The sequence below is a fragment of the Sphingomonas sp. NPDC092440 genome, from assembly GCF_044754985.1.
GTDB lineage: Bacteria > Pseudomonadota > Alphaproteobacteria > Sphingomonadales > Sphingomonadaceae > Sphingomonas.
Genome location: NZ_JBIVQA010000020.1, coordinates 1 through 55,871, shown reverse-complemented (window position 1 = coordinate 55,871; position 55,871 = coordinate 1). Strand labels below are relative to the sequence as shown.

At 68.7% G+C, this 55,871-nt stretch carries 51 protein-coding genes; 21 read left to right on the top strand and 30 right to left on the bottom strand.

The features are described 5' to 3' along the window. Positions 1-95 precede the first annotated feature (95 nt). Positions 96-1,472, top strand: coding sequence for a serine hydrolase domain-containing protein (locus ACIQCS_RS22525; protein ID WP_345848928.1), 1,377 nt, complete (start codon positions 96-98; stop codon positions 1,470-1,472). 368 nt (positions 1,473-1,840) lie between these two features. Here the strand turns inward: ACIQCS_RS22525 and pal are convergent, their stop codons facing one another. The 9 genes from pal to ACIQCS_RS22480 all read right to left on the bottom strand — a co-directional run bounded on the left by pal (position 1,841) and on the right by ACIQCS_RS22480 (position 8,206). Then, positions 1,841-2,353 (bottom strand): peptidoglycan-associated lipoprotein Pal, encoded by a 513-nt coding sequence (pal, locus tag ACIQCS_RS22520; protein WP_086130485.1) that lies wholly within the window; start codon positions 2,351-2,353, stop codon positions 1,841-1,843. Between the two features lie 68 nt (positions 2,354-2,421). Next, on the bottom strand, positions 2,422-3,798 hold the full coding sequence (tolB, locus tag ACIQCS_RS22515; protein WP_345848931.1) for a Tol-Pal system beta propeller repeat protein TolB: 1,377 nt from the start codon (positions 3,796-3,798) through the stop codon (positions 2,422-2,424). 2 nt (positions 3,799-3,800) lie between these two features. Further along, a complete protein-coding gene (locus ACIQCS_RS22510) occupies positions 3,801-4,595 on the bottom strand; it encodes a TonB C-terminal domain-containing protein (protein ID WP_345848933.1) in 795 nt (264 codons plus the stop codon). After that, complete coding sequence (gene tolR, locus ACIQCS_RS22505; RefSeq protein ID WP_345848934.1) at positions 4,595-5,038, bottom strand: protein TolR; 444 nt, start codon at positions 5,036-5,038, stop codon at positions 4,595-4,597. The genes ACIQCS_RS22510 and tolR overlap by 1 nt, the downstream gene beginning before the upstream one ends. A gap of 4 nt (positions 5,039-5,042) precedes the next feature. Next, positions 5,043-5,732 carry a protein TolQ gene (gene tolQ / locus ACIQCS_RS22500; protein WP_345848935.1) on the bottom strand — a complete coding sequence of 230 codons (690 nt, stop codon included), beginning with the start codon at positions 5,730-5,732 and terminating at the stop codon, positions 5,043-5,045. Between the two features lie 7 nt (positions 5,733-5,739). Continuing rightward, entirely contained in the window at positions 5,740-6,186 is a 447-nt protein-coding gene (locus ACIQCS_RS22495; protein WP_345848936.1) for a YbgC/FadM family acyl-CoA thioesterase, read from the bottom strand. A 45-nt stretch (positions 6,187-6,231) separates the two neighbouring features. Next, positions 6,232-7,254, bottom strand: coding sequence for a Holliday junction branch migration DNA helicase RuvB (gene ruvB, locus ACIQCS_RS22490; RefSeq protein WP_345848937.1), 1,023 nt, complete (start codon positions 7,252-7,254; stop codon positions 6,232-6,234). Beyond that, positions 7,251-7,655: a hypothetical protein gene (locus tag ACIQCS_RS22485; RefSeq protein WP_345848938.1), complete on the bottom strand. Its 405-nt coding sequence runs from the start codon at positions 7,653-7,655 to the stop codon at positions 7,251-7,253. The genes ruvB and ACIQCS_RS22485 overlap by 4 nt, the downstream gene beginning before the upstream one ends. Beyond that, the gene (locus tag ACIQCS_RS22480) at positions 7,652-8,206 is read right to left on the bottom strand and encodes a DUF4337 domain-containing protein (RefSeq protein WP_345848940.1); all 555 of its coding nucleotides are present in this window, start codon (positions 8,204-8,206) and stop codon (positions 7,652-7,654) included. The genes ACIQCS_RS22485 and ACIQCS_RS22480 overlap by 4 nt, the downstream gene beginning before the upstream one ends. 45 nt (positions 8,207-8,251) lie before the next feature. Between ACIQCS_RS22480 and ACIQCS_RS22475 the strand changes: the two genes are divergently transcribed. Further along, entirely contained in the window at positions 8,252-9,190 is a 939-nt protein-coding gene (locus ACIQCS_RS22475) for a 2-hydroxyacid dehydrogenase (RefSeq protein WP_345848942.1), read from the top strand. Here the strand turns inward: ACIQCS_RS22475 and ACIQCS_RS22470 are convergent. Then, positions 9,162-9,560, bottom strand: coding sequence for a GFA family protein (locus tag ACIQCS_RS22470; RefSeq protein ID WP_345848943.1), 399 nt, complete (start codon positions 9,558-9,560; stop codon positions 9,162-9,164). The genes ACIQCS_RS22475 and ACIQCS_RS22470 overlap by 29 nt on opposite strands. After that, the gene (ruvA, locus tag ACIQCS_RS22465) at positions 9,557-10,156 is read right to left on the bottom strand and encodes a Holliday junction branch migration protein RuvA (protein WP_345848944.1); all 600 of its coding nucleotides are present in this window, start codon (positions 10,154-10,156) and stop codon (positions 9,557-9,559) included. Before ruvA ends, ACIQCS_RS22470 begins: the two co-directional genes overlap by 4 nt. Before the next feature lie 240 nt (positions 10,157-10,396). Between ruvA and ACIQCS_RS22460 the strand changes: the two genes are divergently transcribed. Both ACIQCS_RS22460 and ACIQCS_RS22455 read left to right on the top strand, forming a co-directional pair. Then, positions 10,397-10,816, top strand: a complete 420-nt coding sequence (locus ACIQCS_RS22460; protein WP_345848946.1) for a hypothetical protein — start codon at positions 10,397-10,399, stop codon at positions 10,814-10,816. A gap of 60 nt (positions 10,817-10,876) precedes the next feature. Then, complete coding sequence (locus ACIQCS_RS22455) at positions 10,877-11,320, top strand: hypothetical protein (RefSeq protein ID WP_345848948.1); 444 nt, start codon at positions 10,877-10,879, stop codon at positions 11,318-11,320. On the opposite strand, the gene ruvC is transcribed toward ACIQCS_RS22455, so the two are convergent. From ruvC to ACIQCS_RS22440, 3 genes are all read right to left on the bottom strand, one after another. Continuing rightward, positions 11,317-11,805, bottom strand: coding sequence for a crossover junction endodeoxyribonuclease RuvC (gene ruvC, locus ACIQCS_RS22450; RefSeq protein ID WP_345848949.1), 489 nt, complete (start codon positions 11,803-11,805; stop codon positions 11,317-11,319). The two genes, ACIQCS_RS22455 and ruvC, sit on opposite strands and share 4 nt — an antisense overlap. A 199-nt stretch (positions 11,806-12,004) precedes the next feature. After that, complete coding sequence (locus ACIQCS_RS22445; protein WP_280279809.1) at positions 12,005-12,748, bottom strand: YebC/PmpR family DNA-binding transcriptional regulator; 744 nt, start codon at positions 12,746-12,748, stop codon at positions 12,005-12,007. Positions 12,749-12,879: 131 nt separating this feature from the next. Then, positions 12,880-13,116 carry a DUF2312 domain-containing protein gene (locus ACIQCS_RS22440; protein ID WP_280279808.1) on the bottom strand — a complete coding sequence of 79 codons (237 nt, stop codon included), beginning with the start codon at positions 13,114-13,116 and terminating at the stop codon, positions 12,880-12,882. 130 nt (positions 13,117-13,246) lie between these two features. Here ACIQCS_RS22440 and ACIQCS_RS22435 point away from each other — a divergent pair, with 130 nt between their 5' ends. After that, entirely contained in the window at positions 13,247-14,092 is an 846-nt protein-coding gene (locus tag ACIQCS_RS22435) for an SGNH/GDSL hydrolase family protein (RefSeq protein ID WP_345848953.1), read from the top strand. Here ACIQCS_RS22435 and ACIQCS_RS22430 read toward each other — a convergent pair. Further along, entirely contained in the window at positions 14,055-14,417 is a 363-nt protein-coding gene (locus ACIQCS_RS22430) for a DUF1244 domain-containing protein (protein ID WP_345848954.1), read from the bottom strand. The two genes, ACIQCS_RS22435 and ACIQCS_RS22430, sit on opposite strands and share 38 nt — an antisense overlap. 76 nt (positions 14,418-14,493) lie before the next feature. On the opposite strand from ACIQCS_RS22430, the gene pyk reads away from it, so the two are divergent. Next, positions 14,494-15,972: a pyruvate kinase gene (gene pyk, locus ACIQCS_RS22425; RefSeq protein WP_280280554.1), complete on the top strand. Its 1,479-nt coding sequence runs from the start codon at positions 14,494-14,496 to the stop codon at positions 15,970-15,972. Between the two features lie 131 nt (positions 15,973-16,103). Here the strand turns inward: pyk and ACIQCS_RS22420 are convergent, their stop codons facing one another. Beyond that, entirely contained in the window at positions 16,104-16,715 is a 612-nt protein-coding gene (locus ACIQCS_RS22420; RefSeq protein ID WP_345848957.1) for an HAD-IA family hydrolase, read from the bottom strand. A 5-nt stretch (positions 16,716-16,720) separates the two neighbouring features. Beyond that, on the bottom strand, positions 16,721-16,846 hold the full coding sequence (gene ykgO, locus ACIQCS_RS22415) for a type B 50S ribosomal protein L36 (protein WP_086130464.1): 126 nt from the start codon (positions 16,844-16,846) through the stop codon (positions 16,721-16,723). 172 nt (positions 16,847-17,018) lie between these two features. On the opposite strand from ykgO, the gene ACIQCS_RS22410 reads away from it, so the two are divergent. From ACIQCS_RS22410 to ACIQCS_RS22395, 4 genes are read left to right on the top strand one after another with little or no spacing between them, the layout of a single operon-like run. Then, on the top strand, positions 17,019-17,618 hold the full coding sequence (locus ACIQCS_RS22410; RefSeq protein WP_345848959.1) for a DUF4136 domain-containing protein: 600 nt from the start codon (positions 17,019-17,021) through the stop codon (positions 17,616-17,618). Continuing rightward, positions 17,615-18,733 (top strand): M14-type cytosolic carboxypeptidase, encoded by a 1,119-nt coding sequence (locus tag ACIQCS_RS22405; RefSeq protein WP_345848960.1) that lies wholly within the window; start codon positions 17,615-17,617, stop codon positions 18,731-18,733. The genes ACIQCS_RS22410 and ACIQCS_RS22405 overlap by 4 nt, the downstream gene beginning before the upstream one ends. 25 nt (positions 18,734-18,758) lie before the next feature. Further along, positions 18,759-19,817 carry a hypothetical protein gene (locus ACIQCS_RS22400; protein WP_345848962.1) on the top strand — a complete coding sequence of 353 codons (1,059 nt, stop codon included), beginning with the start codon at positions 18,759-18,761 and terminating at the stop codon, positions 19,815-19,817. Continuing rightward, complete coding sequence (locus tag ACIQCS_RS22395) at positions 19,814-20,272, top strand: GNAT family N-acetyltransferase (RefSeq protein WP_345848963.1); 459 nt, start codon at positions 19,814-19,816, stop codon at positions 20,270-20,272. Before ACIQCS_RS22400 ends, ACIQCS_RS22395 begins: the two co-directional genes overlap by 4 nt. Positions 20,273-20,299: 27 nt before the next feature. Here ACIQCS_RS22395 and ACIQCS_RS22390 read toward each other — a convergent pair whose 3' ends face one another. From ACIQCS_RS22390 to ACIQCS_RS22380, 3 genes are all read right to left on the bottom strand, one after another. Beyond that, entirely contained in the window at positions 20,300-21,313 is a 1,014-nt protein-coding gene (locus ACIQCS_RS22390) for a sigma factor-like helix-turn-helix DNA-binding protein (RefSeq protein ID WP_345848965.1), read from the bottom strand. 182 nt (positions 21,314-21,495) lie between these two features. Continuing rightward, positions 21,496-22,587: an FUSC family protein gene (locus tag ACIQCS_RS22385; RefSeq protein ID WP_401531849.1), complete on the bottom strand. Its 1,092-nt coding sequence runs from the start codon at positions 22,585-22,587 to the stop codon at positions 21,496-21,498. 4 nt (positions 22,588-22,591) lie between these two features. Further along, entirely contained in the window at positions 22,592-23,314 is a 723-nt protein-coding gene (locus tag ACIQCS_RS22380) for a dienelactone hydrolase family protein (RefSeq protein WP_345848968.1), read from the bottom strand. Between the two features lie 68 nt (positions 23,315-23,382). On the opposite strand from ACIQCS_RS22380, the gene gpmA reads away from it, so the two are divergent. Continuing rightward, a complete protein-coding gene (gpmA, locus tag ACIQCS_RS22375; protein WP_345848969.1) occupies positions 23,383-24,069 on the top strand; it encodes a 2,3-diphosphoglycerate-dependent phosphoglycerate mutase in 687 nt (228 codons plus the stop codon). A 4-nt stretch (positions 24,070-24,073) separates the two neighbouring features. Here gpmA and ACIQCS_RS22370 read toward each other — a convergent pair whose 3' ends face one another. Further along, on the bottom strand, positions 24,074-24,403 hold the full coding sequence (locus ACIQCS_RS22370) for a hypothetical protein (RefSeq protein ID WP_345848971.1): 330 nt from the start codon (positions 24,401-24,403) through the stop codon (positions 24,074-24,076). A gap of 145 nt (positions 24,404-24,548) precedes the next feature. Between ACIQCS_RS22370 and purE the strand changes: the two genes are divergently transcribed. After that, positions 24,549-25,004 (top strand): 5-(carboxyamino)imidazole ribonucleotide mutase, encoded by a 456-nt coding sequence (purE, locus tag ACIQCS_RS22365; protein ID WP_345852016.1) that lies wholly within the window; start codon positions 24,549-24,551, stop codon positions 25,002-25,004. Beyond that, positions 25,001-26,077, top strand: coding sequence for a 5-(carboxyamino)imidazole ribonucleotide synthase (locus ACIQCS_RS22360; protein WP_345848972.1), 1,077 nt, complete (start codon positions 25,001-25,003; stop codon positions 26,075-26,077). The genes purE and ACIQCS_RS22360 overlap by 4 nt, the downstream gene beginning before the upstream one ends. Positions 26,078-26,161: 84 nt before the next feature. Here the strand turns inward: ACIQCS_RS22360 and ACIQCS_RS22355 are convergent, their stop codons facing one another. The 3 genes from ACIQCS_RS22355 to ACIQCS_RS22345 form a co-directional block, all read right to left on the bottom strand. Next, on the bottom strand, positions 26,162-27,100 hold the full coding sequence (locus tag ACIQCS_RS22355; RefSeq protein WP_345848973.1) for a DUF808 domain-containing protein: 939 nt from the start codon (positions 27,098-27,100) through the stop codon (positions 26,162-26,164). A 327-nt stretch (positions 27,101-27,427) separates the two neighbouring features. Continuing rightward, positions 27,428-27,727 (bottom strand): hypothetical protein, encoded by a 300-nt coding sequence (locus ACIQCS_RS22350; RefSeq protein ID WP_280280541.1) that lies wholly within the window; start codon positions 27,725-27,727, stop codon positions 27,428-27,430. A gap of 14 nt (positions 27,728-27,741) precedes the next feature. Next, complete coding sequence (locus ACIQCS_RS22345; protein ID WP_345848976.1) at positions 27,742-30,615, bottom strand: pitrilysin family protein; 2,874 nt, start codon at positions 30,613-30,615, stop codon at positions 27,742-27,744. Positions 30,616-30,745: 130 nt separating this feature from the next. Between ACIQCS_RS22345 and ACIQCS_RS22340 the strand changes: the two genes are divergently transcribed. Both ACIQCS_RS22340 and ACIQCS_RS22335 read left to right on the top strand, forming a co-directional pair. Further along, positions 30,746-32,416 carry a M20/M25/M40 family metallo-hydrolase gene (locus ACIQCS_RS22340; protein ID WP_345848978.1) on the top strand — a complete coding sequence of 557 codons (1,671 nt, stop codon included), beginning with the start codon at positions 30,746-30,748 and terminating at the stop codon, positions 32,414-32,416. An 88-nt stretch (positions 32,417-32,504) separates the two neighbouring features. Beyond that, the gene (locus ACIQCS_RS22335) at positions 32,505-34,628 is read left to right on the top strand and encodes a DUF4157 domain-containing protein (RefSeq protein ID WP_401531845.1); all 2,124 of its coding nucleotides are present in this window, start codon (positions 32,505-32,507) and stop codon (positions 34,626-34,628) included. Positions 34,629-34,786: 158 nt separating this feature from the next. Here the strand turns inward: ACIQCS_RS22335 and ACIQCS_RS22330 are convergent, their stop codons facing one another. Further along, positions 34,787-37,132 (bottom strand): TonB-dependent receptor domain-containing protein, encoded by a 2,346-nt coding sequence (locus tag ACIQCS_RS22330; protein WP_345848981.1) that lies wholly within the window; start codon positions 37,130-37,132, stop codon positions 34,787-34,789. 238 nt (positions 37,133-37,370) lie between these two features. Here ACIQCS_RS22330 and ACIQCS_RS22325 point away from each other — a divergent pair, with 238 nt between their 5' ends. The 4 genes from ACIQCS_RS22325 to clpB all read left to right on the top strand — a co-directional run bounded on the left by ACIQCS_RS22325 (position 37,371) and on the right by clpB (position 45,336). After that, entirely contained in the window at positions 37,371-39,188 is a 1,818-nt protein-coding gene (locus ACIQCS_RS22325; protein ID WP_345848983.1) for a DUF4157 domain-containing protein, read from the top strand. Positions 39,189-39,241: 53 nt separating this feature from the next. Then, positions 39,242-40,729 (top strand): DUF4157 domain-containing protein, encoded by a 1,488-nt coding sequence (locus ACIQCS_RS22320; RefSeq protein ID WP_401531842.1) that lies wholly within the window; start codon positions 39,242-39,244, stop codon positions 40,727-40,729. 35 nt (positions 40,730-40,764) lie between these two features. Further along, complete coding sequence (locus ACIQCS_RS22315) at positions 40,765-42,678, top strand: DUF4157 domain-containing protein (RefSeq protein WP_345848986.1); 1,914 nt, start codon at positions 40,765-40,767, stop codon at positions 42,676-42,678. A gap of 78 nt (positions 42,679-42,756) precedes the next feature. After that, the gene (clpB, locus tag ACIQCS_RS22310) at positions 42,757-45,336 is read left to right on the top strand and encodes an ATP-dependent chaperone ClpB (RefSeq protein WP_345848988.1); all 2,580 of its coding nucleotides are present in this window, start codon (positions 42,757-42,759) and stop codon (positions 45,334-45,336) included. Positions 45,337-45,442: 106 nt separating this feature from the next. Here clpB and ACIQCS_RS22305 read toward each other — a convergent pair whose 3' ends face one another. The 4 genes from ACIQCS_RS22305 to xseA all read right to left on the bottom strand — a co-directional run bounded on the left by ACIQCS_RS22305 (position 45,443) and on the right by xseA (position 51,391). Beyond that, complete coding sequence (locus ACIQCS_RS22305; protein ID WP_401531840.1) at positions 45,443-48,586, bottom strand: TonB-dependent receptor plug domain-containing protein; 3,144 nt, start codon at positions 48,584-48,586, stop codon at positions 45,443-45,445. A gap of 267 nt (positions 48,587-48,853) precedes the next feature. Then, positions 48,854-49,756 carry a M23 family metallopeptidase gene (locus tag ACIQCS_RS22300; RefSeq protein ID WP_345848991.1) on the bottom strand — a complete coding sequence of 301 codons (903 nt, stop codon included), beginning with the start codon at positions 49,754-49,756 and terminating at the stop codon, positions 48,854-48,856. Then, entirely contained in the window at positions 49,756-49,956 is a 201-nt protein-coding gene (locus ACIQCS_RS22295; RefSeq protein WP_086127404.1) for a DUF2093 domain-containing protein, read from the bottom strand. The genes ACIQCS_RS22300 and ACIQCS_RS22295 overlap by 1 nt, the downstream gene beginning before the upstream one ends. A gap of 58 nt (positions 49,957-50,014) precedes the next feature. Continuing rightward, on the bottom strand, positions 50,015-51,391 hold the full coding sequence (gene xseA / locus ACIQCS_RS22290; protein ID WP_345848995.1) for an exodeoxyribonuclease VII large subunit: 1,377 nt from the start codon (positions 51,389-51,391) through the stop codon (positions 50,015-50,017). Between xseA and purD the strand changes: the two genes are divergently transcribed. Together purD and ACIQCS_RS22280 are read left to right on the top strand one after the other, a co-directional pair. Further along, positions 51,390-52,652: a phosphoribosylamine--glycine ligase gene (gene purD / locus ACIQCS_RS22285; RefSeq protein ID WP_345848996.1), complete on the top strand. Its 1,263-nt coding sequence runs from the start codon at positions 51,390-51,392 to the stop codon at positions 52,650-52,652. The genes xseA and purD overlap by 2 nt on opposite strands. A 252-nt stretch (positions 52,653-52,904) precedes the next feature. After that, complete coding sequence (locus ACIQCS_RS22280) at positions 52,905-53,705, top strand: hypothetical protein (protein WP_345848998.1); 801 nt, start codon at positions 52,905-52,907, stop codon at positions 53,703-53,705. A gap of 369 nt (positions 53,706-54,074) precedes the next feature. On the opposite strand, the gene ACIQCS_RS22275 is transcribed toward ACIQCS_RS22280, so the two are convergent. Beyond that, entirely contained in the window at positions 54,075-55,382 is a 1,308-nt protein-coding gene (locus tag ACIQCS_RS22275) for a hemolysin family protein (protein ID WP_086128374.1), read from the bottom strand. Between the last annotated feature and the right edge of the window lie 489 nt (positions 55,383-55,871).

The following is a 55,871-nucleotide window of genomic DNA, read 5'->3' as shown; positions in this document are numbered from 1 at the left end:
TTCGAAAGGGGCCGCAAGGCGGAATCGCTGGCCGTTCAGCTGGGGCTCATTCGGGCTGGGCGACGATCGGCCGATCTCGATCCGGGGGGAAATCGATGCGACCGCTCCTGCTTGCCCTCTGCCTGGCCCCGCTGCTTCCGGCCGCGCCGGCCTTGGCACGGCCCGTCGCCGCCGCGGCGATCGCGGACGAGGCGGATGCGGCGCTGGCCGCCGCCGTCCCCTCCGGCGGCTCGGGCGCCACCGTCCTGATCGCGCGCGGCGACACGATCCTCTACCGGCGGACGCGGGGCATGGCCGAGGCCGAGCTCGGCGTGCCGATGGCGCCGGACCAGATCTTCCGGATCGCCTCGATCACCAAGAGCTTCACCGCCGCGCTGATCGTGCAGATGGCCGAGCGCGGCGAGGTGGCGCTGGACGCGCCGGCGGCCCGCTACCTGCCCGGGCTGCCGCTCGATCCGCGCATCACGCTGCGCCAGCTGCTGAGCCACACCGCCGGGATCGCGGAGACCGACGCCACGCCGCAGCCGCCCTTCGGCCCGGGCGAGGTCCCGCTGGCGCAGCAGGTCGCGCGGATCGCGGCACGGCCGCTGCGCTTCGCCCCGGGCACCGAGCAGCGCTATTCCAATTCGGGCTATATGCTGCTGGGCGCGGTGATCGAGAAGGTGACCGGCCAATCCTGGGACGAGGCGATGCGCACCCGCCTGTTCGCGCCGCTGGGGCTCACCGACACCGCCTATGACCGCCGGGACGCGATCGTGGCGCGGCGCGTGGCGGGATACACGCTGGCCGATGGGCAGCTCCGCAACGCCGCGGCGTTCAACATGTCGCTTCCCAAGACCGCGGGATCGCTGCGATCGTCGGCGGCGGACCTGATGCGCTGGATGCGGGCGCTGGCGCATGGCCGGGTGGTGAGCGCGGCCGGCTTCGCCCAGATGGCGCAGCCCGCGCTTGCCGGCGTGCCGCTGCAGGAGCGTTACGGGCTGGGCCTCTATGTCTGGCAGGTCCGCGGGCAGACGGCGATCGGGCACACCGGCCAGATCGACGGCTTCGCATCCGCGCTGCTCTATCTCCCGGCGTCGGACACGGTGATCGTCGTGCTCGCCAACAACGACATGTTCGACGCGCAGACGCTGGCGCGGCGTATGGCGGCGATCGCCCTGGGCAAGCCCTATCCGCTGCCGCTTTCCGAACGGGCATTGCCCCCGGAAGCGGCCGCGCTGCCCGGGGTCTATGGCAGCGATCCCGCGACGATGCGCACGCTCGCGATTGCCGGGGGCCGGCTCACCATCGCCCGTGCCGGGCGCGCGGCGATCCCGGTCATGCTCGACGCGCGGGGCGATATCCGCTTCCTGCCCGACGAGATCAGCTATTTCACTCCGGTCCGCGATGCCGCGGGCAAGGTGATCCGGCTCGACTATTTCGCCAAGGGCGAGGGCCCGGCCCTGGCGCTGCCGCGCACGGACCCGCGCTAGGTTGGAGACTCATCTTCTCCAGCGTCACCCCCGCATCCCTTCAACTGTCATCCCCGCGCAGGCGGGGATCCAGGGCCAAGAGCAAGGACGGCGAGGCTAGCTTTGCCGTTTCCGGCCAGCACCCGCGTGATCGCTTCGATCGTCCCCTACTACCCTAGATCCCCGCCTGCGCGGGGATGACGGGCGTAGTTTCAAGGACTTGCTTGGGTTCTCAACCTGGGGCGAGAAGCTGGACAAGCCATTGAACCTGCTTGCGTCATCCCCGCGAAGGCGCGGATGACGGTTGAAGGAATATGCGGCCCCACCCTGGGCACGAAAGGGCCGCCGGAGTTTCCCCCGGCGGCCCGTTTCGCGGCGAACGAAACGCCTTAGCTGATGACGATCGTCACCGCGCGGCGGTTCTGCGCCCAGCTGGCATCGTCCGAGCCCAGCGCGATCGGGCGCTCCTTGCCATAGCTGATCGTGGTGATCCGCGCCGGCGAGATGCCGCGCGAGGCAAGATAGTTCTTGGCGGCATTGGCGCGACGATCGCCCAGCGCGAGATTGTATTCGCGAGTGCCGCGCTCGTCGCAATGCCCCTCGATCGTGATCCGGGTGTTGGGATGGCTCGTCAGCCACTGCGCCTGGCTGTCCAGGATCGCGCGCGCCTCGGGATCGATGTCATACTGGTCGAACGCGAAATGCACGGTGTCGCTCGACACTTCGCGGCGGAACTGCTCGTTGATCGGTGCCGCGACCGTGTCGCTGTCGCCCTCGCCCGGATTGACCGGGCCGGTTTCCGACGGCGCGGGCGGAATCGTGGTCGCGTCGCGCTTCTTGGCGCAGCCCGCAGTGGCGAGCAGCGCGATGCCGAGCACCAGGCCGGTCGTGATCTTGGACATGGTCTTTTCTCCTTTTCTCAGCGCACCCGGTCCGCTTGCCAGGGCCTTAGCACGAATGCCGTTACGTTTCAGGGACGAATCGGTCCCCAACTGGGATCCGACCCGTCGAGCGGCGTGGGAATCCGCCGCGCATTGGTGCCGGTGAGGTCCACCGACCACAGGTCCGGGCGGCCCGAGCCCTGGGCCGAGCGGAAGAACATCAGCACCCGGCCGTTGGGCGACCAGCTCGGCGCCTCGTCACCCCAGCTGTTGGTGAGCAGCTTCTCGCCGCCGCCGCCCGGATTCATCACGCCGATCCGGAACGCGCCGCCACCGGTGCGGGTGAAGGCGATCAGATCGCCGCGCGGGCTCCACACCGGCGTGGCATAGCGCCCGCCGCCAAAGCTGATCCGGTGCTGGTTCGAGCCGTCGGCGTTCATCACATAGAGCTGCTGCGTGCCGCTGCGATCGCTCTCGAACACGATCTTCGAGCCGTCGGGCGAATAGCTGCCGCCGGTGTCGATGCCCGGCGAATTGGTGAGCCGCTGCGGCTCGCCGCCGGCCGATGCGATGCGGTAGATATCGGTATTGCCGGCCTGCGCCATCGAGAACAGCACCTGGCGACCGTCGGGCGAGAAGCGCGGCGCGAAGCTGAGGCTGACATTGGAGACGAGCAGGCGGTTCTCGCGCGTCCCCATGTCGTAGACATAGATGGCCGGCTTGCGCTGCGTGTAGCTCATATAGACGATCGCGTTCTGCTTCGGGCTCATGCGCGGCGTGAGCACGATCGACTGGCCGTTGGTCAGGAAGCGGTGGTTGGCGCCGTCCTGGTCCATGATCGCCAGCTGCTTGCGGCGCCTGTTCTTGGGGCCGGTCTCCGCGACATAGACCACCTGGCTGTCGAAATACGGCCCCTCACCGGTGAGCTTCGAATAGACGGCGTCGGCACATTTGTGCGCGGCGCGGCGCCAGTCGGCCGGCGAGACGACGAAGCCCTGGCGGACCAGCTCGCTCTGCAGCAGCACGTCGTAGAGATAGCAACCCACGGTGAGCGAGCCATTGGCGTTGGCGCGGACATAGCCCTGGATGATCGCCTGGTTGCCGTTCCAGCTGCCGTAATTGGGCGCGGTCACTTCGCTATAGGCGATGCCGCGGCTGGCCGAGGGGCCGCGCGTCTTGAACAGGCCGGTGTTGCGCAGATCGTCTTCCACCACCTGGGCGAGCTTGGCGCCGAGCTGGTCGGTCGGGCCGGCCGGAGTGGAAACGCTCTCCGAGGTGGGCATCGCCGGAATCGCGATGACGAGGTCCTTGGCGGCGGTGTTGGTCACGTCGACGCTGAGCGGCTGGTCCTGGGGCTGCGGCTGCGCCTGTTGCTGCGGCGCGGGCGCCGGCACGTCCTGCGCCTGCGCGACGGTGGCGGCAGTGCTCGCCAGCAGGGCCGCGATCGTCAGATGGGCAAATTTCATCTTCACAGGTCCTCGTACAAAACCGGGGCTATGACTTTCCACGCATCATAGAATTGCGCGGGCAGCTTGAAGGGAGCGGCGAGCTTTACCGCGCGGATCGCGCGATCCTTGGCGAGATCGGCCTGGGCGCGGTTGCTGTCGGTGATGCCGGTCTGCGTCACTTGCGGCTCGCTGGCGAGCGTGCCGTCCTGGTTGAGCCTGACGGTCACCTTGGTGCGCAGCTTGTCCGAATCGGCGCCGCTGGGCGGAGCCCAGTGCGGGCGGATCTGGCGGATGATGGCGGCGCTGAGCGCGGCCCTGACCTCGGGCCCCGCGGTCGCGGCCGGCGGCGCGACCGATGCGCTCTTGCTCGGCTTGTCGTTGATGCCGTTGAGCAGGCCGTCGAGCCGCCCGGTCGGCGCGACCGGGCGCCGGGCGGGAGGACGCGCGGGCGCCTGGGCCGGGGCGGCCTTGGGCGGCGTCTTCGGCGCGGGCTTCACTGCATCGGGCGCGGGCACCGGCTTGGGCGGCGCCGGCTGCGGCTTGGCGATCGGCTGCGGATTGGGCGCCGGCTCGGGCGGCGCGCTGTCCGGCTCGATCGGCGCTTCCACCGGCGCGAGCTTGGGGGCCGGCGCCTCGCTGGTCGGATTGGGCGACGTGCTCTCCAGCGCGACCTGATCGACCAGCGCGACTTCGATCGGCACGGGCTTGAGCTTCAGGGGATTGGGGGTGGCGAGGAAGCCGACCGACAGGATGCCGAAGAGCGCGACATGCCCCAGCACCGCAACCGTCAGCCCTGCTCCCTCGGCCCTGTCCATCACGGCTTCGCGCTCGCGTCGGTGATCAGCGAGACGCGGTTGAGCCCGGCATGGTTGAGCTCGCCCATCACTTTCATGACCTTGCCATAGCCCAGGCCCTGATCGGCGCGCAGGAACACCGCCGCCGGCTTGCCGTCCGGCCCCGGCGCGCGGCCGGCGATCGCCGCGAGCCGGCCGGGCAGGGCGGCATCCGAAGTCAGCTCGTTGTCGACGAAGATCTGGCCCTTGTCGTCGATCGCGATCTGGACCGGCTTCTGATCCTGGTCGAGCGCCTTGGCGCGGCTCTCGGGCAGGTTCACCGGCACGCCGGCGGTGAGCAGCGGCGCCGTGACCATGAAGATGATCAGCAGCACCAGCATCACGTCGACCAGCGGCGTGACGTTGATCTCCGCCATGGGCTGGCGGCGGCCGCGGCCCTTGTTCGAGGGAAGGTGCATCGCCATCGCCTCAGGCCTCCATCTCCAGGCGGCGGCTCAGCGTCGCGTGGAAGCCGTCGGCGAAGCGGTTGAGCCGGGCCTCCACCCGGTTCACGCCGTGCGAATAGCGATTATAGGCGATCACCGCGGGAATGGCGGCGAACAGGCCGATCGCCGTCGCGAAGAGCGCCTCGGCGATGCCCGGCGCCACCACGGCGAGCGACGAGCTCTGCTCCTTGGCGATGCCGGTGAAGCTGCGCATGATGCCCCAGACCGTGCCGAACAGGCCGACGAACGGCGCGACCGAGCCGACCGTGGCGAGGAAGTTGAGGCGATCGGCAAGCTTGTCGACCTCCTGCGCGATCGTGGCGCCCATCGCGGTGGCCAGGCGCTCGCGCGTGCCCTCGCGGTCGATCGCCTTGCCGCTGGTCGAGCGGCGCCATTCGGTGACGCCGGCGGCGAAGACGCGGGAGATCGGCTGGTCGCGGCCGGCGGCGCGGCGATGGAACTCGTCGATGTCGTCGGCTTCGCGATATTCCGCCTCGAACCGGTCGATCGCCTTCTTCACCGCGCCGACCTTGAAGCCGAACGACAGGATGATCGCCCAGGTCCAGAGCGAGGCGAGCAGCAGGCCGAGCATCACGGCGCGCACCACCCAGTCCGCCTGCAGGAACAGGCCGATCGGCGACATGGTGGCGGCGTCGGTGCTGATGAATTCCATGATCGGTTCAGGTCCCCTTGAAGAGCAGCGGTGTGAAACGTTCCATCCACGCCGCCGGCTGGCGGCGCGGACGGCCGGACGGGGCGACGAACACCGCCTCGATCTCCGCTTCGGCCACTATGGTAACGTCGCGCATGACTCGTTGATGAATGTCCACTGCGGCGGGGCGCAACCGGACCAGCCGGCTGACCACCACCAGTTCGTCGCCCAGGCGCGCCGGCGCCCGGTAACGGATGTTCGCCTCGCGCAGCGCATAGGCGCCCTCGCCCGCTTCGTGCGCCGCACGCTGATCGATGCCGGCAAGCGCCAGCATATCCGAGCGGGCCCGCTCCATGAACCTGAGATAGTTGGCGTGATAGACCACCCCGCTCAGATCGGTGTCCTCGAAATAGACACGCAGGACGAAGTGATGCTCGAGACCCGCGAAGCGGCCAGGGGCAAAGCATGCGTCCATGGCCGGCCACCTAACCCAGCGATTCCGCCGGGGGAACCCCTTGCCTCAGTCGAACAGCCCTTCCTGCGCGGTGGACGGAGGCGTGAGCCCCAGATGCTTCCATCCCGCCGCGTTGAGGCAGCGTCCCCGCGCCGTGCGCGCGATCATCCCGATCTGGATCAGATAGGGCTCGATCACTTCCTCGATCGTGTCGCGCGGCTCCGAAAGCCCCGCCGCCAGCGTTTCCACCCCCACCGGGCCGCCCTTGTAGATGTCGGCGATCATGGTGAGGTAGCGCCGGTCCATCGCGTCGAGCCCCAGTGCATCGACCTCGAGCCGGGTGAGCGACTGGTCCGCCACCCGGGCATGAACCGTCTCCTCGCCCAGCACATTGGCGAAGTCGCGCACTCGCCGCAGCAGCCGCCCGGCGATGCGCGGCGTGCCGCGCGCGCGCCGCGCGATCTCGTGCGCGCCATCGGGCGCGACATGCAGGTCGAGCAGGCGGGCGGCGCGGGCGACGACGCGCTCCAGCTCGTCCACCGCATAGAAATTGAGGCGCACCGGAATGCCGAACCGGTCGCGCAGCGGCTGGGTGAGCAGCCCCTGGCGCGTGGTGGCGCCGACCAGGGTGAAGCGCGGCAGATCGATCCGCACGCTGCGCGCCGACGGCCCCTCGCCGATCATGAGATCCAGCGCGCGGTCCTCCATTGCCGGATAGAGTACTTCCTCGACCGCGGGATTCAGCCGGTGGATCTCGTCGATGAACAGCACGTCGCCATCCTCGAGATTGGTGAGCAGCGCGGCGAGATCGCCGGACTTGGCGATCACCGGGCCCGAAGTGGCGCGGAACCCCACGCCCATCTCGCGCGCGATGATCTGGGCGAGCGTGGTCTTGCCCAGCCCCGGCGGGCCGAAGAACAGCACATGATCCAGCGCCTCGCCGCGCGATCGGGCCGCATCGATGAACACGCGCAGATTCTCGCGCGCCGCCCGCTGGCCGACAAACTCGTCCAGGCTCTTGGGGCGCAGCGCGGCGTCGACATCGTCGATGCGGCGGGCGGAGGAGAGGAGGCGATCGGAATCGGTCATGCTGACGCCCAAAGCTCGCAATATCCCTCGCCGGTCAACACCTCGACCGCATTGAAGCGCCGCTGGAGATAGCGCAGGACATCTTCAGGGAAAGCTGCACGCGCCTGCGCCAGGTTCGCATCCTCCGGCAAGCCGGGAAGATAGGCGGCCACGCTGCGCTCGCCCAGGTAATGCCGCGCGCGCACCGGCGCGGCAGGGTCGCCAAAGAAATAATCGAGGAAATTATAGTCCTGCACGAGCTCGCCGTGATCGAACATCATGTCGCGCCCATGCGTGATGCGGAAGGGTGCGCCCAGGTCGCCCGCCTCGAACGACAGGAACGGCGAAGGCGGCTCGCCGGGAGCGGTCCAGCCAGCCATGCCCTGCCAGCCGGGGACGAAGGGATGATCGACCTTGCTCATCCCAGCAACCCGCTCAGCAGCGCCGGGTGGAAGCTCCAGCCCAGGAACCCGCACAGCCCCATGAACAGCCCAAAGGCGCCGAAGCCCCAGGCCACCCAGAGCAGCCAGCCGCTCTCCACCAGCGCGGCGACGGCGGCGACCGAGATGGCGGTGGCGACCGATGCGTCGCTCGCGTCGAACTGGTCGTCATGCACGTTCAGCGCATCGTAGAGATCGCTCCGCGCCTTCGCATCGGCGGCCAGACCCGGCGCCTCCGCCTTGTATTTCGCAATGTCGCGGTCGAGCCCGGCGAGCACCGGCGCCGCGCGCTGCGGATCGGCCAGCAGGGCGATCTGAAGGCGACTCGCCTCGGCGACGTGCAGCTTGGTCTTGGCCGCCTGATACTGGTTCCATTTGTCGACCGAATCGGACTGGGCCTGCTGCATCGCCTGGACGATGTTGCCGTCCTTGATCCCGCACACCCCCATGAACACGGACAGCACCACCACCGTGATCGCCACGTTCCGGTTGAGCGACTTGTCCTTGGCCTCGGCGCTGACTTCGATTTCCATGGCCCCGCCCTATTCCTCTCGCAGCGACGCGGCTAGACCGGGCACATGGCGCGCCCGGACCTGCTGCTCGCAACGCCCATTTCCGCGCCGCTGCGCGCGGCGCTTGCCGAACGCTTCACCCTGCACGAGGGCGATCCGCCGCCGGGCGTCCGCGCGGTGGTGGGCGGCGGCATGGCGAAGATCGATGCCGCGCTGCTCGCCCGCCTCCCCGCGCTGGAGATCGTCGCGATTCACGGCGTCGGCCATGACCGAGTCGATCTCGACGCGCTCGACGCCCGCGGCATCCGCATCACTACCACGGCAGGCGTCCTGACCGAGGATGTCGCCGACCAGGCGATCGCGCTGATGCTGGCGGTGCAGCGGCGCATCGCGGCGAACGACGCGCTGGTGCGGGCAGGCGGCTGGACCGCTCCGCTCGGCCGGCGGGCAAGCGGGTGCCGCATCGGGATCTTCGGGCTCGGCCGGATCGGGCATGCGATCGCGCTGCGGGCCGCGCCCTTTGCCCGGGAGCTGCTCTACGGCGCACGCGCCGAAAAGCCGGTGCCGTGGCGCTTCGTGCCCGATATCGCCGTGCTGGCGGAAGCGAGCGACGTGCTGATCCTCGCCGCGACCGGCGGGCCCGGAACGCAGCGCATCGTCGATGCCGCGGTGCTCGACCGGCTGGGCCCCGGCGGCGTGCTGATCAACATCGCCCGCGGCAGCCTGGTCGACCAGGACGCGCTGGTCGCCGCGCTGGCCGCGGGCCGCATCGCCGGCGCCGGGCTCGACGTCTTCGCCGAGGAGCCATACGTGCCCCAGGCGCTGCGCGCGATGGACCAGGTGGTGCTCGCCCCCCATCAGGGCAGCGCGACCGAGGAAGCCCGTACCGCGATGCGCGACCTGGTGCTCGCCAATCTCGATGCGCATTTCGCCGGCAGGCCGCTGGTAACGCCGCTGCGCCGGGAGCGCCGGGCAGTCAGCCATGACGTTCCACCGCGCCGGTGATCTCTACCCAGGCGCATTGGCGCTCCTCCCACACCGAGACGGTGGGCGCGGGGAAGGCGGGATCGGCAAAGGCGCCCACCGGAATCGCGATCGCGTCGGGGATGCCGCCGCCGCTGTACCAGACATTGCCGCCGCAGATCGGGCAGAAGTGAAAGCTGGCCGGCAGCCCGCCACTCTCCGACGCCGCGATCCATTCGGTCGACCGGCCGGTGATCGTCACCTGCCCCACCGGAAAGCGCGCCTGCACCGCGAAGGCCGATCCGCTGCGCTGCTTGCAGTTGAGACAGTGGCAGACCGAGATACGCACCGGCTCGCCCACACATTCGGCACGGAGCTGGCCGCAGCGGCAGGCGGCGGTGCGCACCGTCACTTCGCCGCCTTGCGCAGCGCCAGCCGCACCAGCGCATCCAGCGTCGCGCCGGCACCCAGCTCGTCCGCAGCGGCATGGACCGCGGCGCTCGCCTCGGCCGGCTTGAAGCCCAGGTTGAGCATCGCCGAGATCGCGTCCTGCGCCGCGCCGCCCGCAGCCGCGGCGCCCGGACCGCCACCGCCGCCGAGCGCCACGCCGCCGGCCTTGTCCTTGAGCTCGTTGACGATGCGCTGGGCGAGCTTGGGCCCCACACCGTTCGCCCGCGCGATCATCGCCGAATCGGCGCGCGCCACCGCGGTCTGCACTTCCTCGGGCGACAGGATCGAAAGAATGGCCAGCGCCACCTTGGCGCCGACGCCCTGCACGCTGGTGAGCAGGCGGAACCAGTCGCGCTCGCTCGCGGTGGCGAAGCCCATCAGCCGGATCGAATCCTCGCTCACCAGCATCTCGGTGTGGAGGGTGACCAGCCCGCCGGTGGCGCCCAGCGCGGTGATCGTCCGGCCCGAGGCACCGGCGAGATAGCCGACGCCGTTCACGTCGATCACGACATGGTCGAGCCCCGTCGCTTCCAGCCGGCCCTTGAGGTGCGCGATCATCGCCGATCCTCCGCGCGGAAGGTTACGAAGCCTAGGCCACGCGGCCCCCGATTTCCCCGCCGCGCGCAGCATCCGGCGAATGGCGGGCAGGCGGAGCAGGGGAGGAGGCGCGCGCGCATGCCCGGTACATAAGCGGAACAAGCGGGGATAGGGAAGCGAAATCACCGCATCCCCGCCCGGCATCGAGGCCTGGCCGCGCCGTGCCACTGTGCCGCCGGGGCAAAAAGGGGGGAAATCGAGATGGCGTTCTGGAAGGTGGACCTGACCACGGAGGACGGCGCGCTGGGCGCCGCGCAGCTGGGCGGCCATGCCGGTTTCGTCGCGGGGGCGCTGAGCGCCTTCGGGCTGCTGGTCGTGGGCTGGTACCTGGGGACGCCCGGCGCGCCGGCGGCGACGATGGTGCTCGGCGTCGCCGCGGCCGAGACGGTGCTCTTCACGGGCGCGGGCTTCCGCCTGCGCGCGGGGCGCGGGCTGGCATGGGGCAGCGTCGCGGCGTTCCTGCTCGTGCTCGAATTCCTCGGCAAGCTCGCCACGCTCAACATCATGGGCCTCGTCATCAACGCGGTGCTGACGATCGGCGTGATCAACGGCCTGCGCGGCGCGCGGGCGCCGAAGCGCAACGCATTCGATGGCGCCGCGGCCGCGGCGATCTTCGGATAGCCCCTGGCGGAACGATCGCCGCCTTCCCACCTGCGGGGCGAGGACATCCGGGGGAACCAAGTGATCGCCGCGCTTCTGGGACTATGGCTCGCGCTGCTGCTCGCCGGCGACACGCCGGCCGGGGGCCTGATGCGCCGCGCCCTCGTCGAATGGCCCGCGGCACGGCTGGCACGGATCCGGCGCGGGGCGGTGATCGCCTGGATGATCCTCGGCGCGATCGGCCTGCTCTGCTTCTGGTTCCTCGAGGAGGAAGGCCTTCGCCTCTTTGCCATGGCGCTGCCTGAGATCGCCGGCTGGATCACGATGTTCGAGGTCGGCACGCTGGTCGACACGATCCTGGTGGCGGCGATGGCGGCATCGACGCTGCGCTTCGGCGCGGTGCGGCACTGGATCGCCGCGCGGCTGCCGACGGGCCGGCGCGCGAAGCGGGCGCGGCGGGCGCGGCCGGTGGCGCGCCCCTCCAATGACGATGAGGACGGACCGGCCCCGGCGCTGGCCGCCTAGCGCAGCCCGAAGCGCGCGCTCGCCAGATGGTGGGCGTGGCAGATGGCGACGGCGAGCGCGTCGGCCGCGTCGGCCCCGGCGATCTTCACCCCGGGCAGCAGCACCTGCACCATCGCATGGACCTGCGCCTTGTCGGCATTGCCGACGCCGACGACCGATTTCTTGACCGTGCTCGGCTTGTATTCGCCGACATCGATGCCGGTGCGCGCGGCGGCGCACAGCACCACCCCGCGCGCCTGCCCGAGCTTGAGCGTCGACTGGGCATTGGAATTGACGAACACCTCTTCCACCGCCGCCGCCTCCGGCCCGTGATCGGCGATCAGCGCGGCGAGCATGGCGTCGAGATGCGCGAGCCGGCGCGGGAGCGGCGCCTGGGTATCCGTCTTCAACCGCCCGTTGGCGAGGTGCGACAGGCGATTGCCCTCGGCGCGGATCAGCCCCCAGCCGGTGGTGCCGAGGCCGGGATCGAGGCCGAGGATGATCATCGGATTCTGCACGCGAAGGCGCGAAGGCGCGAAGAAGCAAGAGAGTGGTTCGCGCGAAGCGGCGGAATAGCCCGGCGCTCCCTCTGCGCGGCACCGCCGCGGACCTCGGGGCCGCGGGCGCGGCAAGTGCGCTCCGCGCCTCCGCGCTTCCGCGCGAACCGATCGTCTTCGCGGCTTCGCGGCTTCGCGTGAATCAATCTCAGCCCAGCTTCTCCATCACTTCGTCCGAGACTTCGTAATTGCCCCACACCGTCTGGACATCGTCGTCGTCGTCGAGCGCGTCGATCAGCTTGAACAGCTTGGCCGCATCCTCCTCGCCGACATCGACCATCGTCTGGGGCCGCCAGGCGAGCTTGGCGCCCTCGGCCTCGCCGAGGACCGGCTCCAGGGCGCGGGCGACTTCGTGGAGCGCGTCCTGCGCGGTCCAGATCTCATGACCTTCCTCGGAGCTGGCCACGTCCTCGGCCCCTGCCTCGAGCGCGGCTTCGAACACCTTCTCGGCGTCGCCGGCCTTGGCGGGATAGTTGATCAGGCCCATCCGGTCGAAACCGTGGCTCACCGAGCCGGCGGTGCCGAGATTGCCGCCATTCTTCGATACCGCGGTGCGCACATTGGTGGCGGTGCGGTTGCGATTGTCGGTCAGCGCCTCGATGATCAGCGAGACGCCGCCCGGGCCGAAGCCCTCGTAGCGGATCTCTTCGTAATTCTCGCCGTCGCCCTTGCTCGCCTTGTCGATCGAGCGCTGGATATTGTCCTTGGGCATCGACTGCGCCTTGGCCGCGGCGATCGCGGCGCGCAGGCGCGGGTTCATGTCGGGATCGGGCAAGCCCATCTTCGCGGCGACGGTGATTTCGCGGCTGAGCTTGGAGAACATGCTCGAGCGCTTCTTATCCTGCGCGCCCTTGCGGTGCATGATGTTCTTGAATTTGGAATGGCCTGCCATTGCGCTCTCGTATGAAACTGGTCGCGCGGCTTTAGGCCAGGCACAGGGCGATGGGCAATGGCCGCCCCGTTTCGTCCCCCATGGCGGCTCCGGATCGGGTCCGGGGCCGCCCCGGGGGACGGCGTAGCGGTTCAGATGCCCAGCGCCTGCTTGTAGGTCTCGAGCAGCATCTCCGCCTCGTCGCGGTGATGCTTCTCCATCTTCCGCAGGCGGACGATCGAGCGCATCGTCTTCACGTCGAAGCCGGTCGACTTGGCTTCGGCGTAGACGTCCTTGATGTCGTCGGCGATGCCCTTCTTCTCTTCCTCGAGCCGCTCGATCCGCTCGATGAGGAGGCGCAGCTGTTCGGCGGAAATCGAATCGGACAAGGTGGAAGCTCCTGGAGAATAGAGTCGGGAAAGCGGCGCGATTATCGGAGCCCGCCGCCCTGCTCAACCCCCAACGCGCCGCCCGTCCCGGTCGATTGCCCCTTGCGGCCGGTCCCGCTATCTGCCGGCCATGCCCTTTCTCCGCCGAATCGCGCTTTCCGCTGCCGTCGCGCTCGCCCTGCTGCCCGCCACCGCCCCGGCCCAGAACCGGCCCGCGGCCGTTGTCCCGGCGCCGGCCAGGCCGGTCGCCCCGGTGCAGCTGCCGCCGACCATGCGCGTGCCGCCCCGCCCCGCGCCGGCCCCGGCCGACAAGCAGCCCTTCGCCGCGGAGATCGCCGCGTTCGAGGCCCGTGATGCCGCGGCCAGGCCGGCAAGGGGCGGGGTGCTGTTCCTCGGCAGCTCGAGCATCCGCATGTGGACCGATCTCGCGCGCGATTTCCCCGGCCACAATGTCGTCAACCGGGGCTTTGGCGGTTCCACCATTCCCGACAGCGTCCGCTATTTCGACCGGATCGTGGTGCCCCATGCGCCGAAGACCATCGTCTTCTATGCCGGCGACAACGACCTGGAGGCCGGGCACACGCCCGAGGAAGTGCTCTCCGATTTCGAGGCGCTGGTGACCAAGGTGCATTTCCGCCTTCCCGGCACCCGCGTCCTGTTCGTCGCGATCAAGCCCAGCCCGTCGCGCTGGCGGCTGATCGACGGGATCCGCGCGGCCAACGCGCTGGTGCACAACTATGTCGCGACCGACCGGCGGCTCGGCTATGTCGACATCTTCTCCGCGATGCTGGGTCCCGACGGCAAGCCCCGCCCCGAGCTTTATCGCGAGGACGGCCTGCACATGACCCGCGCGGGCTATGACATCTGGCGCGCCGCGGTGGCCAAGGCGATGAAGTGGAAGCTCCCGGCGCCGGCCGCCAACCCGGCCCGGCCGGCGATCAGCGCCCCGGCTCGGTCATCGAAGGCGGGTCGCTAGCCGGGAAGCTCTCGTCCAGCGCCTCGTCCAGCGCGGCGTTGCGCTGCAGGCTCGCTTCCATCCGGGCGACCTGCTCGGGCGTGGCTTCGCCCTGGTGGCGCGCCTTCCACTCCGCGAAGGGCATGCCGTAGACGATGCGGCGCGCATCGTCCCGGGCGATCGACGGGTCGGCCTCGACGATCCAGTCGGCCAGGCAGTTGCGGCAGAAGCCCGCCAGGCCCATCAGATCGATGTTCTGCGCATCGGTGCGATGGCGGAGATGGCGGACGACGCTGCGGAACGCCTTGGCCGCCACGGCGTCGTCCAGCTGGTCGAGTTCGTCCATTTATCGCACCTCCACGGTTGATCCTCCGGGATATGAGGCTAGAGGCACCGAGGCACAAGCCGAGGATATGACAACGATGACAAAGGCAATCAGCCCCCGCACGCGCAAGGTTCGCATCCTCGCCACGCTCGGCCCCGCCAGCGCGACGCCCGAGATGATCGCCAAGCTGTTCGAGGCGGGCGCCGATGCGTTCCGGATCAACATGAGCCATGGCGACCAGGCATCGAAGGTGCCGCTGTTCGCGGCGATCCGCGGGCTCGAGCAGAAATATGGCCGCCCGACCACGATCCTGGCGGACCTGCAGGGCCCGAAGCTGCGCGTCGGCAAGTTCGCCGATGGCAAGGTCCAGCTGGTCACCGGCCACGAGTTCATCCTCGACCGCGACAAAACGCCCGGCGACGCCACGCGCGTCGAGCTGCCGCACCGCGAGATCTTCGAGGCGGCGCACGAGAATGCCCGCCTGCTGCTCGACGACGGCAAGCTGGTGCTGCGCGTCGTCTCGGTCGCGCCGGATCGCCTGACCACGATCGTCGAGGTCGGCGGGGCGCTGTCGAACAACAAGGGCCTGAACGTGCCCGACATGGTGCTGCCGCTCGCCGCGCTCACCGAGAAGGACCGCAGCGACCTCGCCTTCGCGGTGGAGCAGGGCGCCGACTGGATCGCGCTCAGCTTCGTCCAGCGCCCCGAGGACCTGATGGAAGCCCGCCGCCTGATCGGCGGCAAGGCGGCCCTGCTCGCCAAGATCGAGAAGCCGAGCGCGATCGCGCGCCTCGACGAGATCGTCGAGCAGTGCGATGGCGTGATGGTCGCGCGCGGCGACCTGGGCGTGGAACTGCCGCCGCAGAGCGTGCCGCCGCTCCAGAAGCGCATCGTCGAGACCGCGCGCCGCATGGGCCGCCCGGTGATCGTCGCCACCCAGATGCTCGAATCGATGATCGAGAGCCCGTCGCCGACGCGCGCCGAAGTCTCCGACGTCGCCACCGCGGTCTATGACGGCGCCGACGCGATCATGCTCTCGGCCGAGAGCGCCGCGGGCAAATGGCCGGTCGAATCGGTGGCGATGATGAACTCGATCGCCGATGCGGTGGAGCGCGATCCCGCGCATGGCGACCGCGTCCACTTCACCGTGACCCGGCCGGACCCCACCACCGCCGACGCGCTGGCCGAAGCCGCGAAGAACATCGCGCGCACCGTCTCCGCCTCGGGCATCACCTGCTTCACCAGCTCCGGCTCGACCGCGCGGCGAATCGCGCGCGAGCGCCCGTCGGTGCCGATCCTGGTGCTCACGCCCAAGATCGATACGGCGCGCCGGCTCGGCCTGCTCTGGGGCACGCATGCGGTCCATACGCGCGACGTCGATTCGTTCGAGGAGATGGTCGCCAAGTCGAAGCGGATGGCGCTGCGCCACCATATCGCCGCAGCGGGCGACCGCGTGGTGCTATGCGCCGGCGTGCCGTTCCGGACGCCCGGCTCGACCAACGTGCTGCACGTGGTCACGCTGGTCGGCGACGAGCTGAAGAACCATCCCGGCCGCGAAGGGCCGGACGCGATCTGATTTCCGCCGATTCCCCTCCCTGGAAGGGAGGGGCCAGGGGTGGGTGGATATACGCGTTACGGCAACGCCAGGCTCGAGGACCCGGTATCGCCAGGAACCGCCCCCTACCCCTCCCTTCCAGGGAGGGGAGTTCAGAACAGCCCGAACGCTTCCAGATCGGCGCGCAGCTTGGCCGCGCCGGTGAAGTGCAGCGCATGGATGCCCGCGTCCGCCGCGGCGGCGACGTTGGGCAGGCTGTCGTCGATGAACACCGCGTCCGGCCCCGCAAGGCCGAATCGGCGCAGCGCGAGCGCGTAGATCGCGGGATCGGGCTTCACCAGCCTCTCGTCGCCCGAGACGACGATGTCGCGGAAGCGATCGAACAGCGCAGCTTCGCGCGCGCGGAACGGCGGCCAGAACTCGCCGGAGAAATTGGTGATCGCGAACAGCGGCACGCCGGCGGCGTCGAGCGCCTCGACGAGCGCGGTCATGCCGGGAATCGCCGGCCCCAGCGTCTCGTTGAAGCGCGGCCCCCAGGCGGCGATCAGCGCCGCATGCTCCGGAAAGCGCGCGCCCAGCTCTGCCGAGGTCTCCGCGAACGGACGCCCCGCATCGTGCTGGAAATGCCACTCCCGGGTGACGACGTTCGCCAGAAACGCTTCGAGCGCCCGATCGTCCTCGATCAGGCGCTCGTAGAGGAACCGAGGTTCCCAGTCGAACAGCACCTTCCCGACATCGAAGATGACGGTGTGGGGCTGGACCACGCGAATCAGCCCTGGCGGGCCTTGAAACGCTTCTGGGTCTTGTTGATGACGTAGATGCGCCCACGACGGCGGATCACGCGGTTGTCGCGATGCCGATCCTTGAGCGACTTCAATGAATTCACGATCTTCATGACCGATTCGCTTCTCAAACTGTAGGAATGCTGGAAAGAGGGGCTCGCCTAGTGGCCGATGCCCACCAAGTCAAGGCAGGAGTCGCCCCGTGGCCCAGCGGAACTGACTCGACCTGATCCGTGTTGGAGGGCAAACGGAGACGTTCCGTTCGCGAAACAGGAGTTCGTCCGCGTGAAGAAGCCGCTCAGCATCGCCCTGCTCGCCGCGCTGGGAGCCTGTGCCCCCAGCTATCGCCCGCAGCCGATCGACGTCACTCGTTATCATCTGGGCGCGCCGATCGAGCGCACCACCGTCGCGGTCGAGCCGATGGCCAACACCGATTCGTTCGGCCCCGAATATCAGACCTATGCCGATGCGGTGCGCGCCGAGCTGGAGCGGCTGGGCTATGTCCAGTCGGTGAGCAGCATGCCGTCGGGCTATATCGCCGCGGTCGGCTTCCGCCGCACCAGCAAGGGCGCGTTCAAGGAACCGCCGCCGGTCAGCATCGGCCTGGGCGCGGGCGGCTTCGGCGGCGGGCGCCGCGGCGGCGTGGGGGTCGGCGGCGATGTCGGCTTCGGCATCGGCGGCAAGACGCGCGAACTCTATCAGACCGAGCTGTGGGTGCAGCTGCGCCGCCGCAGCGACAACACCACCGTGTGGGAAGGCCGCGCGCAGAGCGGCAGCGTGAGCGGCACCGATCCCGACCAGCCCGGCGCGGCGGCCGCGCGCATGGCCAAGGCGCTCTTCAAGGACTTCCCCGGCGAGTCCGGCATCACTATCACGGTGAAATGACCATCCAGATCAATTCCGGCTTCGATTCCGGCAACATCCGCGTCGTGGGGATCGAGGGCGACCGCGTCGACCTCGAGATCGTCACCGATCACCTCTCGGACTTCTACCAGTGGTTCCACTTCCGCGTGGCCGGGGCGAAGGGGCGCACGCTCACCTTCCGTCTGCTGAACGCGGGCGGTGCCGCCTATGCGTTCGGCTGGCCGGACTATCAGGCGCGCTGGTCGACCGATCGCGAGGCGTGGCGCACCGCCGATTCGTCCTATGCCGACGGCGTGCTGCACTTCACCAAGGCAATCGATACCGACCTGGTGTGGTTCGCCTATTTCGCGCCCTATTCGATGGAGCGGCACCACGACCTGGTCAGCCGCATGGCACTGATGCCCGGCGTGTCGCACCGCGAGCTGGGCAAGACGCTCGACGGCCAGCCGATGGACCTGCTGACGCTCGGCACCGGGCCGAAGACGGTGTGGCTCTATGCGCGCCAGCACCCGGGCGAGACCATGGCCGAATGGTGGATGGAAGGGGCGCTCGAGTTCCTGACCGACCCGACCAACCCGATCGCCCTTGCCCTGCGCGAGAAGGCGATGTTCCACATCGTGCCGAACATGAACCCGGACGGCTCGCGCCGCGGGCATCTGCGCACCAACGCCGCGGGCATCAACCTCAACCGCGAATGGCATGCTCCGACGATGGAGAAGAGCCCCGAGGTGTTCCTCGTCCGCGCGGCGATGGACGAGACCGGCGTCGATTTCGCGATCGACGTGCATGGCGACGAGGCAATTCCCGCCAACTTCCTCGCCGGCTTCGAAGGCATCGCGTCCTGGACCGACGCGCATGGCGAGAAATTCTACGAGTATGCCCGCCGCCTCGCCGGGGCGACGCCCGATTTCCAGCTCGACCTGGGCTATGAGAAATCGGCACCCGGCCAGGCGAATCTCTCGATGTCGACCAACCAGCTCGCCGAGCGGTTCGGCGCGGTCTCGATGACGCTGGAAATGCCGTTCAAGGACCATGCCGCGAACGCCGATCCCGAATTCGCCTGGTCCCCCGCGCGCTGCAAGACGCTGGCGCATTCCTGTCTTGAGACTTTGGCAGGATTTATCGACGAGATCTGAGGGAAGCGGAATCGCGGGAGGAAGGATGCTCGAACTGAGAATGGCGGCGGGGGCCGCCGCCATGATCGCGTGGCTCGCGCCGGTGCAGGCACAGGCACAGGCGGGAGCGGTGCCCGAGCCGGCGATCGCCACCTATGTGGCGGAGCACGCCGTCGCGGCCCCCGGTGAGCTGCGCCCGGTGATGGCGGTCGGCGAGCCCCGGAGCTGGATCCTGCCGGCCGACATTCCCGAGCGCTTCCGCGCCGAGGCGCGCGGCGAGAAGCTCCAGCCGCGGTTCCAGCATATATTGGGGCAGATCGGGATCGAACTGTCGGTCGACGACAGGGATGCGATCACCGATTGCCGGGGCACCTATGGCCATGTCGCGCTCGCCCCGCAATTCTGCGAGGTGCTGCGGCACCGGGGCAAGTTCCGCCACGCGCTGACGCTCGACGGCAAGCCCGCGCCCGGCACGGCTTCGCTGACGATCCAGTTCTCGGTGGGAGGCGAGGGAGCGGAGATCGGCCTGCCCCCGGCGCCTCCGGCGCCGATGGGCTGGCCCGTGGTCCATGCGCGCGGCACCGCCACCATGATTCGCCAGCCCGAATGGCGACGCTTCTCCAAGGTCCGCGACGGACGGCAGAGCGCGATCGCGCTGTTGCTGGAGTCGGGCACTGTCCTGTCCTGCAAGCTGCTGCAATCGAGCGGCGATGCCGGGCTGGACGCGGCGAGCTGCGACGCGGCGCGCACCGGCGCCTATGCGATCGAGCCGGCGCAGACCTATGCGCAGCTGCCCATGCTCGTCCGCTGGAACCGGGACGGTGCCCAGGCGATGCTGCCGATACGGGAAAGCTACCAGCGCCCGGCGCCGGCGAGCGCCGCCGAGCTGGTCGTGCGCGGCACGGCCGGATCGCCGGCGGAGGCATGGCTCACCCTGTCGCAGAGCGGAGCGATCACCGATTGCCGGATATCGCTCTCCGCCGGCAGCGACGCGGCGGACGTGGCGCTGTGCGCGGCGATGCGCAGCGCCAGATTCAATCCGGCAAGCGACGTGTTCGGCCTGCCGATGGAGAGCAGGTATCTCGCCAAGGTGCGTTTCGAATGACCGATATCCGCGAAGGCGGGCTGGACGATGCGCGCGTCCGCTCGCTGCTCGAAGTGCATTTTGCCGGCATGCTGGCCAATTCGCCCAAGGACAGCACGCATTTCCTCGACTTCTCCGGTCTCGCCGCGCCCGACGTGACCTTCTGGACCGTGTGGGACGGCGACGACCTGCTGGGCTGCGGCGCGCTGCGCGAGCTCGATCCCGAGCATGGCGAGATCAAGTCGATGCGCACCGCCTCGGAGCATCTGCGCCGCGGCACCGGGGCCAAGCTGGTCGCACATATCCTGGGCACCGCCCGTTCGCGGGGCTATCGGCGCGTGAGCCTGGAGACGGGATCGGGCGAGGCCTTCGATGCCGCCCATGCGCTCTACCGCCAGTTCGGCTTCACCGAATGCGGGCCGTTCGGCGACTATCGCGAGGACCCGTTCAGCCGGTTCCTGTCGCGCGTGGTGTAGGCCGCAGCGCCGGGGTCCGGCGCCGGATCAGTGCAGCACCAGCTGAGCGACCGGCAGGACGGGCGTGGCATAGGCCGCCCGTTCCGCCTCGATCGCCTCGACATGGGCAAGGCGATTGTGGAGCGCGCCGGGATCGGGAAGCAGCGGCACCTTCGCCGCGCCGGCGCGGCGCGGGCGGGCCGGCGGCACCGCGCGGCGGGCATCGTCGGCCATCCCTTCGAAACGCGGCGCCTCGGCGGCGATCCCGGTGAGCAGCCTGGTCGCCTGCCGGGCGATCTGGCGGATGCGTTCCTTGGTGACGCCGGTGTCGAGGGAAACCTCGTCGAGCGTGGCGCCGTCGAAGACGCGGCGCGCGACGATCTCGCGATCGCGGCTCAGCTTGGCCTCGAGCTTCTCCAGCTCGGCGGGATCGACGCCATGGGTGGCGGAGCGCAGGCGCGGCCCCTCGGTGCGGCGCAGCGCGGCCTCGGCGCGCTTCGGGCGCGGCCGGCGGCGAAGGGCCTCGACGCCGACCTTGCGGAGCTGGTCGACATAGGCGTCGATGAGCTGGGAGACGGCGCCCTCGGCGAGATAGTCGGAAGCGGCGGCCTCGGTGCGGGCGACGGCATCCTCGTCCTCGATCATGGCCTCGGGGGCGATCTCGTCGCCATCGGTGGCGGTGAGGGCGCTGAGCGAGACGGTGGTGGCCTCGACCTTCTTGGCGGAGGGGCGCTGGTCGGTCATCAGGCGGAAGCGCAGGCTCTGGAGCTCGCCGCGGATCTGCCAGTTCACGAAGGTGGTGAACTGGGCCTTGGTGGGATCATAGGATTCGATCGCGCGGTGGACGGCGATGGCACAGCACTGCTCGGCATCTTCCCAATGCGCGGTCAGGCCATATTGGCGGACGAAGTGGCGGATGCGCGGGGCGATCAGCTTGAGGATCTGGGCAAAGGCGCGGTCGACATACACACGCTGGCGGTTGGTACGAGCGGCGCCGTCCTTCGGTGTATTCTCGATGACGGTAGCCACCGCTGCTTCCAGCGCGATCGTGATCTTCGACATGTCTGCAATCCCCTGCCGCCGCAGCGCCCGCGCTGCCGCCATCGTGTGTCGTGCGGGGAATATGAACAGGGGCAACGGGCCCGCCAATCTGGCGGGAACCCTTAGGGTAATCGCACCTTACGGACGAATCCGGGTTGCCCATGGGGCATTTGGTTAACCATCGCGGCGACTCGCCCATTCGCTCAGATATCGATCGACTCGCCGGCTCGCGCTGCCCCTGCTCTCGGCCTGCGCGGGGCGAGCCAGTGCCAGGCGAGCAGCACCGGCTCGAGTATCGCGAAACCGATCAGCACGCCGGCGAGCCGCGTCAGCGCCGGCCCGATCTGCGCATCGGCATAGCTGTCCGGCACCAGCGCGATCAGGATGGCGAGGGCGAACTGGGTGCCGACATAGCGGTGCGGATGGTCACCATTCTCCAGGTGGCGGCCGATCACCACGCCGAGCATCGTGCCAAGGATCAGCAGCACCGGCGATCCATGGGCGACGAACAGGATCAGCGCGGCGAGCCCGGCGCCGGCCAGACAGCCGAGGAAGCGCTGGGCCAGCCGCCGGCTGACCGGCAGCAGCCCGCTCGCCCCGATCGAATCGGCAGGGACGATCATCACCGCCATGATCCCGATCGCGGCCTGGGACAGCGCCGGCAGGCGCAGCCATGCCGAGAGCCCGACGAGGAGCGCGAGCGCGGTGGCAGCCTGCAGCGCGTGGCGCGCGGCCTCGGGATGCCAGCCGAGCGCCGCGGGACGCGGGCTCGGCCGGGCCGGCCAGCGGCGGCGCAGGGTGAGCGTGGAGGCGAGGCTGACCGCGACGCAGGCGAGCGTCCCGGCCACCGTCTCCAGCACGCGCGTCTCGACGAAGCGCGCGAGCGCGACATCGGGATGGGCGAGCTTGTCGAGCACCACCATCGCGAAGGTGAGCCCGAAGAACAGCCAGGCATAGGAGCGCTTGCCCGTGATCGCGGCATAAAGGGCCCCACCCCCGACCAAGAACAACGCCGCCGCCGCCGCCGGCCACCAGCCAAGGAACGGCGCGGCGGCGAGCGCGAGCAGTCCGCCCGCGCCGGTGCCGGCGATGCGCAGCAGCCCGCGCACCAGCGTCTCCGCCGCATGGCCGCGCATCACCATATAGCCGGCAAAGGCGGCCCAATAGACGCTCGCCGCGCCGATCCAGTGCGCCGCGGCGATGGCGAGCAGCACCGAGGCGGCAGCTTCCGCCTCGTCGACGGTCCGGGCGGTGACCCGGTCGATCAGGCGCTTGCGGGGAGCCGCCTCCACCATCGGATCAGGCGAAGACTTCCTCGAGGAAATTGGCCATCGCCTGCCAGCTGCGGCGATCGGCCCTGGGCTCGTAGACCACGCCCGGAATGGTGGCCGTCCTGCGGTCCCGGTCGGTGAAGGCGTGGCCGGCATGGCCATAGGCGTGGATCTGCCAATCGGCGCCTGCTTCGGTCAGCTCCCGGGCCAGCGCCACGGCCTTTTCGGGCGGCGCGATCGGGTCCTCCCAGCCATGGCAGACGAGCAGCCGGGCCGCGATCGGCGACACGCTGGCATAATCGGGCGCGTCATAGACGCCGTGGAACGAGACGCCGCCCAGGATCGAAAGGCCCGAACGCGCCATGTCGAGCACGCACTTGCCGCCGAAGCAGAAGCCGATCGCGGCCAGCTTCGCCGGATCGACCCGGTCGAAGCCGGCGAGCGCGGCGAGCGCGGCGGCGAGCCGGTCGCGCAACAAGGCGCGATCGGCGTTGAGCTGGTTCATATAGACACCCGCATCCGGCCCGTGCCGGGTGCGCTTGCCCTGGCCATAGACGTCCGCCGCCAGCGCCACATAGCCAAGCTTGGCGAGGTTCTCGGCATGGACGTTGTCGGCTTCCTTCTGGCCGAGCACATTGGGCAGGACGAGCACGCCCGGACGCAGCGTCGTCACCTCGTCCTCATAGGCGACCACCCCTTCGAAGGGGCCGCCAGGGCCTTGGTACACCAGAGTCTGCCGAACGATCGCCATCGCCTGTCTCCCTTGTCCCCGCCGCTCCTGCCGCTAAGGACGCTCGCAACCGGTTGCAAGGAGTTCGCATGCCCAAGCTCGTCCTGATCCGCCATGGCCAATCGGCCTGGAACCTCGAGAACCGCTTCACCGGCTGGTGGGACGTCGACCTGACGGAGCAGGGCGTGCAGGAGGCGACGGCCGCCGGCACGCTGATGCGCGAAAAGGGGCTCGACTTCGACCTGTGCTTCACCAGCTTCCAGAGCCGCGCGATCAAGACGCTGCACCTGGCGCTGGAGGCGATGGGCCGGCTCTGGCTGCCCGAGGAGAAGAGCTGGAAGCTCAACGAGCGCCACTATGGCGGGCTGACCGGGCTCAACAAGGCCGAGACCGCGGCGCTGCACGGCGACGAGCAGGTGAAGATCTGGCGCCGCAGCTTCGACGTGCCGCCGCCCCTCCCCGAGCAAGGCTCGCCCTGGGACCTGGCCAAGGACGCGCGCTATCACGGCGTGGCGATCCCGCAGACCGAAAGCCTGAAGGACACGATCGCCCGGGTGCTTCCCTATTGGGACGAGCGGATCGCGCCCGAGCTCAAGGCCGGCAAGCGCGTGCTGATCGCCGCGCACGGCAATTCGCTGCGCGCGCTGGTGAAGCATCTCTCGGGCATTCCCGACGACGAGATCGTGAACCTGGAGATCCCGACCGGCCAGCCGATCGTCTATGAGCTGGACGACCAGCTGAACGCGCTGGATCGCTATTATCTCAGCGAGCGGTGAGCGATCAGCCGGTGATCACGGTGCGGCGCGTGCGCAGAATGCGGACGCGCTGCATGTGGCCCGGGAGATAGCGTGCCCGGGCGCAGACGTAGAATTCGCCCCATAGCCGCTGCTCGAACGGGCGACCGTTCCAGAATCGCCGTATCGCCGGCGGCGCGTCTTTCTCGCTGTCGGCGTCGTGCAGGTTCAGCACATGCTTCGTGCCGCGAACCCATAGCCGGTTGATGCCGCTGCCATTGGCGACGTAGAAGCCGCCCCGCACCCATTGGCATTGCCCCGCCCGTGTCGGGAAAGGGGTTTGACCGGCGGCGAGCAGGGCGAGAGCGAGCAGCATGGGCCGATGCTATTGTGGCGCGGCCGGTTTCGCCAGCGGGCCAGTTCTTCCACTGAGGATGGGTTGCCCTCCCCGCCCCTCCCCTCTAGGAACGCGCCTTCCACACGAGACGGGGCAAGACGTGGCACCTCTGGTCGGCATCATCATGGGCAGCACTTCCGATTGGGAGACGATGCACCACGCCGCCAAGGTGCTCGAGAAGCTCGGCGTGCCGCACGAGACCAAGGTCGTCTCGGCGCACCGCACCCCGCAGCGGCTCTACGACTATGCCACCGGCGCGGCCGGGCGCGGCCTCAAGGTGATCATCGCCGGGGCCGGGGGCGCGGCGCACCTGCCCGGCATGGCCGCTGCGATGACGCACCTGCCGGTGCTCGGCGTGCCGGTCGAGTCCAAGGCGCTGAAGGGCATGGACAGCCTGCTCTCGATCGCCCAGATGCCCGGCGGCATCCCTGTCGGCACGCTGGCGATCGGCAAGGCGGGCGCGATCAATGCCGGCCTGCTCGCCGCCGCGATCCTGGCGACTTCGGACGAAGCGCTCGGCCAGCGCCTCCAGGCGTGGCGCGCGGCGCAGACCGAGAGCGTGGCGACCGACCCCGAATGAGCGGCGCGCTGCCCCCCGGCTCGACGATCGGCATCCTGGGCGGGGGCCAGCTCGGCCGCATGCTCGCCGTCGCCGCCGCGCAGCTCGGCTATCGCACCCATTTGCTCGCGCCCGACGAAGAGAGCGTCGCCGCGCAGACCGCCTCCAGCTACACCCGCGCCGATTATCACAGCCGCATCGTGCTCGACGAGCTCGCCGCCCAGTGCGACGTGATCACCTATGAATTCGAGAACATCGCGATCGGGCCGGTGGAGTTCCTCGCCGGCAAGGTGCCGGTACGCCCCGGCGCGCAGAGCCTGTCGATCGCGCAGGACCGGGCGCGGGAAAAGGCGTTCGTCGCCGCGCTGGGCGGGCGGACCGCGCCCTGGGCGCTGGTCGAGACCCGCGCGCAGCTCGACGCCGCGATCGCGGAGATCGGCGCGCCGTCGATCCTGAAGACGCTGCGCCTTGGCTATGACGGCAAGGGCCAGGTGCGCATCCGCGACGCGGCCGAAGCCGCCGCGGCCTGGGAGGAGATCGGCGAGCGGCCGGCGATCCTCGAAGGCTTTGTGACGTTCAGCCACGAATTCTCGATCATCACGGTGCGCGGCGTCGATGGCGCGCTGGCCAGCTATCCGCCGCCCTGGAACGAGCACAAGGACGGCATCCTCGACAAGTCGACCGTGCCCGCCCCCGCCGAGATCGCCCGCCACTGGACCGAGGCGGCCACGCTGGCCGGCCGCGTCGCCGAGGCGCTCGGCCATGTCGGGGTGCTGACGCTGGAGTTCTTCGCGACCGACGATGGCCCGGTGTTCAACGAGATGGCGCCGCGCGTGCACAATTCGGGGCACTGGACGATCGAAGGCGCCGAATGCTCGCAGTTCGAGAACCATGTCCGCGCCATTTGCGGCCTGCCGCTGGGCAGCACCGCGCTCACCGGCGCGGGCGTCGAGATGGAGAACCTGATCGGCGACCAGGCGAACCGCTGGCCCGAGCTGCTCGCCGAGCCGGGCACGCATCTCCACCTCTATGGCAAGGGCGATGCCCGGCCGGGGCGGAAGATGGGGCATGTGACGCGGGTGCGGCGCTCCTGATTCCTCCCCTGCCTGCAAGGGCGGAGATCGAGGGGTAGGTCGCGGCCTGAGGATCCCACCCTTACCGGGAGGGGGGCGTTGGGCTCAGTGCGCGGCCTTCTTCCCCGGCACCAGGTGCAGCACTCCCACGATCGCCGCGCCGACGATCATCCCGCAGATTCCCGCCCCGATCGCGCCGACCAGCCATTGGACGAAACCCTGCGCGAACGGCATCGCATGGCCGGCAATCTCGGCGAGGTGGTGCACGAAATGCGGCACCGCGTTCAGGCCGAACACCTCCAGCCCGTGCAGCAGGATGCCGCCGCCGACCCAGACCATCGCCGCCACGCCGACATGCGACAGCGCCTGGAGCAGCACCGGCATCGCCCTGACCAGGAACGCGCCGGTCCGCTGCGCGATCGCCGAGGGGCGCTTGCTCAGATGCAGGCCGATATCGTCCATCTTCACGATCAGCGCGACCACGCCATAGACGCCGATGGTGATCGCGATCGCCACGGCGGCCAGCGCCGCCGCACGCATGCCGAGCGAGGCGTCCGGCAGCTCGGCCAGCGCGATCGCCATGATCTCCGCCGACAGGATGAAGTCGGTGCGCACCGCGCCGGCGACCTGGCGCTTCTCCAGCTCGGCCGGCGTGGCGATTTCGGCGACTTCCGCCTCGGCATGGTGGCCGGCCAGCGCCTCGACGATCTTCTCGGCCGCCTCGAAGCACAGATAGGCGCCGCCGATCATCAGCAGCGGCGTCACCGCCCAGGGCGCGAAGGCGCTGAGCGCGAGCGCGACGGGCAGGATGAAGAGCAGCTTGTTGCGGAGCGAGCCGAGCGTGATCTTCCAGATGATCGGCAGCTCGCGATCCGGCGTGAGGCCGACGACATAGCGCGGCGTGACCGCGGCATCGTCGATCACCACCCCCGCCGCCTTGGTGCCGGCGCGCCCCGCAACCCCCGCCACGTCGTCCAGCGAGGCCGCCGCCAGCTTGGCGAGCGCGGCAACGTCATCCAGCAATGCGACCAGACCGCCCGGCATGTTTCCCCCTTCATGAACTGGAGTTCAGCACATAGCGGCGCCGGGCCGGCGCGCAACGCTCCCGCCTGCATCATTTCTCCTTGCCGGCCGCATCCGCACTGCGCGGCCGCCTGCAAGACAGCGGGCCCGGCCGGCGCCTGCGTCCAGCTCTGGTGCGCTCGACGGGCGCCGGCCCGGGAAGGCGCGGGGCCCCTGGCCCGGCGGTTCCGCGTCTTGCGGAAGCGGGGGTAGCGGTTCGCCCCCGCTTCCGCGCTTCTCCGAACAGCAAGGCGCCCGCCCCGCGCGGTGCGGGACGGGCGCCTCGTTACCCTGTCCAGGCGCGTGCGCTCAGGCGCGCGTGCCGGTGAGCGGGAAGGCGCCGAACGCCCCCGCGGTGACGGTGCCGGCCATGCTGTCGCCGTCCACGGTCGCCTCGCCCGTGAGCGTCATCGGCATGGGAACCGAGACGTCCATCGTCCAGCTCAGCTTGTCGCCATCGACCTTGCCGCCCTTGGCTTCGGCATTGCCCATCGCGCCGGCGAAGGTGCCGGTGAAGGTATCGCCGTCGGTCGTCACGGTGAACACCGCCGCCTGGTCGCCCAGCGGCGACTTCACGACCGTGTTCCAGCTGCCGTCCACATTCGCCATGAGAACTCTCCTGATCAATTGGCCGCCGGCTTGGTGCTTGCCAGCGACGCTGCGGGGACCACCTCGACGGGCAGGCCGATGCTGTCAAGCTGCGGCCGGACCTTTGCGGCATCGCCGACGACCACGAAAACGAACTTGTTCGGGTCGAGAGCCGCGCGTGCCGCAGCGTCAAGCTGGGCCAGGGTGAGCGCGCGATATTTTTGTGCGATGGTGCTGAAATAATCGTCCGGGCGGCGGCGCAGGTCGTTCTGCTGCATCGCGTTGAGCACGGCGTCCGACGTTTCGAAGCGGCCGGGCAGCTCGCGAGTCGAGCCATTGACTTCGCGCGTCAGCTCCTTGGGCGTCACGCCCTCGGTGGTGAGGAACGCGCGCACCTGCTGCTGGATCGCCTTGATCGAATCGCCCGTCTTGTCCGCCTGGACCGGGGCACTGATCGTGTAGGGCACGGCGTGCTCCAGGAAGGAATAGCCGCCGCCCGCGCCATAGGACCAATGCTTGGCTTCGCGCAGATCCATGTTGATGCGCGAGAGGAAGCCGGAACCGAGCGCCTGGTTGGCGGTCGTCACCGCCAGCGTGTCCGAGAAGGGATCGACGCCGGTCAGCTGCGCGGCGACGATCTGCGACTGGGGCGAATTGGGCCGGTCGATCAGGATGATCCGCGGCGTCATCGCCTGGGCCGAGGCCGCGAAGGCCTTGGTGCCGGCCGGCCCCTCGCTCTTCCAGCCGCCGAAGCGCGCCTCGAGCGCGGCCTTGATCTCGGCGAGCGGACGATCGCTGACGACGAAGATCTTGGCCTTGTCCGGGCGGATCCAGGCATTGTGCCAGGCGACGAGATCGGCGCGGGTGATCGTCTTGACCACCGCCGGATCGCCCGAGCCGGCGCCGAGCTTCGCATAGGGGCTGCCCGCGCCATAGAGCACGCGCGGCACCATGCGGCCCGACAGGCCCGTCGGGCTGGTCAGCTCCTGCGCGATGCCGGTGAGCATCTGGCCGCGCACGCGCTCGATCTCGGCCGGCGCGAAGGCGGGCCGCTCGACCACGTCGGCGAACAGATCGAGCGCACCGGCCAGGTTCGGGCTCGGCGCATCGACGCCCAGATAGGTGCGATCGGCCGAGCTGCCCGAGCCGATGGTCGCGCCCAGCCGTTCGCGCGCTTCGGCGAGCGCAGTCGAATCGAGGCTGGTGGTGCCTTCGTCCATCATGTTGAGCGTCAGGCGCTGGGTGCCGAGCTTGTCGGCCGGATCGGCGGCGACGCCGGCATCGAAGCTCATCTCGATCTGGGTGACCGGCACCGCGTTGCGATGGGCATAGACCAGCTCGATGCCGTTCGAGAGCCGGGTGCGCTCCACCTTGGGGAAGACGAGGTCGCCGATCGGGGCGACGGCGGGCATGTCGCCGCGCGTGCCCTTCACCGGCGCGGTCTTGGGGCCTTCCGCCGGCTTGGCGGCGACGGCGGCGGCTTCCTGATAGGCCTCGCGCTGGCCGGGCACCACCATGACGGTGAGCGCGGGCCGCCTGAGCCACTTGTCTGCCGCCGCGGTCACTTCGGCCGGCGTGACCCGGGCCATCGCCTCCAGCTCCTTCTTGAAGTGGAGCGGATCGCCCGAATAGAGTTCGCCCGAAGCAAGCGCCACGGCCTTGCCGCCGAAGCCGCCGACCGATTCCAGCCCGGCGATGCGGCCCGAGACATTGGTGGTGGCGACGCGCTTCACTTCATCCGCGGTCGGCCCGTTCTTGAGGAGATCGGCCAGGATCTCGTCGAGACGCTTCGACACCACCGCCGGATCGACGCCGGGCTTCACCACCGCCTGGATCGTGAAGATGCCGAGCTGCGCCATCGACTGGACGTTGCTCGACACCTGGACCGCGGTCTTGTCCTTGCGGACCAGCTCATTGTCGAGCCGCGAGCTGGCAAGGCCGCCCAGCACCGAGGCGAAGACGTTGAGCGCCGTCGCATCCTTGTCGTTCAGGCCGGGCACCGCCCAGCTGCGCAGGATCAGGGTGGCGGCGACATTGTCCTTGATCGTCACCGTCTTGGGCGCGGCCAGCGTCGGCACGGTCACCTGCGGCAGCACGCTCTTCGGGCCGGCCGGGATCGCGCCGAAATATTTCTCGACCAGCGGCCGGGCTTCCTTGACGTCGACATCGCCGGCAAGGACGAGGATCGCGTTGTTCGGGCCATAATGGGCGCGGAACCAATTCTTGACGTCGTCGAGGCTGGCGGCATCGAGATCGGCCATCGAGCCGATCACGTTATGGCCATAGGGCGTGGTGCCGAGCAGTTCCTCGAGCACCTTGTAATAGACCAGGCCATAGGGCTGGTTGTCGCCCTGGCGCTTCTCGTTCTGGACGACGCCGCGCTGCTCGTCGAGCACGCCCTGGGTGATCGCGCCGAGCAGATAGCCCATGCGGTCGCTCTCCAGGAACAGCGCGCGCTCGAGCGCCGGGCGCGGCACCGTCTCGAAATAATTGGTGCGATCGAAGCTGGTGGTGCCGTTGAAATCGGTGGCGCCGACCTGCTTGAGCGGCTCGAAGAAATCGTCCGGGGCATTTTCCGAGCCGTTGAACATCAGATGCTCGAACAGGTGGGCGAAGCCGGTCTTGCCAGCGGGCTCGTGCTTCGAGCCGACATCATACCAGGTGGAAACCGCGACGATCGGCGCCTTGCGATCGGTATGGACCAGCACGCGCAGGCCGTTCGCGAGCGTGAAGCCCTCATAGGGGATGTCGACCTTCTTCACGAGCTCGGCCACCGGGACCGGCTTGGCCTGAGCTCCGGCGGCAGCGGCGGCGGTGGCGGTGGGCGCCTGCTGCGCGAAGACGGGCATAGCGGCGCCGATCGCCAGCGCGCAGATCGACGCGCCGCAAAGCATCCGGAACGATTTCATGTTGCTGTTACCCCGAGAGAGAGACGATGGTGGGACGAGCATAACGCCGGGCAGGGTCGCCGCAAGCCGGTTGCGCCCGCATCCATTTGCTCTAGCCTGTGGAAGATTGCGCCATTCCGGGGAGAAATCCGTGCACTTCAGACCGTTTCTCATCGCGCTGGCGCTCGGCCTGGCGCCGGCCGCCGCATGGGCGCAGGCGGGGGCCGGGGAACCGGTGTTCAGCCCGGACGAAGTACGCGCGCATGTCGAGTTCCTCGCCGACGATCTGCTCGGCGGGCGCGACAACGGCACCCAGGGGTTCGAGATCGCGGCGCGCTATGTCTCCAGCCGCTTCGACGCGATGGGATTCAAGCCCGGTGGAACGCAAGGCTGGTACCAGCCGGTGAACATCGCCGATTATGTGCTCGATGCCGGGAAGCCCGCCTCGCTCACGGTAGGTACGAAGCGGTTCGCGAGCGGCGAGGACGTGCTGTTCGGCCCGAGCCCGCTCTATGGAAGCGAGACCCAGACCCTCACTGCCGACGCGGTGTTCGTCGGCCATGGCCGCGAGGCGGACTATGCGGGGATCGACGCGGCCGGCAAGTTCGTCGTCACGCTGCTCGGCAATCCGCCGGGCACCGCGCCCGGCAAGCTCGACAAGGCGGCCGTCGCCGGCAGGCACGGCGCGCTCGGCCTGATCTATCTCCTCACGCCGGACAATCTGAAGGGCGCTTTCCCCTGGGCCCAGGCCGTCACCTATTTCCAGGGCCCGCAGACCAACTGGCTGAGCCCCGACGGCTTTCCCAAGGGCGAGAATCCCGGGCTCAGGATCGGCGCCTATGTGAAGGGCGCCGCCGCCGAGGCGCTGTTCCGGGACGCGCCGATGCGCGCCGGCCAGCTCTATGCCATGCTCGCCACGCCTGGCGGCATGCCGGGCAGCTTCGCGCTCAAGCCGCGGCTCACGCTGCAGCGGACCAGCATCGTCACGGTGAAGAAGAGCGAGAATGTGATCGGCATCCTGCCGGGATCCGATCCGAAGCTCGCCAATGAATATGTCGTGCTCTCCGCGCATCTCGACCATGAAGGCACCGATCCGGGACTGGAAGGCGAGGACAAGATCTACAATGGCGCGATGGACAATGCCGCGGGCGTGGCGACGATGCTCGAGGCCGCGCGCGCCTTCGTCCAGAGCGGCAGGCGTCCGCGCCGCTCGATCCTGTTCGTGGCGCTGACCGCCGAGGAGGATGGGCTGATCGGCTCCGAGTTCCTCGCCCGCTATCCGGTGGTGGGCAGCGGCAAGGTGGTGGCCGACGTCAATCTCGACATGCCGATCCTGCTCTATGACTTCCGGGACGTCGTCGCCTTCGGCGCCGAGCATTCGACGCTCGGGCCGATCGTCGCGCGCGCGGCGGCGAGGATGGGCGTGACGCTCTCCCCCGATCCGATGCCCGAGGAGCAGCTGTTCCTGCGCTCGGATCACTATAGCTTCGTCAAGGCGGGGGTGCCGTCGATCTTCCTGGTCACCGGCTTCGCCAATGGCGGCGAGAAGGCGTTCCGCGACTTCCTGAGGACGCATTACCACAAGGTGAGCGACGATATCCGCCAGCCGTTCGACTGGCAGGCCGGCGCCAAGTTCGCGAAGATCAACTATCTGATCGCGCGCGAGATCGCCGATGCCGATCAGGAGCCGCGCTGGTACCAGGGCAACAGCTTCGGCGAGCGCTATGCCAAGGATGCGCCCAAGGCGCCGCGCCCGGCAGGGGCGCCGGCCGCCGCGCAAAAGCTGCTCTCGATCACCGTAGCGCCGCCGGCGAAGAACTGAGCGGTGCGGAAACGGGGCTTTCTGTGCTTTTCCGCCGGGCGGAAAGGCGGCAGGCTCGCGCGGTAGCCGTGCGAGGATGCAACCCGCCGTGTACCAGGCCGACAAGCGCAAGCGGATTGCCGATCGCCCGGCCGCGCCCCGGCTCGTGGCGTCCACGCCACCCGTGCAGCGCGCGGCGACGCCCGCGCCGCATCACGCCCTCCCCGCCAGCGTCGGGATCGGCCCGCCCGATCGCACCGGCCTGCCCGACGGGCTGAAGAGCGGGATCGAAACCCTGTCGGGCCTGTCGATGGCCGATGTCCGCGTGCATCGCGGATCGCACCGGCCCGCCGCCGTCCGGGCCCATGCCTATACCCAGGGCAGCGAGATCCACCTGGCGCCCGGGCAGGAACACCACTTGCCGCACGAGGCCTGGCACGTCGTCCAGCAGAAGCAGGGCCGGGTGCGCCCCATGTTCGATCTGAACGGCACCGCGATCAACGACGACGCCGGACTGGAGGGTGAGGCCGACCGGATGGGCACCCGGGCGCTGGCAAGCCCCTCCGGGCCTGGCATCGTCACGGGCGGTGCTCCACGCTTGGCCCCCGCAACCGGCGGCGTGGTGCAGGGCAAGCTCTATATGTCGGGCACACCGCTCAACACCGACAAGGAAAGGCTGCAATGGTTCTACACGCAGAAACAGGGAACCCAGGCCCGCAAGCTGGCGGGGTCGCAGGTGACCTTCGGCGAGGTCTATGCCCAGATCGATAGCTGGGCGAAGGACGATGTGGAGGGAACGGCCCGCGAGTATCAACAATATGAGCCATTGTTCAGAGCCGCGGTGGGCGCGGTGCTGGAGCGCAAGAAGGCCGAGCGCGGCGTGGTCGCGCCGGTCTCCACCTTCGACCCCGTGGGCATGCCGCGCGCGACGGGGCCCCTTGGCGAGGAGGCCGACAAGATCGAGCGCAGCGTCAAGCTGCGCCGCCGAGCATCGGAAGTCGCCGAGGACACGCAGGGGCTGCGCACCAGCGACAAGCGCTCCTTCCGCCACAGAGATGACGAAGCGTTGGAATATCGCGTGACCACCTGGGGGCACAAGCTGGACGGCGGTGCGCTCGATCACAGCTATTCCGCGCTGATCGGCAAGCTGCGCAGCCGCGAGCGCACCGATCGGGATATCGCGAAGATCCTCGCCGATGCACTCGAAGGCGGCGACTATCCCGAAGGCGCGCGCGATATCATCCGCAAGTTCGTCGCGATCGTGCACAGCTCGGAGCTGGCGCGCGCCGCGATCAACCCGACCGCCATGTACGCTGCGCTGCGCAACTTCGCGAACGGCCGTGCCACGGATGACAAGGGGTTGTTCCACTATCTCCAGAACACCGTGCTGTTCGTGATGGCGGAGGACGACAATAATGGCCTGGGCGGTTCGCGGATGAGCCAGCATCATCGCGGGAATCTGGCATTCGATCGTAACAACGCGGCGTTCAAGCGCATCGCCGTCGCCGAGCACGATGCGCTGGCGCTCTTCGCCGCCCATTCGGGATATGATCTGAGCGCGGAAGGCAATTTCGAGACCTTCGTGCAGCAGCTTACGCGCTATCTCGAACATGCGCGCGCGCAACTGTTCCCCGAACAGCACCGCAACTTCAAGAAACCGGTTTCGGCGGCAGTGACGTCGAGCCTCGCCCATTCCGAGGCGACAGGGATGGAAGAGGAGATCGAAACGTCCGAAAGCATGCAGCCGAGCCAGGCCGGGTCCAGCCACAAGCGAAGCCGAAGCGGGGAAGAGATGAAGCCATCCCCCCTGGAACAGCCCGGGCATGAAGAGGAGCGCGCGCCGCGAGGGCCGCGGATCCCGGACATGCGCGACGCCGTGGAGTTCGAGGGCCATCTGTTCTCGCCCAATGTCGAAGATGTGCGCGACCTTGGCCAATGCCTGTGGGACACCCTCCGCTGGCTGGGCGTCCCCCCCATCAAGCTCGCCGCCGCCGCGGAGCAGGCGGAGTTGACCGTCGACGCGCATGTCAACGTCCAGGAGCTCGCCCCGTTACTGGTCGCGCTCAACCACCAGGGCGTGCAGATCCGCATCCGGCTGGTCGGCTTCGACCTGATCGATCTCGCGGTCCGCGAGGCGATCACCTATGGGGATGCCGGCCCGATGGCCTATATCGGCCTGTTCATGCAGGGCGAGGACGGGCATTTCGTTCCGGGCATCCCGACGGAGAAATAGGCCCTGCCGCCTGGCTTCGAGATCGCGCGCCGCACGCCCTGCGCGAGCAAGCCGCGGATCCCCACGCTCGAGTCCGGCGCCCGCGCATGGTGAGAAAGGCCGGAGCTTTCGCCCCGGCCCTCCCGTTTCTTCCCCTGCTGTCCGTGGGGAAGAGACACTCAGAACCCCGCCTTCAGCGTCACGAAGAACTGCTGCGGCGCGCCGACCATCAGCGTCTGGTTGTCGCCCGAATTGCCGAAGCCGTTCGTGCCGATCGTCGAGACATATTTCTTGTCGAGCAGGTTGGTCGCGTTGGCCTGGATCTCCAGGCCATGGCCGCCCAGGTCGAACTTGTAGCCGAGCATGGCATCGACCAGCACGCGGCCGGCGATCGACTGGTCGTTGGTATAGGTGAAGTAGCGCCGGCTCATATAATTGGCGCCGATCCGGGCATTGAAGCCGGCATGGTCGTAGGTCAGCTCGCCCTTGAGCAGATGCTTGGGAGCATCGACCACGGTCTTGCCCTTGGTCGCCGCGAGCAGCGTGCCGCCGGCGTTGCGCACATCGTCGCGATAGGTCGAGTCATTATAGCTGTACGAGACGAACGCGCCGAAGCCGCTGCCCAGGCGAAGGTCGCCCGTCGCCTCGAAGCCGATGGCGCGGACGTCGCCGACATTCTGCAGCGTCACCGGATTGCCGACGATGCCGGCACCGGTGGTGACGCCGAGCAGGCGGTTGCGGAAGTTGACGTAATAGCCGGCGAGCGAGCCGGTGAACGGCCCCGAGCGCAGGCGGCCGCCCAGTTCCCAGGTGTCCGACTGCTCGGGCTTGAGCCTGGTCGAGCCCGAGAGCAGCGCGTTGAAGCCGGCCTGGGTGGTCGCGAACGGGCCGCTGGTGGCGGAGGCGACGAAGGCGCGGGTCACCTGGGTGAAACCGCCGAACAGCTCGGCCCCGGCGCCGAGGCGATAGTTGAAGCCCGCGGTCGGCTGGAACCAGTCGGTCACGTCGATCCTGCCGCGCGCCAGCGTGCCGGCCACGTTCGGATCGGCCGCGTTCTTCACCTTGAAGCCCTTCCAGCCCAGGTTCAGCGTCAGGTCCCCGAAGGTCAGCTTGTCCTGGACGTAATATTGGAAGGTGTCCGTCGTATAGTCATAGTCCCACTGGGTCGCGAACGGGTTCGCCTGGAAATCGAGGCTGCGGCGCGACGGCGCGGTGCGGCTCGACAGGGCGTAGAAGCGGCGGGCCTGCTGGAAATCGTTGCGCTCGTACCAGAAGCCGATCGTCACGTCGTTATGCTCGCCGAGCTTGCCGCCGGTATGGCCGAACACGCCCTTGCGGTTGATGTCGTACTCGGTGGTGCGGATCGAGATGGGCGAGGTGCCGCCCGGGCTCGGCACATAGGGCGTGAACCACAGGCCCTGGCCGTGATTATTGTGGTAATAGCCCTTGAGCGCGAAGCGCAGGCCGCCGCTCTCGCCCTCGACGCCGAGCGAGCCCAGCCAGTCGCGACGCAGGCCGGCGGCGTCGAAATAGGCATCGTCCAGACTGCCGATCGGCGCGGGGAAGACCTTGCCCGCCGCCGGATTGCTCGGCGCCAGGCCGGTGATGTCCGAAAGGCCGTCGGGGACGGGCGCGCCGGTGGTGTTGTTCACATTGTCGATATTGTTGGCGACATCGGCGACGCGCACCGCCAGCGCATAGTCGTTCGAGATATTGTCCCATTTGTAGCCCAGCCGCTTCAGCATGCCGAGCGACAGGTCCTGATAGTCGTTCTCGCGGCGATCGGAATAGCTGATCGTGCCGACCAGGCGGACATCGTCGGCCACCGGGGCGACGATCTTGCCGTTCGCCTGGTTGGTGCGCTGCGAACCCCAGCCCTTCCACTTGTCCATGTCCGAATAGACATAGGAGGCATAGGCCTTCACGCCGCCGCCGATATCGCCGCTCTCGATCCGGCCGAAGATGCGCTTGGTGTTCGCGCTGCCATAAGTGCCCTCGGCGCGGATGCCGAACTGGTCCGACGGATCGCGCGAGAAGAATTCCAGCGTGCCGCCGAGATTGTTGGTCGCCTGGGTGCCGAGCGAGCCGGCGCCCTGCGACACCCGGACCTCGCCGACATTCTCGCTGGTGATCGCGCGGCTGATATGGAGGCCGTTGACGTTGCCATAGCTGGCGTCGCCGAGCGGTATGCCGTCGAGCGTGAAGCCGAGCTGGTTCTGGTTGAAGCTGCGGATCGAGACGCGCGTCGCCCATTCATAGGCACCGAAGGGATCGGCGGACTGGAAGTTGACGCTCGGCAGCTTCTCGATCGCCTTCAAGGGGCTGGTGCCGGCGGCGAGCTCGGCGATGTCGCTGCTCGAGAGCTGCTGGACCTGGCGCGTCTCGCCGCGGCCGATCACCACGATATGGTTCTGGTCCGCGCCGTCGTCGGCGGCGGGAACCGGCGCGGCCGGCGCGTCCTGCGCGAAGGCGGCACCGGAAAGCAGCATCGAAGTGCCGGCGAGCAGAATGGAAAGCTTGCGCATGAGCGGGTTCCCCCCAGGGTTTGTTTTCGGCACGGGCACGGTGCCCGGCAGCCGGGGGCTAGAATTTGTGCGTTGCAACATCGCGTAACCGCGATGTCATTTGCACGACCTTGAAGTTACAGCTTCGGGGCAAGCGGCGACGGCGGCGAGCGGCCCCATAACGAAGCAAATCGGCGTTCCCCTTTGCGGCCGGGTGCGCCATAGTGGGCCGGGAGACGGTCCGCAGAGGAGGCAGCGGATGCATGCTCGTCTGCAGACCCGGCCCAGACAATCGCCCCATGGCCAGCCATCCTGCCCGCTCCGCGGCGCGCCGTCCGCCGCACCGCGCGCCGAGCCGCGCGCGCCGGGCACGGTCCTGCAGATGGCCATAGCGTCCGAGACGGTCGCCGATTATGCCCGCTCGCATGCCGCCGGCGTGGCACGCACCGCCGGCCCCAACCGCACCGGCCTGCCCGACGGGCTCAAGCACGGGATCGAGACGCTCTCGGGCATATCGCTCGACGACGTTCGCGTGCATCGCAACTCGTCGCGCCCCGCGCAGCTGAAGGCGCACGCCTATGCCCAGGGCTCGGATATCCATCTGGCCCCGGGCAAGGAGCGCCACCTGCCGCACGAGGCCTGGCATATCGTCCAGCAGAAACAGGGCCGGGTCGGCCCGACGGCGCGGGCCGGCAACCTGCCGGTGAACGACGATCTCACGCTCGAGAACGAGGCCGACAGGATGGCTGCGCGTGCGACGCGCGCGCAGCCATCATCCGGCGGGGCGATGGCTCCGGCGACGGCGCCGCCATCGGCCGCCGTGGCACAATGCATCCAGGTGGACGAGGACGATATCGGCGAATCGTTCGACGTGACGACGGTCGACGGCGTCCGCCAGGAAGGCGAGCTGGAGGAGATACGCGGCGGCGGCTGGTACCTGTTCGACGTCGGGCTGGTGCGCGGCCAGCGCAACATCCATGCGCGCGCCGGCGCCATGGTGGAATCCGACGATTCGGATCTGGATTCGGGCAGCGATTCGGATGTTGAGGAATCGAGCGACGACGAGGACATGGGCGGCACGTCGAGCTCGATCACCTACAGCAATGCGCGCGTGTCGACCAGCGATGGCGAGTTCGACATCGGCGAGATCGCCCGCGCCAACAATGTCAGCGTGCGCACTGCGCTGATGATGATCCGCAACAGCTACCGGGTCGTCCCGCGGACGCTGCGGCTCCACTATCCGTTCGGCAGCAAGACCATGTCGCGCGGCGGCGAGGCGTTCGACACGCCTTCCGAGACGACCAAGCAGCCCCAGGGCATGGTCGGCTACCGCGCCAAGGACTATGGCAAGAAGCACAAGAAGGTCGGCAAGGACTATGACGACTGGGCCGACGAGCTTTCGGACAGCGACGAGGACGAGGAGGACAAGAAGGATCGCGCGCGCGACATCCTCGCCTTCCTGAACGACGACGAGACGATGAAGTTCAGCGACATGACCAGCCGGCAGAAGGCCGCGCTCGGCGGGCTGCTGTCGGTCGCGCTGCTCTCCGACCCGATGCGCACCGAGTTCAACTCGCGCCGCACCGAGCGGGACTTCATCCGCCAGCTGCGCGCCCGCGCGCGCGGCGAGACGAGCTTCCACGCGATCTTCGGCAGCAAGACGGGTTCGACCTTCCTGCCGGCGCGCAAGGGCGGCTCGAAGGACCAGCGCAAGGCGCTGCGCGACGAAACCAGCAAGGCGACGAAGGAGCTGCAAGGCCGCGCGGCGCTGTGGCAGAACAATTGCCTGATCAATGCGATCTGCTGGGCGGCGCACGGGCGCAGCGCGACGCTGATCGAGCTGCTCAACATCCGCTTCAATCTCAACAATGTCGGCGAGATGATGGTCGCCACTCCGCAGACGGTCGGCGTGATCCGGCAGGTGCTGGGGATCAACAACCAGATACTGGTTCGCTATCCGGTGGGCAGCGGCGCGCTCAACGAGACGATCATCGGCATCCCGCCGACGCTGACGATCTACCATACCGGCGGCGACCATTTCCAGCATACCATGCCATTGGGCGTGTTCTATCAATGAGGCACGCGCAGTCCGCTCCGCCGCGCAAGGCACCGGCCGTGCCGGCGGCGCGCATGAATCCGCTGTCGCCGCAATCCAGTGCGCCGCAGCCATGGGCGACCGGGACGGTGCTCCAGTTCCGCGCCGCCGATCCGGGAGGGACGGTGGCGGCGTTCGCCCGGTCGCGCGCCGATTGCGCTGCCCGTGCCGGCAACCGCACCGGCCTTCCCGACCGGCTGAAGAGCGGCATGGAATCGCTGTCGGGCATTGCCCTGGACGATGTGCGCGTCCACCGCAACTCGGCGCGGCCGGCCCAGCTCCAGGCGCTCGCCCATACCCAGGGTAGCGAGATCCATCTGGGCCCCGGCCAGGAACGCCACCTGCCCCACGAGGCCTGGCACGTCGTCCAGCAGAAGCAGGGCCGCGTGCGCCCGACGATGCAGCTCGGCGGCACCGCCATCAACGACGATGCCGGGCTGGAGCGCGAAGCAGACACCATGGGCGCCCGGGCATTTTCCTCCGCAGCCCCGGCGCAGCGCGCGGTCGCGCGCCAGGCACGCGCGCCGCTTGATCCGCCGCTCCAGGCGGTATGGCGCAACACCAGCTTGAACGAAGAATATTATCAATGGGACAAGCCGCTGGCCGGGTTGCGCTGGTATTTGAGCAAGACCGGGCCGGACATGTATTTCATCGTCGAGAATCCCAACGCCCAGAACCGGCACGTCATCCCGCGGCAAGGAACCCTGGCGACGTTCGATCAATGGGTGGAAAGCGGCCTCTTCTCGCCGATCGAAGCCGACAGCTCGGTCGACGAGAGTCCACCCGTCGCGCCGGATCGCAGCAGCATGAACGCCAAGGCGTACCGGCCCTATGTGTTCGGACCGGTGAAGCATGCGTTCAAGGGCGGCCGCTTCCAGGTTTCCACCGCCCATTACGAGAAGCTCGACCAGGATGCCTTCGAGGGGGCGACCGGCACCGCTTTCAGCAAGCCGAGCAGCGCGCTGAAACCGGGCGACACGCATCCGTCGCTCAAGCAGGGGCGCAATGTCGGACGCTATGTCTATCACCTCACGACATTGCGGAACCTGATGATGTCCCCCGATACCAATGACGTGGAACGGGGCATCTTCGCCACCGGCCTCGATCCGAGCAAGGGGGGCGGCAAGGGCGGCGCGAGCGAAACCAGCGCCGTGATGAAGAACGAGAAGCTCACCACGGATTCGTTCCGGCATTCCACCGGCGTCGTCGCGGTCACGACGTCCGCGACCAACATCAAGATGTATGCCAGCCAGCGCACCGAGCATACCGCCGAGGAGTTCGCCGCCAAGGATCTTCCGGAAGAGGAACTGATGGCCCGCGAACCGGTGCTGCTGCGCTTCGCGATCACCCAGGCATATCATGATGCGATGGAGGAGGATCCGGTGCACAGCAAGGACAAGACGGTGCGGCTGATCCGCGGGCAGCTGATCGCGCCCGACGAAATCGAGGCATTGACTTCCGACGGCTGGCAGCCGCTGGCCGCGCTCGCGAAGCAGATCTATGCGATGTTCGGAATGGGCTGATCCATGCGCATGCCATCGGAAGCGAGGCGCAGGCGATGAGGCAGGCCGCTCCCGCACGCCGCCCGAACCCGGCCCCCGCGATCCCGGCCGCACGCAGCGCGCCGGCGGCACCCGACCCGCTCCGCGGCCACGATTCCGCCCCGGCTGCGCAGCTGCGCGCCGCGCCGCGCGAGAATATCGCCAGCTACGCCGCCGCGCGCGCCAGCAGCCAGGCACGTACGGTCAACCGCACCGGCCTTCCCGACCGGCTGAAGAGCGGCATGGAATCGCTGTCGGGCATTGCCCTGGACGATGTGCGCGTCCACCGCAATTCGGCGCGGCCGGCCCAGCTCCAGGCGCTCGCCCATACCCAGGGCAGCGAGATCCATCTGGGCCCCGGCCAGGAACGCCACCTGCCGCACGAGGCCTGGCACGTCGTCCAGCAGAAGCAGGGCCGCGTGCGCCCGACGATGCAGCTCGGCAGCACCGCCATCAACGACGATGCCGGGCTGGAGCGCGAAGCCGATACCATGGGCGCCCGGGCCGCGCGGCCGGGGCCGCTCGGATCCGGCCTGGCGCCGGGCGGGCTCGCCCCGGTCCAGCGCGTCGCCGGGCCGCCGGTCGTCCAGCGCGCGATCGGTTATGAAGTGGAGGTCGGCGATATCCGCGTCACCTCGACCACCGACGCTCCGCCCGTCAAGGGCCAGGTCCTGTGGACGGGGCCGGGCTGGGACGCCTCGGTCGACGAGGCCCCCTTGCCCCCCGACCATCATGCGGAGGAGGATGATGGCGAAGCCAAGGAGGAACGGGCGCCGCGGGATCCGGGCAGCGTCTTCGACCTCGAATTCCGCACCAAGCCGATCGACGACGTCACGCCCGCCGGTCGCAAGGAGGCGCAGAAGATCCTGACGGCGATCGCCGCACAGTGGAACGCCGTTCAGAACGGCTATCCGCGCCGCTATGCGGGCGCACCTCCCGGCATCGACATCAGGCCGACGGCGCCAAACTGCGTGGCGCAGGTCCAGGCCAGTGTCGGGCTGTCGCTGGACGGCCTGCGCCGGATGCGCTCGGGCGAAGCGCTCAGGCGCATCAACAACCTGGTGCCTGAGAATGCCAGTGTCACCGTGCGGGACGCGCTCGCCGAAGGAGGTACGGCCGATCCCGCCATCTCGGAGGCGGTGGAAGCGCACAAGGCCCGGATCCGCACGGCGCTGCACCTGGCGGGGCATGTCAATATCGACAATCTCTGCGCGGTGATCGGGATGATCGTCAACGTGCCGATCGCGGCCGCCCAGGGCGGGCTCCTCTATCCGAAGAGCGCCGCCGGCCCGTTGATGGCGCGCAGCAACTTCACCACGATCCTCCGCCAATTGCCCCCCGATCAATTGCGGGCGATCCAGAGCAATCCCGTTGCCTGGACCAATGTCCTGCTCGCGATCACCCGCGCGGCGATTCGCGAACGGGAAGAAGACGATGGCGCGCCGGTGTTTCGGGAAGCTGCATTCAGCAAGCCGAACGAAGGGACCCGCCACCTTTCACGGCACCTCTCCCGGCGCGACTGGTTCTCCGGGCTCGCCAATGACGAGGATCGGCTCACCGGGGCGGACTATCAGGCCCGGCACGGCAATCAGGACGCCGCGGACGAGCTGGAATCGCTCGGCGGCTACGGGACCAAGCTGGATGCCAGCAGCTATTCGATCAGTGGCAGGGGCTATACCGCGATCGCGCTGGGGGTGGTCGGCATGGCAGCAGGCATCGCCACCGGCGGGCTCGCGGGCGGCCTGCTGGCGCTCGGCGGGCTCGGCACCGCCGCGCTCGGCTATTCGAAGGGGACCCAGCCCAACCGGACCCGGCCGATCTTCGAACTCCGTTCGCTCGGCAGAGTCTATGCGGACGACCTGGTCGAAGCCGGGCTCATAATCTGGGACTATGTCGCGCAGGCAAATACCGAAGAGCGCGAGGCGGACTAGCATCTGCACCCGGCGCGCCAGCCCTTGTGTTGCACAATGGCAACACTACATCCGGGCTGACCGAAACAAGGGGCCAGCATGAACCTCGAGAAATTCACCGACCGCGCCAAGGGCTTCCTCCAGTCGGCGCAGACTGTCGCGATCCGGATGAACCATCAGCGGATCGCTCCGGAACATATCCTGAAGGCGCTGCTCGAGGACGAGCAGGGCATGGCGAGCGGCCTGATCCAGGCGGCGGGCGGCGACCCGAAGCGCGCGCTCGGCGAGACCGACCTGGCCCTTGCGAAGATTCCCGCCGTCTCCGGCGGCGGCGCGCAGCAGACGCCGGGGCTCGACAATGACGCGGTGCGCGTGCTCGACCAGGCCGAGCAGATCGCCCAGCGCGCCGGCGACAGCTTCGTCACCGTCGAGCGGCTGCTCGTCGCGCTCGCGCTGAGCCTCAACACCGCGGCGGGCAAGGCGCTCCAGGCCGCGGGCGTGAAGCCCGAGGCGCTCAACGCCGCGATCAACCAGCTGCGCGGCGGCCGCACCGCCGACACCGCGGGCGCCGAGGACCGCTATGACGCGCTCAAGAAGTTCGCCCGCGACCTCACCCAGGCGGCAAGGGACGGCAAGCTCGACCCGGTGATCGGCCGCGACGAGGAGATTCGCCGCACGATCCAGATCCTCGCCCGGCGCACCAAGAACAATCCGGTGCTGATCGGCGAACCGGGCGTCGGCAAGACCGCGATCGCGGAAGGGCTGGCGCTGCGCATCGCCAATGGCGACGTGCCCGACAATCTCAAGAACCGCACGCTCATGTCGCTCGACATGGGCAGCCTGATCGCGGGCGCGAAATATCGCGGCGAGTTCGAGGAGCGGCTCAAGGGCGTGCTCGACGAAGTGAAGGCCGGCGAAGGCGACATCATCCTGTTCATCGACGAGATGCACCAGCTGATCGGCGCCGGGAAGACCGAGGGCGCGATGGACGCGGGCAACCTGCTCAAGCCCGCGCTCGCCCGCGGCGAGCTGCATTGCATCGGCGCCACCACGCTCGACGAATATCGCAAATATGTCGAGAAGGATCCCGCGCTGCAGCGGCGCTTCCAGCCGGTGTTCGTCGGCGAGCCGACGGTCGAGGACACGATCTCGATCCTGCGCGGCCTCAAGGAGAAATACGAGCTGCACCACGGCGTGCGCATCACCGATGCCGCGATCGTGAGCGCCGCGACGCTCTCCAACCGCTACATCACCGACCGCTTCCTGCCCGACAAGGCGATCGACCTGATGGACGAGGCCGCCAGCCGCATCCGCATGGAAGTCGAGTCCAAGCCCGAGGAGATCGAGACTCTCGATCGCCGGATCATCCAGCTCAAGATCGAGCGCGAGGCGCTGAAGAAGGAGACTGACTCGGCTTCGCGCGACCGGCTGGACAATCTCGAGGCGGAGCTGGCCAATCTCGAGCAGCAATCGGCCGGGCTGACGTCGCGCTGGCAGGCCGAGAAGGACAAGATCGCGGGCGAATCGAAGCTCAAGGAGCAGCTCGAAGGCGCCAAGATCGAACTGGAGCAGGCCCAGCGCGCCGGCGACCTCGCCCGGATGAGCGAGCTCAGCTATGGCACCATCCCGTCGCTCACCAAGCGGCTCGAGGAAGCGCAGGGCGCAAGCAAGGGCGCGATGCTGCGCGAGGAAGTGACCAGCGAGGACATCGCCGCGGTGGTCGCGCGCTGGACGGGCATCCCGGTCGACAAGATGCTGGAGGGCGAGCGCGAGAAGCTCCTCGCCATGGAGGAGATGCTCGGCAGGCGGGTGATCGGCCAGGCCGATGCGGTGAAGGCCGTGGCGACCGCGGTGCGCCGCTCGCGCGCGGGGCTCCAGGATCCGAACCGGCCGCTGGGCAGCTTCCTGTTCCTGGGCCCGACGGGCGTCGGCAAGACCGAGCTGACCAAGGCGCTCGCCGAGTTCCTGTTCGACGACCCGAACGCGATGGTGCGCATCGACATGAGCGAGTTCATGGAGAAGCACGCGGTCGCGCGGCTGATCGGCGCCCCTCCCGGCTATGTCGGCTATGAGGAAGGCGGCGTGCTGACCGAGGCGGTGCGGCGGCGCCCCTATCAGGTCGTGCTGTTCGACGAGGTCGAGAAGGCGCATGGCGACGTGTTCAACGTGCTGCTCCAGGTGCTCGACGACGGGCGGCTGACCGACGGCCAGGGCCGCACCGTCGACTTCTCGAACACGATCGTGATCCTCACGTCGAACCTGGGCAGCCAGTTCCTCACCAATCTGGGCGAGGGCCAGCCGGTCGAGAGTGTCGAGCCGCAGGTGATGGAAGTCGTCCGCGCGCATTTCCGCCCCGAGTTCCTCAACCGGCTGGACGAGATCATCCTGTTCCACCGGCTGGGCGCGGAGCACATGGCGCCGATCGTCGACATCCAGGTCGGCCGCGTCGCGAAGCTGCTCAAGGATCGCAAGATCCAGCTCGATCTGACGGATGCCGCCCGCGCCTGGCTCGGCCGGGTGGGCTATGATCCCGTCTATGGCGCGCGGCCGCTGAAGCGGGCGGTGCAGCGCTATCTGCAGGACCCGCTCGCCGACATGATCCTGCGCGGCGACGTGAAGGACGGATCGACCGTCCGGATCGACGAAGGCGACGGGGCGCTCGCGCTCGCGGTCGGCTGATTTCGACGGCGGCGCCCCGCGCGCGCCGCCTTCTCCTTATTCCCCGGAACAAAAAAAGGGGCGGTCTCTCGCGAGACCGCCCCGATTTCTAGGATCGTCTTCCGGTTTAGAAGTCGATCTTGGTGCCGAGACGGAAGTAACGGCCCACGACGTTCGCCTGCGACCAGGCCGGGTTGTACTGCATGATCGAGTACGCGGCCGACGGATCGAAGTTCGCCTTGATGTTCAGGAAGTTCAGCGCATTCGCATAGATCATGAAGTTGTCATTGATCCGATAGCTGGCGCTGAGATCGGCGTTCCACTGCGCGCCGACCTTGCAGAGCACGGGGTTGCCGTCCTGATAGGTGACGACCGAGTGGCCGATATTGGCACGGCAGTCCGCGGTGCTGGTGCCGCGATTGCCGCCATAGTCCACCGAACCGAGGCTGTAGCCCTTGGTGTAGTAGACGGTGCCGGTGAGCGAGAAGCCGCCGATCGACAGCGTGTTCTGCCAGGTGCCGCGCCACTTGGGCGAGCCCGAGCACGAGCTGTAGTCGCACGGGCTGAGCGAGCCGTCATAACGCTCGACCGAGCCGTCCTTGCGGGTGACCTGATACTTGATCAGGTACGACGCGTCGAACGAGCTGTAGAGCTTCACGCCGCCGAAGTCGTGACGGATGTCGAAGCCGATGTCGATGCCCTGGACCGCTTCCTCATCCGAGTTCGAGAACGGGAACTGGACGAAGGCGGGCAGCGCACGCGCGTTCGGGAACTGCGCGTCGACCACGCCCGGGACCACAGTCACGTTCGGAACGACGCCGGTCAGCGTGCCGTTGCGCAGATACGCATCGAGCACGGCCGCCTGATCCCCGGCCGACAGGCCCGAGATGACGTCCTTCACCTTGATGTTGAAGTAATCGAGGGTGAAGCTGACGTTGCGGATCGGCTCGAACACCGCGCCCAGGGTCCAGCTGGTCGACTTCTCCGGCGCCAGATTGACGTTGCCGAACGAAGTACGGCCGAGGCTGTACTGACCGGTGGCATAGGTGTTCGCGTTCGCGAGCGTGTTGTCCGGCGAGTGCGAACGGCAGAACGCCGCGTACGGACCCGGATTGGCATCGGTGCCGCAGGCGATCGACAGCGTGGTGTAGCCGGTCGTCGGCAGGCCGTAAGCCTCGTTGAACGACGGGATGCGGAAGCCCTTCGACCAGGTGCCGCGCAGCAGGATCTGCTTGATCGGCTTCAGCTTCGCGCCGAACTTCGGCGAGAAGTTGTTCTGGCCCGACGAATAGTCGTCGTAACGGCCCGAGGCGCTCAGCTCGAGCTGATCGATGATCGGGGCGCTGACTTCGTAGAAGGCCGACTTCACGTTGCGGCTGCCGACGGCGTTGATGCCGTAATAGCGGTCATAGGGGTGCGCCGGGTTCGCGGCGTTGCCCGACGGATCGTTGATCGCCTCGTGGCGATACGACACGCCGACGGCGGCCTGGAACGGACCACCCGGGAGCTGGAACAGCGCGTGACCCAGGGTCGCCGATGCCTGCCACAGATCCGAGGTCGAGGTCTTGAGGCTGGTCGGCGAGATATAGTCGCGAACGGCCTGCGTGTTCAGCCAGGGCTGCACGAAGTTGTAGGCACCGGTCGCGATCACGTCGGCCAGACGCTGCGGGATGAGATAGCCCTGGCTGACACGCTGCAGCTCGACCTGCGAAGCAGTGAACTCGACGTTGTAGTTCCAGTCGTTGTTCTCGCCGAAGCTGCCGGCGATGCCCGCTGCGCCACGCAGGGAGCGCGCATTGGTCTCGACGGTCTGCGGACGGTCGTACTTGCCGCGCAGCAGCGCGTTGTTCGGCGTCGTGGCGCTCGCGAACGGATTGTTCGGGTTGAGGATGCCGTTCGCCGCGGTGCAGCCGGTGTTGGTGTTGGTACCGTTGGTGCGGCTGATCGTGCCGACGCCGGCGGAGCAGACCCAGTTCGGCAGCACGATGGTCGAGAAGGCCACCGGGTCGAGCGGGTCGGACGACGGAACCGTCTGGTTGTTGAACGACTGCGGCGTGAGCTGCGAGTAGGTGTTCACATGCGTGTAGTTGCCGGCGATGTACGCCTCGGCATTGTCACCGACCTTGAAGGTCGCGCGGGTCGAGAAGCCGTAGCGCTCCGTCGAGGGACGGATGGTCGCATAGAGCTTGCGGAAGTCCGCGGTGCACTGGTTGGTGGCCCAGCTGGCGAGCGTGCCGGCCTGGTTGAAGCCGCGCGCGCTGTTCGGCAGCGTGATCGGCGTACCGCCAAAGGCACCGCAATCGGTGTTCAGCAGCTGGTATTCGGTCGCGCGGGTGTTGGTCAGGCCATTGGTGCGCGCCACGAGCGGGTTCAGCGGAATGGTGGTGCCGCCGAGCGAGCCGCTGCGGTTGACGAGGAACTGCGCCCAGCGGGTGCTGCTCGCCATGCACTGGGTGGTGAGGCCGCTTGCCGGAGCGCCGGGTTCGCAGATGCCGCTGAGATCGCCCGAGTTGAACGGATATTCGCGATCACGGGCCCAGATGACGTCGTTCTTGCGATAGAAGCCGTTGATGTAGACGTTGAAGCCCTGCTCCTGCAGGTCGCCATAGCCCATGGTCAGGTCGAGGCGCTGCTCGCCGCCGTCACCATGTTCCGAAACGCCGGCCGAGGCGTTCAGGTGAATGCCCTTGACCTGCTTCTTGGTGATCACGTTGATCACGCCCGCGACCGCGTCGGCGCCGTAGGTCGACGAAGCGCCGTCCTTCAGGACTTCGATCCGGTCGACGATCGCGTCGGGAATGGTGCTCATGTCGACGAAGTTGCGGTGGCCGTCGTCCGCGAGCGGATAGGGCGCCATGCGCAGGCCGTCGAAGATCGTCAGCGTCTTCTGCACGGTCAGGCCGCGGAGCGAGGCCGCGTTGGCGCCGGCCGCGAAGTTGTTGCCGTTGTTCCAGCCTTCCGAGATGGTGCCCGAACCGTTGGCCGACAGGCGCTGCAGCGCCTCGGCGACGGTGTTGACGCCGCGCTGCTCCAGCGTGTCCGCCGTCAGCACGGTCACCGGCGACGGAGTCTCGGTGTCGGTGCGCCGAAGGATCGAGCCGGTGACGACGATCTCGCCGCCGCTCTGGTCGTCCTGGGCATTCGTGCTCTTGGTGGTCGTGGTGGAGCTGCTCGAGTCCTGCGCCATCGCCGGCGTGGCGATGAGCGCACCCGCGAGCACGAGCGCGGACAGCGCAGTGCTCCCGCGCAGGGTGATCTGCGTGTTCTTCATGTTGATCCCTCTTGTATCCGGCCGTTTCGCGGATGCTTACAGCCGGGTTTGTCTCCCCGCTCCGCCATCCATTCGTGTGCAACTCACGTATCGGGATGGCAGAGCTTGGCGGGATCGTGGATCGCCGCCCCGCGACTGTAAACCGCGCATGGCCCTGCGCGCGCGCTTTCAACGGGACTGTAGCTAAAATGCCACAAGGTTGCTTGTAATATTGCGCAGCGCCTGTGATTCGTGTTTTTTTGTGTTGCAGCGCGACACATTCGCGCCTCAATCGGTAACAGGCATCGGCCCCGCAACGAGCAGCGGATCGATCCGCGCGTCGCGCCACTTGAGACTCCAGTGAAGATGCGGCCCATTGGCGCGCCCCGTCATTCCCACTGCGCCGATCGGCTGGCCGCGCCGCACATGCTCGCCCAGTTTCACGTCGATGCGCGAGAGGTGCATGAAGGCACTGTTCAGCCCCGCGCCATGATCGATCATCAGCAGATTGCCCTCCAGCGTGAAGGGCCTGGCGGCGGCGAGGATCACCACGCCGTCGGCGGGCGCCAGCACCACCGTGCCGGTTGGCCGGGCGACGTCGATCCCCGAATGATAGGATCCGGGCTCGCCACGATAGAAGCGCTGCGATCCGAACAGCGTGGAGATGCGCCCGACCACCGGCCAGAAGAACGGCATCTGGCGCCAGCCCGTCGAATCGGTCTGCAGCTTGCGCGCGGCATTGATCTGGGCGAGCTCGCCGGGGCGCACCCGATCGAACTCGGGGCGCGGCACCGGATATTTGGGCAGGGTATCGAGCCGCGAAATGTCCCAGGCGCGCGGCGCGATCGCCAGCACCTGGCGCTGCTGGGTGCCGTCGCCCAGCGTCGCCACCAGAGTGGCGGCGGGGCCGTGATCGCGATCGAAGGCGATCAGGAAGCGGCGGTCGGGCGTGACCGGCACCGATTCGCCGTCGAGCGTCAACAGGCTGGTGCCCTTGGGCGCGGTGCCGATCACGGCGCCGCCCTGGACCAGCTGCCCCTGAAAGGTGAAGGGACCCGCGACATCGGGCGCCGGCGGTATTGCCGCCACGGCCGCCGCGGAAACCACGGCGCCGGGCGCGGCGGGGAGCTGGGCGCTACCCAGCAGCGTGAAGCCGAGGATCGCGGCGGGCAGCCGGGCAGCGAGTCCCATCAGCCGCGCATCGCCTGCATCGCCAGCGCCGCGGAGGCATAGGGCTCCTGGGCGGCGACGCTCCAATAGCGCAGCCGATCGAGCGGCACCTTCTCGCCGCTGACCGCGCAGACGACATGGTCGCCGGGCGTCAGCACGCGAAAGCCGTTCGCCATGAAGTGAAGGCGTGCCGCGCGGGCGACGGGGTTCGACATCAGCATAAGCGCGGCATCCTCGTAACTGGCAATCTCGGGACCGGCATCTTCACGACGGCCCGGCTTACAACAGGCTGGGCTGTTCGGGCCTGGCCGCATCATAGGATTTGCCGCCCGGCCGCTCAACCCGCGCATCGACGGCACCGTCGATGAAATGGAGCGTCACGGCGCCCGCCGCGCGCGCGCCCTCGGCCGTGCCGATCACCTTGCGGGTGCCCCGCGCCTCCACCCAGGCATAGCCTTTCTCGAGCGGGCGATTGGGATGCACCAGCTCGAGATGCCGGCCGATGCCCGCCAGCCGCTGCTTCGCCGCGGCGAGCCGCTGGTCGAGCATCGCGGGTCGGAGCGCGCCCGCCGAACGATCGAGCTGGCCGCGCGCCAGCGTGACCCGGCGCTCCAGCGCCCGGTCGAGCCGGCCGCCCAGATCGTCCATCTTCTGCCGCTGCGGCCCGAGCAGGGCGTCGCGGCGCGGCAGCACGCGCACCAGGGCGGCCAGCCGCTCGCCGGCGCGCTCGTGATAGCGGCGCACGCAGCGTTCGGTGCGGTGCGCCAGCGTCGCCAGCGTGTGGCGCACATCGGCCAGCACCGGCACCGCGATCTCCGCCGCCGCGGTCGGCGTCGGCGCGCGCAGGTCGGCGGCATAGTCGCACAGGCTGGTGTCGGTCTCGTGCCCCACCGCCGAGATCACCGGGATGCGGCAGGCGGCGACGGCGCGCACCACCACTTCCTCGTTGAACGCCCACAGATCCTCGATCGAGCCGCCACCGCGCGCGACGATCAGCAGGTCGGGCCGCGGCACCGCGCCGCCTGCCGCCAGCGCATCGAAGCCCCGGATCGCGTTCGCCACTTCCTGGGCGGCGCCGTCGCCCTGCACCTTCACCGGCCAGACCAGCACATGGCTGGGGAAGCGATCCGCCAGCCGGTGGAGAATGTCGCGGATCACCGCGCCGGTGGGCGAGGTCACCACGCCGATCACCTTCGGCATATAGGGCAGCGGCTGCTTGCGCTCGCGGTCGAACAGCCCTTCGCCGGCCAGCCGGGCCTTCAGCTTCTCGAACAGCGCCATCAGCGCGCCCTCGCCGGCCAGCTCCATCCGGTCGATGACGATCTGGTACTTGCTGCGCCCCGGATAGGTGGTGAGCTTGCCGGTGACGATCACTTCGATCCCGTCCTGCGGCTGGAACGGGATCGCGCTGGCGGCGCCGCGCCAGATCACGCCGTCGATCACCGCATCCGCGTCCTTGAGCGCCAGATAGGCATGGCCCGACGCCGCCCGCTTCCACCCCGAAATCTCGCCGCGCAACCGGACATGGCCGAACTCGCCCTCGACCATCCGCTTCAATGCCAAAGATAATTCGCTCACCGAAAGCGCAGGCGCGTTGTCGCCCGGCACCGGCTCGGCTACGAGCCGCCCAGGCGTATCGGGAAAGGGGTCGGCCATGAATGTCCTGTTGTTGGGGTCCGGTGGCCGCGAACATGCGCTCGCCTGGAAGCTCGCGCAATCGCCGCTGCTCGAGCGGCTCTACGCCGCGCCGGGCAATCCGGGAATAGCCGAGCACGCCGAAATCGTGGACATCGCGGTGAACGACCACCGCGCCGTGATCGACTTCTGCCTGCGCCACTCGATCGGCTTCGTGGTGATCGGTCCCGAGGCGCCGCTGGTCGCCGGCCTGGCCGACAATCTGCGCACCATGGGGCTGGCCGTGTTCGGGCCGAACAAGGTGCCGGCCCAGCTCGAGGGCTCCAAGGGCTTCACCAAGGACCTGTGCGCGCGCGAACGGATCCCGACCGCCGGCTATGTCCGCTGCGAGAGCCGCGACGGCGCGCTGGCCAGCCTCGAGGATTTCGGCCTGCCGGTGGTGATCAAGGCCGACGGCCTGGCCGCGGGCAAGGGCGTGACGGTAGCCTTTACCCATGAGGAGGCCGAGGGCGCGGTGCGGGCGATCTTCGCCGAGCCGGGCGCCAGCGTCGTGATCGAGGAATTCCTGGAGGGCGAGGAAGCCAGCCTGTTCGTGCTCACCGACGGCGAGACGCTCGTCTCCTTCGGCTCGGCCCAGGATCACAAGCGCGTGGGCGACGGCGATACCGGCCCGAACACCGGCGGCATGGGCGCCTATAGCCCCGCCCCGGTGCTCACGCCCGCGCTGGAGACCCGGGCGATCGACGAGATCGTCCGCCCGACGATCGCCGCGCTGGCCCGGATGGGGGCGCCCTATTCGGGCGTGCTCTATGCCGGGCTGATGCTGACGCCCACCGGCCCCAAGCTGATCGAATATAATGCCCGCTTCGGCGATCCCGAATGCCAGGTGCTGATGATGCGCTTCACCGGCGACCTGCTCCAGCTGATGCTGGCAGTGGCGAAGGGCGAGCTGGCCGGCCAGCCCGCGCCCACCTTCGCGGCCAGGACCGCGCTCACCGTGGTGATGGCGGCCAGCGGCTATCCCGGCACGCCCGAGACCGGCGGCGCGATCGCGGGGATCGACCGGGCGGAGGCGACGGGCGCCAAGGTCTTCCAGGCCGGCACCCGGATGGACGGCGACACGCTCGTCGCCAGCGGCGGCCGCGTGCTCAACGTCACCGCGCTGGGCGAGACGGCGAAGGCGGCGCAGGCCGCGGCCTATGCCGCGGTGGACGCGATCGACTTCCCCACCGGCTTCAGCCGCCGCGACATCGGCTGGCGCGAAGTCGCACGCGAGGGCTAGGTTGGGGACCCGATAGTCTCCGGCATCATCCCCGCCTGCGCGGGGATGACGGAAGCAATCTCAATGGCTCGCCTGGATTCCTGACCCGGGCGCCGCTCTTCCGCGGCGGCGGAACGGCGGCGGACCTGCCGGCAAGGCTTGCCGTTTCGGGACACTCGGCGGGCGACATGCGCGATCAGCTTGTCGCGCTGCGCCGCACCACGGTATGCAGTTGCCGGGAATCGCAATTTCGCAAGCACGGGACAGGCGCAGATGAACAGCACGGAACCGCTCTTCCAGGGAGCACCGCTTTGGCTGACGCTCCCGTTCGCGGCGATCGCCATCGGCATCGTCTTCGCGCTCCTCGTCCTGTGGTGGGGCGCCCGCCTCGCCAGCCGCCGCCGCAATGCGCGCGCGGAGATCGAGGAATATAACGAGGAGTATCGCGAGGACGCCGCGCAGGCCCGGCCGATCACTCCGCCCGTCGCGCCGCCGCCGCCCCCGCCGCTCGCCGAGCCGCCGCTGGCGCCGCCGCCCGAGCCTGCCGCCGAGGTCGTGCCGGCGCCGCTCCCGCCCGTCGTCGAGGAAACGCCCGCCCCGGAACCGGCAGCCGAGCCGGCCGCCGGGATTGCCGCACCGCCGGCGGAAGAAGCGCCCGCACCTCCTGCCCCCGAGCCTCTTGCCCCTGCGCCTCTTGCCGACGAGCCCATCGCCGCAGCCGCGCCGCTCGACGCCACGCCCGCTTCGCTCGCCTCGGACATCGCCGAACCCGCGCACGCGCCGGCTCCCGCGCCGAGCGAGCCCGCCGCGCCGGAACCGGCGCCCGGAACACCGGCGGCGGACGATCTCACCCGGATGAAGGGCGTCGGCCCGCGCCTGGCCGAGCGGCTGGGCAGCGTCGGCATCACCAGCTTCGCCCAGCTCGCCGCGCTCACGCCCGAGCAGGCCGACGCGCTCGACGCCAGGCTGGGCGACTTCCAGGGCCGCATCCATCGCGATCGCTGGATCGAGCAGGCAAGCTTCCTGGCAAAGGAAGACATTGCCGGCTTCGAGGGGGTTTTCGGGAAGCTCTAGGTTGAGAGCCCAGACAAGTATCTGATTTTCTACCGTCGTCCCGGCCTTGCGCCGGGATCCCGCTGCTTCTTCCGTCAGCAAGGCAGCGGGCCCCCGGCGCAAGGCCGGGGTGACGAAGGAAGAATATGAGTCCACAACCCAGGGTGAGAACCCAAGCAAGTCCTTGAAACTACGCCCGTCATCCCGCGAAGGCAGGGATCCGGCGCCACGGGCGATGGTCGCGAGGCTCGCTCTGCCGTCTCCGGCAACGCGGCGCGCGATTGCATCGATTGTCCCACATTATCCTGGATCCCCGCCCGCGCCGGGATGACGGTTGAAGTAACATGAGCCCTTCCAGGGACTCCCTGCGCGCCACGACGGGCGCCGCGTTCACCCCGCCGCGCGCTGGACCAGCAGCTTGTCGATCTTGCGCCCGTCCATATCGACGATCTCGAAGCGCCAGCCCTGCTCGACGAAATAATCGCCTTCGTTGGGCAGCCGCTTGAACACTGCCAGCGCCAGCCCGGCGACGGTGGCATAGTCGCGGTCCTCGTCGAGATCGAGGCCGAGCCGCTCGGCGAGCAGGTCCGCCGCCATCTGGCCCGAGACGAGCAGCGAGCCATCCTCGCGCGTCACGATATTGGGATTGTCGCCCGGCTCCACGTCCGAGGCGAGCTCGCCCGCGATCGCGGCCAGCAGGTTGGCGGGGGTGACGATGCCTTCGAAATGGCCATATTCGTCATGCACCAGCCCCATCGGCACTTCCGCGCGCCGCAGCGCACCGAGCGCGTCCATCGCATCGACGGTGTCGGGCAGAATCGGCGCCTCGCGCATCAGCTTGCGCAGGTCGAGCGCCTCGCCTCGGAACAGCGCGGCGGCGATGTCGCGCGCCTGGACCACGCCGATCACCGTGTCCACCGATCCCTCGGCCACCGGCAGGCGGGTGTGCGGGGTGAGCAGCAGCGCCTCGCGGATGCCGTCGGCGTCCAGATTGACGTCCACCCAGTCGACCTCGGTGCGCGGCGTCATCACTTCGCGCACCGGCCGATCGGCGAGGCGGACCACGCTGGAGATGATCGAGCGCTCATGCTCCTCGATCACGCCCGACTTGCTCGCCTCGGCGACGAGCAGGTGCAGTTCCTCGGCAGTGACGCGATTCTCCGATTCGCGGCTGAGGCCGATCAGGCGGAAGATGAGCCGGGTGGTCGAATCGAGCAGCCACACCAGCGGCGCGGTCGCGCGGCTGGTCCACAGCAGCGGCACCGCGACCAGCACCGCGATCGGCTCGGGCGAGCGCAGCGCGAACTGCTTGGGCACCAGCTCGCCCGCGACCAGCGACGCGAAGGTGGTGAGGCCGATCACGATCGCGATGCCGAGCGTATGGGCAAGCTCGTCGCCCACCCCGAGCAGTTCGATCCGCTGCGCCGTCGGCTCGCCCAGGCTCGCGCCCGAATAGGCACCGGCGACGATGCCGATCAGGGTGATGCCGATCTGCACGGTGGAGAGGAACTTGCCCGGATCGGCGGCGAGCTGGATCGCGGTGCGCGCGCCCGTCCCGCTGCGCCCGGCGCGCGCCATCGCCTCCAGCCGCGCCGTGCGCGACGATACGATCGCGAGTTCGGACATCGAGAAAAGGCCGTTCAGAACGATCAGCGCGAAGATGATCGCTACGTCTATCCAGGGGAAAGGCGCCAACATGGTGTGGCGCCTTCATATCCGCAGATGGTGCCATGCGGCAACCGGCGTTGCATCCGCGCAATGAAATGCAAGGCTGGGGTCACGACTCAATCGGCAAACCTCATCCTTCCCGCGCAGGCGGGGATCCGGGGTAGCGCAGGACAATGATGCCGTTACGCGAGCGCCCCGGAGCGCACGGGACTCGACTGCTCGCAGCCCGCGCCTGGCCCTGGATCCCCGCCTGGACGGGGACGACGAAATAAATCGACGCCCTGATCGGGTTCTGACCCCAGGTTGAGGACTCATATTCTTCCTTCGTCATCCCGGCCTTGCGCCGGGATCCCGCTTCTTCTTCCGTCAGCAAGGCAGCGGGACCCCGGCTCAAGGCCGGGATGACGAAGGAAGAATATGAGTCCTCACCCTAGGTTGAGAACCTATATATCTGTTTGAGTTATTGTCGTAATATGTGTGGTAGATGAGTTTGGCGGAGGGGATGGATGTCACGTCATC

Coding starts and splice junctions, on each gene's coding strand:
- ACIQCS_RS22525 (WP_345848928.1), top strand. CDS start 96: ATGCGACCGCTCCTGCTTGCCCTCTGCCTGGCCCCGCTGCTTCCGGCC.
- pal (WP_086130485.1), bottom strand. CDS start 2,353: ATGTCCAAGATCACGACCGGCCTGGTGCTCGGCATCGCGCTGCTCGCC.
- tolB (WP_345848931.1), bottom strand. CDS start 3,798: ATGAAATTTGCCCATCTGACGATCGCGGCCCTGCTGGCGAGCACTGCC.
- ACIQCS_RS22510 (WP_345848933.1), bottom strand. CDS start 4,595: ATGGACAGGGCCGAGGGAGCAGGGCTGACGGTTGCGGTGCTGGGGCAT.
- tolR (WP_345848934.1), bottom strand. CDS start 5,038: ATGGCGATGCACCTTCCCTCGAACAAGGGCCGCGGCCGCCGCCAGCCC.
- tolQ (WP_345848935.1), bottom strand. CDS start 5,732: ATGGAATTCATCAGCACCGACGCCGCCACCATGTCGCCGATCGGCCTG.
- ACIQCS_RS22495 (WP_345848936.1), bottom strand. CDS start 6,186: ATGGACGCATGCTTTGCCCCTGGCCGCTTCGCGGGTCTCGAGCATCAC.
- ruvB (WP_345848937.1), bottom strand. CDS start 7,254: ATGACCGATTCCGATCGCCTCCTCTCCTCCGCCCGCCGCATCGACGAT.
- ACIQCS_RS22485 (WP_345848938.1), bottom strand. CDS start 7,655: ATGAGCAAGGTCGATCATCCCTTCGTCCCCGGCTGGCAGGGCATGGCT.
- ACIQCS_RS22480 (WP_345848940.1), bottom strand. CDS start 8,206: ATGGAAATCGAAGTCAGCGCCGAGGCCAAGGACAAGTCGCTCAACCGG.
- ACIQCS_RS22475 (WP_345848942.1), top strand. CDS start 8,252: ATGGCGCGCCCGGACCTGCTGCTCGCAACGCCCATTTCCGCGCCGCTG.
- ruvA (WP_345848944.1), bottom strand. CDS start 10,156: ATGATCGCGCACCTCAAGGGCCGGCTGGAAGCGACGGGGCTCGACCAT.
- ACIQCS_RS22460 (WP_345848946.1), top strand. CDS start 10,397: ATGGCGTTCTGGAAGGTGGACCTGACCACGGAGGACGGCGCGCTGGGC.
- ruvC (WP_345848949.1), bottom strand. CDS start 11,805: ATGATCATCCTCGGCCTCGATCCCGGCCTCGGCACCACCGGCTGGGGG.
- ACIQCS_RS22445 (WP_280279809.1), bottom strand. CDS start 12,748: ATGGCAGGCCATTCCAAATTCAAGAACATCATGCACCGCAAGGGCGCG.
- ACIQCS_RS22435 (WP_345848953.1), top strand. CDS start 13,247: ATGCCCTTTCTCCGCCGAATCGCGCTTTCCGCTGCCGTCGCGCTCGCC.
- ACIQCS_RS22430 (WP_345848954.1), bottom strand. CDS start 14,417: ATGGACGAACTCGACCAGCTGGACGACGCCGTGGCGGCCAAGGCGTTC.
- pyk (WP_280280554.1), top strand. CDS start 14,494: ATGACAAAGGCAATCAGCCCCCGCACGCGCAAGGTTCGCATCCTCGCC.
- ykgO (WP_086130464.1), bottom strand. CDS start 16,846: ATGAAGATCGTGAATTCATTGAAGTCGCTCAAGGATCGGCATCGCGAC.
- ACIQCS_RS22405 (WP_345848960.1), top strand. CDS start 17,615: ATGACCATCCAGATCAATTCCGGCTTCGATTCCGGCAACATCCGCGTC.
- ACIQCS_RS22400 (WP_345848962.1), top strand. CDS start 18,759: ATGCTCGAACTGAGAATGGCGGCGGGGGCCGCCGCCATGATCGCGTGG.
- ACIQCS_RS22395 (WP_345848963.1), top strand. CDS start 19,814: ATGACCGATATCCGCGAAGGCGGGCTGGACGATGCGCGCGTCCGCTCG.
- ACIQCS_RS22390 (WP_345848965.1), bottom strand. CDS start 21,313: ATGTCGAAGATCACGATCGCGCTGGAAGCAGCGGTGGCTACCGTCATC.
- ACIQCS_RS22385 (WP_401531849.1), bottom strand. CDS start 22,587: ATGGTGGAGGCGGCTCCCCGCAAGCGCCTGATCGACCGGGTCACCGCC.
- ACIQCS_RS22380 (WP_345848968.1), bottom strand. CDS start 23,314: ATGGCGATCGTTCGGCAGACTCTGGTGTACCAAGGCCCTGGCGGCCCC.
- gpmA (WP_345848969.1), top strand. CDS start 23,383: ATGCCCAAGCTCGTCCTGATCCGCCATGGCCAATCGGCCTGGAACCTC.
- ACIQCS_RS22370 (WP_345848971.1), bottom strand. CDS start 24,403: ATGCTGCTCGCTCTCGCCCTGCTCGCCGCCGGTCAAACCCCTTTCCCG.
- purE (WP_345852016.1), top strand. CDS start 24,549: ATGGGCAGCACTTCCGATTGGGAGACGATGCACCACGCCGCCAAGGTG.
- ACIQCS_RS22360 (WP_345848972.1), top strand. CDS start 25,001: ATGAGCGGCGCGCTGCCCCCCGGCTCGACGATCGGCATCCTGGGCGGG.
- ACIQCS_RS22355 (WP_345848973.1), bottom strand. CDS start 27,100: ATGCCGGGCGGTCTGGTCGCATTGCTGGATGACGTTGCCGCGCTCGCC.
- ACIQCS_RS22350 (WP_280280541.1), bottom strand. CDS start 27,727: ATGGCGAATGTGGACGGCAGCTGGAACACGGTCGTGAAGTCGCCGCTG.
- ACIQCS_RS22345 (WP_345848976.1), bottom strand. CDS start 30,615: ATGAAATCGTTCCGGATGCTTTGCGGCGCGTCGATCTGCGCGCTGGCG.
- ACIQCS_RS22330 (WP_345848981.1), bottom strand. CDS start 37,132: ATGCGCAAGCTTTCCATTCTGCTCGCCGGCACTTCGATGCTGCTTTCC.
- ACIQCS_RS22325 (WP_345848983.1), top strand. CDS start 37,371: ATGCATGCTCGTCTGCAGACCCGGCCCAGACAATCGCCCCATGGCCAG.
- ACIQCS_RS22320 (WP_401531842.1), top strand. CDS start 39,242: ATGAATCCGCTGTCGCCGCAATCCAGTGCGCCGCAGCCATGGGCGACC.
- ACIQCS_RS22315 (WP_345848986.1), top strand. CDS start 40,765: ATGAGGCAGGCCGCTCCCGCACGCCGCCCGAACCCGGCCCCCGCGATC.
- clpB (WP_345848988.1), top strand. CDS start 42,757: ATGAACCTCGAGAAATTCACCGACCGCGCCAAGGGCTTCCTCCAGTCG.
- ACIQCS_RS22305 (WP_401531840.1), bottom strand. CDS start 48,586: ATGAAGAACACGCAGATCACCCTGCGCGGGAGCACTGCGCTGTCCGCG.
- ACIQCS_RS22300 (WP_345848991.1), bottom strand. CDS start 49,756: ATGGGACTCGCTGCCCGGCTGCCCGCCGCGATCCTCGGCTTCACGCTG.
- ACIQCS_RS22295 (WP_086127404.1), bottom strand. CDS start 49,956: ATGCTGATGTCGAACCCCGTCGCCCGCGCGGCACGCCTTCACTTCATG.
- purD (WP_345848996.1), top strand. CDS start 51,390: ATGAATGTCCTGTTGTTGGGGTCCGGTGGCCGCGAACATGCGCTCGCC.
- xseA (WP_345848995.1), bottom strand. CDS start 51,391: ATGGCCGACCCCTTTCCCGATACGCCTGGGCGGCTCGTAGCCGAGCCG.
- ACIQCS_RS22280 (WP_345848998.1), top strand. CDS start 52,905: ATGAACAGCACGGAACCGCTCTTCCAGGGAGCACCGCTTTGGCTGACG.
- ACIQCS_RS22275 (WP_086128374.1), bottom strand. CDS start 55,382: ATGTTGGCGCCTTTCCCCTGGATAGACGTAGCGATCATCTTCGCGCTG.